The organism is Candidatus Nomurabacteria bacterium, assembly GCA_023898465.1.
Classification (GTDB): domain Bacteria; phylum Patescibacteriota; class Patescibacteriia; order HK-STAS-PATE-3; family HK-STAS-PATE-3; genus HK-STAS-PATE-3.
Genome location: CP060223.1, coordinates 807,221 through 864,891, shown reverse-complemented (window position 1 = coordinate 864,891; position 57,671 = coordinate 807,221). Strand labels below are relative to the sequence as shown.

Annotated in this window: 50 protein-coding genes, 1 tRNA gene and 1 rRNA gene (1 of these 52 cut by a window edge); 33 read left to right on the top strand and 19 right to left on the bottom strand. The window is 48.4% G+C overall.

Annotation, left to right across the window (positions count from 1 at the left end):
• From H6760_04290 to H6760_04260, 7 genes are all read left to right on the top strand, one after another.
• Window positions 1-1,344, top strand: partial view of a hypothetical protein gene (locus tag H6760_04290; GenBank protein USN53354.1) — the 3' portion only. The gene continues 813 nt to the left of window position 1, outside the view; the window shows 1,344 of its 2,157 coding nt (coding positions 814-2,157); its start codon lies off the left edge, out of view; it ends in the stop codon at window positions 1,342-1,344.
• 150 nt (window positions 1,345-1,494) lie between these two features.
• A complete protein-coding gene (locus H6760_04285; protein ID USN53353.1) occupies window positions 1,495-4,650 on the top strand; it encodes an efflux RND transporter permease subunit in 3,156 nt (1,051 codons plus the stop codon).
• Window positions 4,651-4,778: 128 nt separating this feature from the next.
• Entirely contained in the window at window positions 4,779-5,186 is a 408-nt protein-coding gene (locus tag H6760_04280) for a hypothetical protein (GenBank protein USN53352.1), read from the top strand.
• 38 nt (window positions 5,187-5,224) lie between these two features.
• Window positions 5,225-5,674 carry a transcriptional repressor gene (locus H6760_04275; protein ID USN53351.1) on the top strand — a complete coding sequence of 150 codons (450 nt, stop codon included), beginning with the start codon at window positions 5,225-5,227 and terminating at the stop codon, window positions 5,672-5,674.
• A gap of 15 nt (window positions 5,675-5,689) precedes the next feature.
• On the top strand, window positions 5,690-6,637 hold the full coding sequence (locus H6760_04270) for a zinc ABC transporter substrate-binding protein (GenBank protein ID USN53350.1): 948 nt from the start codon (window positions 5,690-5,692) through the stop codon (window positions 6,635-6,637).
• A gap of 24 nt (window positions 6,638-6,661) precedes the next feature.
• Window positions 6,662-7,393: a metal ABC transporter ATP-binding protein gene (locus H6760_04265; protein ID USN53349.1), complete on the top strand. Its 732-nt coding sequence runs from the start codon at window positions 6,662-6,664 to the stop codon at window positions 7,391-7,393.
• 2 nt (window positions 7,394-7,395) lie between these two features.
• Window positions 7,396-8,196 carry a metal ABC transporter permease gene (locus tag H6760_04260; protein USN53348.1) on the top strand — a complete coding sequence of 267 codons (801 nt, stop codon included), beginning with the start codon at window positions 7,396-7,398 and terminating at the stop codon, window positions 8,194-8,196.
• Between the two features lie 76 nt (window positions 8,197-8,272).
• On the opposite strand, the gene H6760_04255 is transcribed toward H6760_04260, so the two are convergent.
• From H6760_04255 to H6760_04240, 4 genes are all read right to left on the bottom strand, one after another.
• Window positions 8,273-8,349: transfer RNA gene (locus tag H6760_04255), tRNA-Glu, on the bottom strand.
• A 110-nt stretch (window positions 8,350-8,459) separates the two neighbouring features.
• A complete protein-coding gene (acpP, locus tag H6760_04250) occupies window positions 8,460-8,708 on the bottom strand; it encodes an acyl carrier protein (protein ID USN53347.1) in 249 nt (82 codons plus the stop codon).
• Between the two features lie 111 nt (window positions 8,709-8,819).
• Complete coding sequence (locus H6760_04245) at window positions 8,820-9,539, bottom strand: hypothetical protein (GenBank protein USN53346.1); 720 nt, start codon at window positions 9,537-9,539, stop codon at window positions 8,820-8,822.
• A 31-nt stretch (window positions 9,540-9,570) separates the two neighbouring features.
• Window positions 9,571-10,251, bottom strand: coding sequence for a hypothetical protein (locus H6760_04240; protein ID USN53345.1), 681 nt, complete (start codon window positions 10,249-10,251; stop codon window positions 9,571-9,573).
• A gap of 713 nt (window positions 10,252-10,964) precedes the next feature.
• Between H6760_04240 and H6760_04235 the strand changes: the two genes are divergently transcribed.
• From H6760_04235 to H6760_04210, 6 genes are all read left to right on the top strand, one after another.
• Entirely contained in the window at window positions 10,965-12,230 is a 1,266-nt protein-coding gene (locus H6760_04235) for a hypothetical protein (GenBank protein USN54066.1), read from the top strand.
• Between the two features lie 402 nt (window positions 12,231-12,632).
• A complete protein-coding gene (locus tag H6760_04230) occupies window positions 12,633-13,664 on the top strand; it encodes a hypothetical protein (GenBank protein ID USN53344.1) in 1,032 nt (343 codons plus the stop codon).
• A gap of 428 nt (window positions 13,665-14,092) precedes the next feature.
• Window positions 14,093-15,271, top strand: coding sequence for a hypothetical protein (locus tag H6760_04225; protein ID USN54065.1), 1,179 nt, complete (start codon window positions 14,093-14,095; stop codon window positions 15,269-15,271).
• Window positions 15,268-15,852: a hypothetical protein gene (locus H6760_04220; protein USN53343.1), complete on the top strand. Its 585-nt coding sequence runs from the start codon at window positions 15,268-15,270 to the stop codon at window positions 15,850-15,852. Before H6760_04225 ends, H6760_04220 begins: the two co-directional genes overlap by 4 nt.
• A gap of 63 nt (window positions 15,853-15,915) precedes the next feature.
• Complete coding sequence (locus H6760_04215) at window positions 15,916-16,464, top strand: transposase (protein USN53342.1); 549 nt, start codon at window positions 15,916-15,918, stop codon at window positions 16,462-16,464.
• Window positions 16,465-16,854: 390 nt separating this feature from the next.
• On the top strand, window positions 16,855-17,811 hold the full coding sequence (locus H6760_04210; protein ID USN53341.1) for a hypothetical protein: 957 nt from the start codon (window positions 16,855-16,857) through the stop codon (window positions 17,809-17,811).
• Between the two features lie 52 nt (window positions 17,812-17,863).
• Here H6760_04210 and H6760_04205 read toward each other — a convergent pair whose 3' ends face one another.
• The 7 genes from H6760_04205 to H6760_04175 all read right to left on the bottom strand — a co-directional run bounded on the left by H6760_04205 (window position 17,864) and on the right by H6760_04175 (window position 24,080).
• Window positions 17,864-18,352: a hypothetical protein gene (locus H6760_04205; GenBank protein USN53340.1), complete on the bottom strand. Its 489-nt coding sequence runs from the start codon at window positions 18,350-18,352 to the stop codon at window positions 17,864-17,866.
• 148 nt (window positions 18,353-18,500) lie between these two features.
• On the bottom strand, window positions 18,501-18,833 hold the full coding sequence (locus H6760_04200; GenBank protein USN53339.1) for a hypothetical protein: 333 nt from the start codon (window positions 18,831-18,833) through the stop codon (window positions 18,501-18,503).
• A 255-nt stretch (window positions 18,834-19,088) separates the two neighbouring features.
• Complete coding sequence (locus H6760_04195) at window positions 19,089-19,691, bottom strand: histidine phosphatase family protein (protein USN53338.1); 603 nt, start codon at window positions 19,689-19,691, stop codon at window positions 19,089-19,091.
• A 291-nt stretch (window positions 19,692-19,982) separates the two neighbouring features.
• Window positions 19,983-20,378 (bottom strand): hypothetical protein, encoded by a 396-nt coding sequence (locus tag H6760_04190; GenBank protein USN53337.1) that lies wholly within the window; start codon window positions 20,376-20,378, stop codon window positions 19,983-19,985.
• A 45-nt stretch (window positions 20,379-20,423) separates the two neighbouring features.
• Window positions 20,424-21,665, bottom strand: a complete 1,242-nt coding sequence (locus tag H6760_04185) for a glycosyltransferase (protein USN53336.1) — start codon at window positions 21,663-21,665, stop codon at window positions 20,424-20,426.
• A complete protein-coding gene (locus H6760_04180) occupies window positions 21,643-23,190 on the bottom strand; it encodes an O-antigen ligase family protein (protein USN53335.1) in 1,548 nt (515 codons plus the stop codon). Before H6760_04180 ends, H6760_04185 begins: the two co-directional genes overlap by 23 nt.
• A gap of 116 nt (window positions 23,191-23,306) precedes the next feature.
• Window positions 23,307-24,080 (bottom strand): hypothetical protein, encoded by a 774-nt coding sequence (locus H6760_04175; GenBank protein ID USN53334.1) that lies wholly within the window; start codon window positions 24,078-24,080, stop codon window positions 23,307-23,309.
• A gap of 140 nt (window positions 24,081-24,220) precedes the next feature.
• Between H6760_04175 and H6760_04170 the strand changes: the two genes are divergently transcribed.
• Genes H6760_04170 through H6760_04155 form a run of 4 tightly spaced genes read left to right on the top strand, consistent with a single transcriptional unit; the run spans window position 24,221 to window position 29,255 of the window.
• A complete protein-coding gene (locus tag H6760_04170) occupies window positions 24,221-25,672 on the top strand; it encodes a flippase (GenBank protein USN53333.1) in 1,452 nt (483 codons plus the stop codon).
• Window positions 25,665-26,585: a glycosyltransferase gene (locus tag H6760_04165; GenBank protein ID USN53332.1), complete on the top strand. Its 921-nt coding sequence runs from the start codon at window positions 25,665-25,667 to the stop codon at window positions 26,583-26,585. The genes H6760_04170 and H6760_04165 overlap by 8 nt, the downstream gene beginning before the upstream one ends.
• On the top strand, window positions 26,557-27,975 hold the full coding sequence (locus H6760_04160) for an O-antigen ligase family protein (protein ID USN53331.1): 1,419 nt from the start codon (window positions 26,557-26,559) through the stop codon (window positions 27,973-27,975). The genes H6760_04165 and H6760_04160 overlap by 29 nt, the downstream gene beginning before the upstream one ends.
• On the top strand, window positions 27,972-29,255 hold the full coding sequence (locus H6760_04155; protein ID USN53330.1) for an O-antigen ligase family protein: 1,284 nt from the start codon (window positions 27,972-27,974) through the stop codon (window positions 29,253-29,255). Before H6760_04160 ends, H6760_04155 begins: the two co-directional genes overlap by 4 nt.
• A 23-nt stretch (window positions 29,256-29,278) precedes the next feature.
• On the opposite strand, the gene H6760_04150 is transcribed toward H6760_04155, so the two are convergent.
• Window positions 29,279-29,521 (bottom strand): hypothetical protein, encoded by a 243-nt coding sequence (locus H6760_04150; protein USN53329.1) that lies wholly within the window; start codon window positions 29,519-29,521, stop codon window positions 29,279-29,281.
• 116 nt (window positions 29,522-29,637) lie between these two features.
• Here H6760_04150 and H6760_04145 point away from each other — a divergent pair, with 116 nt between their 5' ends.
• The 4 genes from H6760_04145 to H6760_04130 all read left to right on the top strand — a co-directional run bounded on the left by H6760_04145 (window position 29,638) and on the right by H6760_04130 (window position 36,983).
• Window positions 29,638-30,804, top strand: coding sequence for a cation:proton antiporter (locus tag H6760_04145; protein ID USN53328.1), 1,167 nt, complete (start codon window positions 29,638-29,640; stop codon window positions 30,802-30,804).
• A complete protein-coding gene (locus tag H6760_04140) occupies window positions 30,777-33,335 on the top strand; it encodes a cation-transporting P-type ATPase (GenBank protein USN53327.1) in 2,559 nt (852 codons plus the stop codon). The genes H6760_04145 and H6760_04140 overlap by 28 nt, the downstream gene beginning before the upstream one ends.
• Before the next feature lie 103 nt (window positions 33,336-33,438).
• Window positions 33,439-34,221, top strand: coding sequence for a T9SS type A sorting domain-containing protein (locus tag H6760_04135; protein USN53326.1), 783 nt, complete (start codon window positions 33,439-33,441; stop codon window positions 34,219-34,221).
• A 158-nt stretch (window positions 34,222-34,379) separates the two neighbouring features.
• Complete coding sequence (locus H6760_04130; protein USN53325.1) at window positions 34,380-36,983, top strand: N-acetylmuramoyl-L-alanine amidase; 2,604 nt, start codon at window positions 34,380-34,382, stop codon at window positions 36,981-36,983.
• An 846-nt stretch (window positions 36,984-37,829) separates the two neighbouring features.
• Here H6760_04130 and H6760_04125 read toward each other — a convergent pair.
• Window positions 37,830-40,526: an AAA family ATPase gene (locus H6760_04125; protein USN53324.1), complete on the bottom strand. Its 2,697-nt coding sequence runs from the start codon at window positions 40,524-40,526 to the stop codon at window positions 37,830-37,832.
• A 253-nt stretch (window positions 40,527-40,779) separates the two neighbouring features.
• Here H6760_04125 and rpsP point away from each other — a divergent pair, with 253 nt between their 5' ends.
• Both rpsP and H6760_04115 read left to right on the top strand, forming a co-directional pair.
• A complete protein-coding gene (gene rpsP / locus H6760_04120) occupies window positions 40,780-41,205 on the top strand; it encodes a 30S ribosomal protein S16 (protein USN53323.1) in 426 nt (141 codons plus the stop codon).
• A gap of 153 nt (window positions 41,206-41,358) precedes the next feature.
• The gene (locus tag H6760_04115) at window positions 41,359-41,712 is read left to right on the top strand and encodes a KH domain-containing protein (protein USN53322.1); all 354 of its coding nucleotides are present in this window, start codon (window positions 41,359-41,361) and stop codon (window positions 41,710-41,712) included.
• An 89-nt stretch (window positions 41,713-41,801) separates the two neighbouring features.
• Here the strand turns inward: H6760_04115 and H6760_04110 are convergent, their stop codons facing one another.
• A complete protein-coding gene (locus H6760_04110) occupies window positions 41,802-42,155 on the bottom strand; it encodes a hypothetical protein (protein ID USN53321.1) in 354 nt (117 codons plus the stop codon).
• A 72-nt stretch (window positions 42,156-42,227) separates the two neighbouring features.
• On the opposite strand from H6760_04110, the gene trmD reads away from it, so the two are divergent.
• Together trmD and H6760_04100 are read left to right on the top strand one after the other, a co-directional pair.
• Complete coding sequence (trmD, locus tag H6760_04105; protein USN53320.1) at window positions 42,228-42,902, top strand: tRNA (guanosine(37)-N1)-methyltransferase TrmD; 675 nt, start codon at window positions 42,228-42,230, stop codon at window positions 42,900-42,902.
• On the top strand, window positions 42,899-43,630 hold the full coding sequence (locus tag H6760_04100) for a hypothetical protein (GenBank protein USN53319.1): 732 nt from the start codon (window positions 42,899-42,901) through the stop codon (window positions 43,628-43,630). Before trmD ends, H6760_04100 begins: the two co-directional genes overlap by 4 nt.
• A gap of 50 nt (window positions 43,631-43,680) precedes the next feature.
• Here H6760_04100 and H6760_04095 read toward each other — a convergent pair whose 3' ends face one another.
• The gene (locus H6760_04095; protein ID USN53318.1) at window positions 43,681-44,418 is read right to left on the bottom strand and encodes a hypothetical protein; all 738 of its coding nucleotides are present in this window, start codon (window positions 44,416-44,418) and stop codon (window positions 43,681-43,683) included.
• Between the two features lie 427 nt (window positions 44,419-44,845).
• On the opposite strand from H6760_04095, the gene H6760_04090 reads away from it, so the two are divergent.
• From H6760_04090 to H6760_04080, 3 genes are all read left to right on the top strand, one after another.
• Window positions 44,846-46,335: ribosomal RNA gene (locus H6760_04090) — 16S ribosomal RNA — on the top strand.
• A gap of 366 nt (window positions 46,336-46,701) precedes the next feature.
• Complete coding sequence (locus H6760_04085) at window positions 46,702-47,079, top strand: hypothetical protein (protein USN53317.1); 378 nt, start codon at window positions 46,702-46,704, stop codon at window positions 47,077-47,079.
• Window positions 47,080-47,088: 9 nt separating this feature from the next.
• Window positions 47,089-47,298 (top strand): hypothetical protein, encoded by a 210-nt coding sequence (locus H6760_04080; protein ID USN53316.1) that lies wholly within the window; start codon window positions 47,089-47,091, stop codon window positions 47,296-47,298.
• 30 nt (window positions 47,299-47,328) lie between these two features.
• Here H6760_04080 and H6760_04075 read toward each other — a convergent pair whose 3' ends face one another.
• Both H6760_04075 and uvrA read right to left on the bottom strand, forming a co-directional pair.
• Window positions 47,329-48,027 (bottom strand): glycerophosphodiester phosphodiesterase, encoded by a 699-nt coding sequence (locus tag H6760_04075; GenBank protein USN53315.1) that lies wholly within the window; start codon window positions 48,025-48,027, stop codon window positions 47,329-47,331.
• A 25-nt stretch (window positions 48,028-48,052) separates the two neighbouring features.
• The gene (uvrA, locus tag H6760_04070) at window positions 48,053-50,944 is read right to left on the bottom strand and encodes an excinuclease ABC subunit UvrA (protein USN53314.1); all 2,892 of its coding nucleotides are present in this window, start codon (window positions 50,942-50,944) and stop codon (window positions 48,053-48,055) included.
• 124 nt (window positions 50,945-51,068) lie between these two features.
• Between uvrA and truB the strand changes: the two genes are divergently transcribed.
• The 4 genes from truB to H6760_04050 all read left to right on the top strand — a co-directional run bounded on the left by truB (window position 51,069) and on the right by H6760_04050 (window position 55,365).
• Complete coding sequence (truB, locus tag H6760_04065) at window positions 51,069-51,755, top strand: tRNA pseudouridine(55) synthase TruB (protein USN53313.1); 687 nt, start codon at window positions 51,069-51,071, stop codon at window positions 51,753-51,755.
• Window positions 51,756-52,016: 261 nt separating this feature from the next.
• Entirely contained in the window at window positions 52,017-53,465 is a 1,449-nt protein-coding gene (locus H6760_04060; protein USN53312.1) for a L,D-transpeptidase/peptidoglycan binding protein, read from the top strand.
• Window positions 53,466-53,565: 100 nt separating this feature from the next.
• Window positions 53,566-54,516: an IPT/TIG domain-containing protein gene (locus tag H6760_04055; protein USN53311.1), complete on the top strand. Its 951-nt coding sequence runs from the start codon at window positions 53,566-53,568 to the stop codon at window positions 54,514-54,516.
• 63 nt (window positions 54,517-54,579) lie between these two features.
• On the top strand, window positions 54,580-55,365 hold the full coding sequence (locus tag H6760_04050; protein ID USN53310.1) for a C39 family peptidase: 786 nt from the start codon (window positions 54,580-54,582) through the stop codon (window positions 55,363-55,365).
• Window positions 55,366-55,423: 58 nt separating this feature from the next.
• Here H6760_04050 and H6760_04045 read toward each other — a convergent pair whose 3' ends face one another.
• Window positions 55,424-55,633 (bottom strand): hypothetical protein, encoded by a 210-nt coding sequence (locus H6760_04045; protein USN53309.1) that lies wholly within the window; start codon window positions 55,631-55,633, stop codon window positions 55,424-55,426.
• Between the two features lie 148 nt (window positions 55,634-55,781).
• Here H6760_04045 and H6760_04040 point away from each other — a divergent pair, with 148 nt between their 5' ends.
• Window positions 55,782-56,618 carry a restriction endonuclease gene (locus H6760_04040; protein USN53308.1) on the top strand — a complete coding sequence of 279 codons (837 nt, stop codon included), beginning with the start codon at window positions 55,782-55,784 and terminating at the stop codon, window positions 56,616-56,618.
• A 384-nt stretch (window positions 56,619-57,002) separates the two neighbouring features.
• Here the strand turns inward: H6760_04040 and H6760_04035 are convergent, their stop codons facing one another.
• The gene (locus H6760_04035) at window positions 57,003-57,281 is read right to left on the bottom strand and encodes a hypothetical protein (protein ID USN53307.1); all 279 of its coding nucleotides are present in this window, start codon (window positions 57,279-57,281) and stop codon (window positions 57,003-57,005) included.
• Window positions 57,282-57,671: the final 390 nt, after the last annotated feature.

The following is a 57,671-nucleotide window of genomic DNA, read 5'->3' as shown; positions in this document are numbered from 1 at the left end:
TTCACGCCGGAGATTGCTTCGCAGTTGGCTCGCCGGCAAGGTGACACTTGGGTGTTGCGGGTGTACCGTGATGCACTGGTTTGGTCTATCGAGCTGGATATCGAGTCTGGCGTGAAGGAAGACGAGCTGTGTGCACAGATCAACGACCTTCTACTCAGCCTGCAGTGCGCTGGGTTGAAGGACTTAGAGAAGGAGGCTTCTGGAGCGGCAACTGAGCCTGGACTTGATCCACGCAGGGTCGACTACGACAGGGAAGTGCCTGGTCATCCTGGCTTAGTAGGCGACCGACTGCGCGGTCTCGTTGCTATGGCGCTTGTTCCTGAGTCAGAACGCTATGGTGCTATTGGGATAGTTAAGTCGGCACAGCAAGGAGGAGGGACTGGGCCGCAACAGTGGTTGACGCAGCTGCATCATTACGTCAGGTACGATCGCGAGGACAGGAGTCCAAACTCATCGGCTCCTCGCTTTTTTCTCACCGAGAAGGCTGAAGCAGCTCTCAGGTGGTTGCGAGATCACCAAGGAGACGTTCAGCCAGATCAAGGCGCGCCTGGTGGAGAAGTTGCTCCTGAGATCGAAGGTCAGATCAGTGCGACTGAGTTGACTGGCGAGTATCTGGAGTGCTTCCTGCATCTAGCGAAGGTTCGGGAGACTGAGCCTTACGATGGTCGCGGAGCGCTGAATGACCATCTCGGTGATCCGGCCGGAGCTCATGTGTTCGACTGCCTAGTTGAGCACGCTTGGGTCGCAGTGGATGAGAACGATACCATCTCATGCGGTCCGCACTTTGAGCTGACGGAGAAAGGTGAACGCTTCTTCGAGCAACAAGGAGAGGCGCCCCAGGAAGCTTCGTCGGCGCCTGAAAAGGGAGATGAGTCAGGAGTAGTGCAGCCGGATGTTTCTCCAACAGCAGAAGTGGGAGAAGCGACCGATCCTGTTCCTCCACTGGGTGATGACAAGGATACGCCTGAGGTGGAGGAAGACGACGCAACAAGTTCGACCGCTGCCGAGGTAGTGCCTGGGAATGAGGTAGCCACATCATTGAAGAAGGTTCTCGAACCTACCTTGCCTGCTACTACATTCTCCAACGCAGTAGAAATTGTCCGCATACACGCGCACATTCTTGGAAACGGGACTGGGCCGGAGAAATTGCGCGAAGCAATTGATGCGGTGGCAAAAGTCGAGGCGCTAGGACTCAGGGTAAGCAACGGTGATGCAGCCTTGTCCTTGGCTGATATGCGGGAGTTGCACGCCGCCCTGGGGACCCTGGAGGAGTCTGGAGTGCGGGTGACGGTTGCTGAGGGGAGACTGTTGCTCAGTCTGCCAATTGAGCAGTCCGCTAGCTAAGTGGAGGGAGATGTACAAAGAAAGTCATATATGGCCCGCCCTGTGGTATACAGAGGCGGGCTTTTTCTTTACAAAAATACTGGCTTAGCGCATACTGTAGCCGGCCCTATTTAGGGATTTTCAATTTTAAACAAAGGTTTTTAAGAAAAAATGGATAAACAATCTTTTCTTGTTCGGTGGTCAAATTTCTTCCTGACCCGCTATCGGGTGACCATCCTTCTTTTAATTGCCATCCTCTTAGGTGGTTTTTGGGGATTGAGCAATAACCAACGTCAGGATTTCCCGCAAATCCCAACGAATTATATTTTTGTACAAGCGGTATATCCTGGTGCTTCTTCGGCCGATGTTGAGCGCGAAGTAGTTATCCCAATTGAACAAGTTGTTGAACAAGTTGATGGCGTCGGAAGTATTCGATCGAATGCTTCAAACAACTTTGGCTTTCTGACAATCGAGATGGAGTCGGTTCCAAAGACCGAGGCAGCTGCAGCTACAATCAACGAAGAATTAAATAGCCTGAGCCTACCGGAGAATGTGGAAGTAAATACAGAGATGCTTGATGTGACTGGGCCGGCAATTGCCTATGGTATTGTTGGGAGTAATGGTGAATCAACCAACGACTTGCTTGCTTTTGTTGATACAGTACAGCCTCGCTTAGAAAATGCCAGTAGCGAAATTGATCGAATCGATGTTGTTCCGGAGAATGAATATCAAGTTCAAATTACCTTAGACGGTTCAGCAGTAGCCGCTGCTGGATTAAGCGCAGATCAAATTCAACAAACTGTCCAGGCATTTATTACCTCGCTCCCTGGTGGACGAGTTGAAACTGAGGATGGTCGACGACAAGCAATTAATGTAGTCGCACCAGTCACTTCTTTAGATGCCTTGGCTAAAATTTCATTTGGCCGAGTCAGTCTTGGTGATATTGCTGAAATTACTCGCCAACCAAAAGATAATGAATCAATTCACTTTGGCGGATATAAAAAGGATGGCCAAGCCTACTCCCGGGAGTCGGTCTACTTATTAGTCTACAAAAAAGCTGACGGCGATATTATTCGAATTAAAGATGCGACCTCCGCAGCAATTCAGGAAATCAAGAATGATCAAGTTTTGCCGGAAGGTGTTGAAGTAGTCACGCTCTATGATACTGCTCCATTTATTGAAGATCAGATTTCGAGCTTAGTGAATAATGGCTACCTTGGTTTAGTGCTTATTCTCTTAGTGCTGCTTTTCTTTATCAACCTCCGGACTGCTTTTGTCGTCGCTTTAATTATTCCGCTGGCCTTCTTGACCACCTTCTTTATCTTGAACATGATCGGCTTCAGCTTCAATATTCTGACGCTGTTCGCGTTGATTTTGACTCTCGGTATTTTGGTTGATAACGCGATTGTGATTGCTGAAGGGATTGTGCACGAAATTGATCACGGCGCGAGTAAAGGGGAAGCTGCGCTCACTGCTATCCACAAATTTGGTCCAGCAGTCACTGCAGCCACAATCACTACAGTTATTGTGTTTATTCCTTTTGCTATGCTTGGCGGAATTATTGGTGCATTCCTGAAGTTTATCCCGTTCACGATCATTATCACTCTGCTCGTTTCTTACTTGCTGGCCATTTCAGTCACTCCAGTACTCGGCCGGGCTTTCTTGAAAAAGGAAACCAAAGAAGAAAAAATGGGCCGAAAGTTGAAGTCGTGGGAAAAGGCAACAGTGTTCCCAGCGGTTGTATTTTACGGCCAGCGTTTCCTTGATTTGATTCGGGCCAAGTACGCGAACTTTATGCGCGCGGTGTTACCAAGCACATGGAAGCGATGGGCAGTGATTGGCGTCACCACAGTATTACTCGTTGTTAGCTTTGGTGTTTTTGCACCAATGTTGAAGTTTGAGCAATTCCCATCAAATGACGGGAATGTGATTTTGACTGAGTTTGAATTCCCAACCGGAACGCCTTTTGAAGAACAAAAGGACGTGATTGTTCGATCACAAGATGTTGCAATTGAGCTGCCCTACTTCGAAAACTTCTACAGTTTTGGCACAACCTTATACATGACCTTTACCGAACCGGTTGATCGGACTGACGGGATGACTATTCACGAAATTGTTGATGTTTATAACGAACGATTGGATGCAGTTCGAGCTGAAATCGATCCGGAAATTCAAATTGAAGCGAATGACGCTTCGTATGGACCTCCAGAGCCAACCTTTGATTTGGTTGTTGAATTATTAAGTACTGATTCAGGAGTACTAACCAACGCAGCGAATGATCTTGTTGGGTTTATTCAAGATCAAGAGCATGTCGCCGAAGTAGAAAATGGACTTGAAGAGTTATCGCAGCCATCAGTCCGCGTGGCGCTCGATGAAAATAGGCTGCAAGCCCAAGGTGTAAATCCTTTGGTGGCAGCTGGCGCAATTAACGCAGTGTTTACTGAGCAGAAGATTGGAAGCTTTGTGGTTCGAAATGATGGCGTGTCTGATGATTTATATCTTCGCTTCTCTGATGCCTCCACTGATTCAGTTGATGACTTGAAAGCCTTAGCTCTTCCTACCCTGAGCGGACGGATCGTTCAACTCCAAGATGTGGCGACCATTGAAGAGGTTACTGCACCCGTACAGATCTCCCGAGTAGACGGTGAGCGAGTCGCAACCATTAACGTAAAATTAACTGAGGATGCTCCGGACACGGCACAAGCTGAACTTGATCAAGCTGTAAAGGATTACCTTTCAACTGAAAAGCTTGATGAACTAGGTCTAGCTTCTGATGGGGTTATCTATGGTGGCGCTCTCGCTACCTTCCAAGAAGACTACTCAAATCTTCAGATTGTATTTATCCTAGCGATGATCTTTGTCTATCTCGTATTGGTGAATCAGTTTAACTCCTTTATGCAGCCATTGCTTATTCTCTTCACCGTGCCTTTAGCCATGATTGGTGTTTTCCCTGGATTGCATATTGTTGGAAGTAGCTTGAATATGATTTCTGGACTCGGTGTTATCGCTTTAGTGGGTGTGGTGGTGAATGATGCAATTGTATTTATCGACGCTATGAATCGACATCGGAAAGCTATGCCGGAAGCGACTTGGGTGGATGTATTGGTGCACACTGGCTATAGTCGTTTCAAGCCGATTTTCTCCACCTCAATTACGACTATTGGTGGTATCATTCCATTAACTTTGGTTGATCCTTTCTGGCAAGGCTTAGGGACGGCTATTATTTCCGGATTGATTTTCTCGACTATTGGAACCTTGATAGTGATTCCAGTACTCTATCGAGTATTCAAGCGAGAACCAAAGCCAAAAGCAACTGAACTCGTCTAGTAAAAAAATACAAAGCGGCTTCTGAAAAATGAAGTCGTTTTGTATTGACACAGAATAGTACCCGCGATATTTTTAGTATCGTTGTTCATTGGAATTCGCTTGTGAAGGTAGCGCCGGGGGAGGGCAGGATGCCGGAACAAAAACCGAAATCAAGTGTGCTTAGCGAAGCCTTGCTGGTACTCGGTCTTGTTGGAGTTTTTGCGATCATTTGCGCCATAGCGTATATCCCAAATGACGTGAGGAAGAAGGAGGCTGCAACAATACAGACTGCGCAGATGGTCGCCACGTGGGCAGGTACATTTGCTCGTGAGAATGAAGGGCTCTATCCGCACACGACTACCCAGATGGGGAGACAATTCCAAAACGCTTTTGGTGGTGAGGAGGCTGTGCTGGACGGTGAGCCACCCCATGATCGCGATCCTGGTGCTTGCTATTATGTGGTGTCGCGGGATCGACATTCGTGCACTATCATCGCTTCTGGCAAGGACGGTAGAGAGCTGCTCAAGCTCTTACTCAAAAAAGGTCGCTCTAGCTAGTCTAGAGCGCCTTTCATTTTCCCGAGAATAGAGAGGACTTGACACATGCAACTCAGTTGCGTTATTATGTTCGTATGAGTAGCGATATATGTGAAAAACTCAGCCAGCAGGGATTACGGCGTACTCGGGTGCGTCATGCTCTCCATGCCGTCTTAGAGCAGGCAAAGCAGCCTTTATCAGTCCCTGAATTACTTCAGGTATTTGCAAAAAAGGACTTGCCAGTAAATAAAACTACCATTTATCGAGAGCTCGAGGTGTATAAGAAAAATGATTTGGTGCTTGAGTTGCAGTTTGGCGAAGATCAAAAGCGCTATGAGTTAAAGCAAGAACATCATCATCATTTCATTTGCACGCAGTGCGGTAAGGTAATTGATGTGCTGCCAAAAGTAGACCTGCACAAAGAAGAAGAGCGCTTAGCAAAGAAACATCGTATTCATATTCAACAACACAGTTTAGAATTTTTTGGGTTGTGCGCAAAATGTAAGTAATTAATGAGGAAACGTATGAAAGTTCTTATCACGATTGTTAGTGTTGCGATTCTCGGCATCGGGGCCGCAGCATGGTATACAAATACAAATTCAGATAGTGAAGAAACCGGTCTCCAAGTTGGCGCAACTATCTACCCGCTTTACGATATTGTTCAGAGCGTAGCGGGAGATGACATTGTCGTGTTTAGCATTGTTTCACCAGGCGCCAGCGTCCATACCTATGAGCCCAGTCCTTCAGTTATGGAACGTTTAGCAAAAACAGAAATAGTGTTTGCTATTGGAGCGGGTTTGGATGAATGGGTTGAAGACATTGCTGATGCTGCTGGACAGGCTGCTGTTGTCGAAGTAACTGAAAGCATTACATTACAAGAAACAGAAGAGCACGAGCATGAAGATGAGGCCCATGAAGAGCACGAGCATGAAGAAGAGGGTCATGATCACGACCACGGCGCGTTTGATCCACACTATTGGCTTGATCCGAATAATGCTGCACAGATTGCGCAAACAGTAGCTATGCATTTATCTGAAATCGATCCAGAACACAGTGAAGACTATCAAGCACGGGCCGCCTTGTTTCAATCATCTCTCGTATCTCAAGATGTCTTATGGCAAGAGCAGTTAGCAGTAGTTCGGGATATTCCCTTTATCACCCTGCACGACGCCTTTGGATATTTTGCAGATCACTTTGGTTTGCAAGTCGCTGGGAGTATTGAGCCTTTTCCTGGTCAGGAGCCAACCCCACAGTATTTGGCTGACCTCCAGTCCGAGATTGAGGAAGAGGGCGTTGGCGCAGTTTTTCTAGAACCGCAATTGAATACCGAAGGGATTCGATCTTTTGCTGATGATACCGGGATTCACGTCGGAGTACTTGATCCACTGGGCGGTGTTGCCGGGCGCCAAAGCTATAGCGATCTGATTACCTTTAATATCCAAAGCATTCTTGAGACGCTGCAGTCCGAGTAGTTGCGTGCTATACTTCTGATCGGTATGACTGGGCATCCTCTCTTACAAGTTGAATCGCTACAAAAGAAGTTTGGTGATTTTGTCGCCTTAGATCAAGTTAGCTTTGAGGTTGAAAAAGGTGAGATGCTCGCGATTATTGGGCCGAACGGGTCGGGGAAATCAACTCTGGCTCGGATCCTTATTGGACTTGATGAGGCGACCCAAGGAAAGATTCGGATTGAAGGAAAGACGCCAAAGCAGGCAGTAAAACGAATTGGTTTTGTGCCACAATATTTTGCGCTTGACCGGAGCTTACCAATAACTGTGGAAGAATTTCTCGCCTTAGTTCCGTGCGACGTTCCACCTCATCAAGAATCAGTCCGGATACACGATATCTTGCAAGAGGTAGGTATGCACGAGCAGCGGAAGAAAATTCTTGGCCAGTTATCTGGCGGTCAACTGCAACGAGTTCTGATTGCTCGAGCTTTGCTTCATGAACGAGATATTCTTATTCTTGATGAGCCTTCGAGTAGTATTGATGTACAAGGCCAAGAAGCTCTTTTTCTAATGCTGAAAAAGATTAATCAAGAAAGAAAGGCGACAATTATTGTTATCTCGCACGAACTCGATTTTGTGTTACGTTTCTCTAGTAAAGTTTTATGCCTCGATCGGAAAATGATTTGTTTTGCACCTCCTCGTGAGGCTCTTTCTTCAGATGTATTGCAACGTTTATATGGTCAACACGTTATTCATGAAGCCGCAAAGTTCGCCAACTAGATATGTTTGAAATATTCACTTTTCCATTTATGCAACGCGCCCTTGTGGTTGGGGTTACCTCAGCTGCGCTATTGGGATGGATGGGCGTGTATGTGATTAGTCGTCATTTAAGTTTTATTGGTGATGGAATTGCGCACGCATCTTTAGCAGCTATTGCCGTAGCCGTCTTACTTGGTTGGGCGCCTCTCCCTGTTGCGCTGGTATTTAGTATTGTTTTGGCGGTGATTTTGTTCTTAATGGAGAAGAAGACAAATATTTCTCGGGATACGGCCATTGGTATTCTTTTCGTGGTCGGCATGGCTCTAGGAATAATATTGCTTCAATTTCATCAAGGCTATGTTCCGGAGCTAATCAGCTTTTTATTTGGCAATATTCTCGCTATTCGTACTATTGATCTTAGTATTGTTTTAATCTTAGGTGCTTGCATTGGTGCTTTACTTTTTGTATATCGGAAACAGCTAACCTTTATTACGGTGGACGCTGAAGGGGCGCAATTAGCCGGAGTGAATCGTAATTTTTTTGAGCTTCTGCTTTATATATTAACCGCCCTGACTGTTGTATTGAGTATTAAAGTAGTTGGTATTGTATTAGTAAGCGCGCTTTTAGTTATTCCGAGTGCGATAAGTAAAAGTTTCGCTAAGTCCTTTATTGCATTTCAATGGATTTCGATTGTTGCGAGTGTTTTGATTGTTGTGGTTGGCCTTATATTATCTTATGTTCTGGATTTACCTTCTGGGGCTACCATTGTTCTCGTGGGCGCATTAAGTTTTTTCGTTGTACGCTTATTGCTCTTGAAGAGGTAGTATATAAGCTAGTACATACCCAGGGTATTAATTGCGAAACAACAGCTTCTTCAGAAGCTGCATGTTTAGGAATCGTTGGTACCGCCAAGGGGATTCGAACCCCTGTTACCAGGATGAAAACCTGGCGTCCTGACCAGACTAGACGATGGCGGCCCGGTAAAACGTTAGGACTCTAACTAATTTTTACATTATCGTCAAGAGAAAAAGCAGCTCCGTGCAGGAACTGCTTTTTGGTTGCTAGGGAAGGAACGGGTTGTCTTGGACTACTTGGCGGCGACCTTGGACAGAATGAGCGCCTGGAGTTCACCCAGGTTTTCCAGGTTGTCCGGCTCTCCGTCGTCGATCTTGATTTCGTAACCCTCTTCCAGGGCCATGATGAGCTCGACGAGATCGAGCGAGTCCGCACCGAGGTCGCCCTTGGCGCTCTGGTTAGGGGTGACCCGTCTCTTGTCGACGCCAAGTTGCTCAGCTACGATGTCGATGAACTTCTGTTCCAGTGCGATTTCCGGCATGTGCGCCTCCTATGGTTTGTCGAACAGTGTCCGTGGGCATGTTTATCCACTTAGATAAAAAAGTCAAGAAGAAAGGCGCCTACTTGGGGAAAGTAGACGCCTCGGGTTGCGCTAGGCAGCGCGGTCAAAGAGCAGGGAGTGGGCGATCTCGAAGAGAATATCCTGACAGGCCGTTCTCTCCTTATCGCCGAGCTCAGCCGAGAACTCAGCAGCGGTGAGCGTGGGAATTCCTTCCGTAGCCCAGACACCGATTTCCGCACAGACGATCTGGGCGGGTCCGTGTCCTTCCACAGCCAGAGCTCGATTCAGCATGCTGGAGAAGGTGCGCATCCCGATCGTTGCGTTGATCAGGTCGCGCGCCTCCGGGATTTCATAGGTCAGGTCGACGAGTTCCGAGGTCGTGACCGGCGGTGCCTCACAAAAGGTGATGTGTCCGACGACACGACCTCCTCTGTCTTGTTCGAGCACGTCGGCCAGCCGTTCCCGGAAGCGCTCACGACTGATCGGATGCGGGATGAAGTCCTGAGCTCCACGATTCTGCGCGAGCTGCACGGCCTTCTCCATCGTGTTGTCCAGCATAGTGATGGTGCCGGTCAGGTAGACTGGCGGGGCGGCGAAGCGACAGTTCCGGACCAGGCGATCGAGCTCCTCCAGGAGCCGAGTGCCAGACCCATCGAAGTACTCGGCAATGATGGCAGCGGTGGGAACCTGCTGCACCAATCGAATCGCTCCGAGGGCGGTCTCCACGAAGGAGATGACGTGACCCGGCAGCGCGGATTGATACCACAGCTGTCGGATCGGGTCTTGGTCGAGGATCACGATGTGCGACATTTCAGAACCTCCCTTGCAGGAATGGTAGAAGTCAGCCTTGTGCTTCAGACGAAAGCATGCGCCTCGCCATGTTTGTAAGCACGCGATCTGAGAGTCTCTGTGCCTCTGCCTTGCGTCCTGCAAGAGCGACAGCCTGGAGATAGCGATCCAGCGGATAGCGTACTCCCCAGATTGCCAGTGTCCTCTGGAGTCGACGATATTCTTCGGGTGCATACTGGATGGATGAGCCGGTGATGAGGCGATGATAGGTTTCTTGGCCCACCATAGCCACGACGCTTTGATGTTCTCGGAACCACACACTCAGTGGTTGCTCTCGGTGCAACTGATTGCATAGCCAGAGCATGAGACTGACGATATTACGTCGCCAGTCTTCAGCCAGGAGTGACTTGAAGCCTCGTTGCTGAGGTCGAGGGATCCATCCCGCGACGCCGAGCTGACGGCTCTGTTGCCATCGCTGGTCATCAGGTCCTTCGAGTGATGCAGGGATAAGGAGTGTTGGCGCTTGTATGCGTCGATCACTCCGTTGCACGGCCGCGATCACGGCAGCTGACTGCTCTGATTCAGCTACCAGGATCAGGTCGGGTGAGAAGGATCGGAGCGTCCCATTGACGTCCTCGACCGTATTTCTCACGATAACCTGATGACTGGCTAGCCCAATCATGTAGTCACTGAAATGTTCACGGATCGGATCAAAGACGACGATATTCGCCATCTCTTTTTCCTCCCTTAGATGAAAAGAACTCCCATCTGTTGGGAGGCGTTTGGTGACCCATATTCCTTTTGGGTCGCAAGTACGTTGTCCGGTAATTCTACAAAAACACTACTGATGCCGGTTACGCTACTTGGCTTCTCGTTCACTTATCCGCCCGTGGGCGGAAAGCGTCCTCAATTCGGTAAACGAGTCAAACGCCTCATCTTCTCGGGCCATCTCTTTCTCCTGCCTACGTGTTCTGGTATTCACCAGTCCACTTCGGCTTTCGAAAGGATGTCCCTCTGAGTCTCACGCTTAACCCTGACGGGCCCAAGCGTTCGACTCTTTTGAGTTTGCGAAAGAACAACTGCTCTGCAAACTACGCGAGAGGATAGCATAGGTAGAGCTTTTTGTCAATGGTATAATGCATATATATGGGTAAAAAGGCCATAAAAAAGCAAAGTGACAAGTGGTTTGTCCCAGCTGAAATAACTGAAAATACTATTTTTATGATGGGGACGCCGATTCGCTTTTTTCTTTTGGAATGGAAGCGAATGGGACTCGGCGGACACCTGAGTGAGTACTTTACCTACTACAAAGGTGACTTTTCTCAGATGTGGTTTCGGCGATCTGAATTTGATACCCAGGCCGATGGCTTATCGCAGAAGATGTTGCAAAAGCCACAATGGGGATTAAAGACCTTGAAGCAGGTTGAGGATTGGTCAATCAACTTCATGCAGGCTTCTCGGAATTTATATGCACTGCCAATCCGTGAGATGACTGATGTACAGTTACTTCGAGAGTTTCGTAAGGTCTTACGCTGGCATGTACTTTCCCACGGGGTCGGTGCGGCGGTCACTTGGTTGGCTGATGCTGATCAGGCCCGCGTGTCAACAGGTATAGAAGCAGCGCTCAAGAAACAAATTGATTGTTATGGTGACTCAGCAACCTTGCCGGAAATATTTAGTTTACTTACTAGCCCACCCCGCTTGAGTTTTGCTGCGCAGGAGGAAAGAGAGTTTTTGCAGATTACTGATCAGCTTCGGCGCTCTGCTAAGGTGCGAAATCACCTACTTCGTTCGCCCATCGCAAAGGCCGAAAAGGGATTAGCAGAAGTGGATCAAAAAGTAGCTGCTTTACTGCGAGCGCACTATGAGAAATGGCGATGGATTCCCTACGCGTATAAGGGGCCAGCTTATTCCTTTCGCTACTTCCTCACTCGTTGGAGGGAATTACTAAAGAGCGGTGAGTCACCCAAACAGATTTTGGCTGATATGAAGGTGAAGGAAAGGCTCCTGAAGCAAAAACAGGCTCGATTAAAAAAATCTCTACACCTCCAAGGCAATATATGGCAGCTCATCCGCATGGGACAAGAAATAGTGTACATAAAGGAATTTCGAAAAGGCGCACTCTATCATGGTATGTACTGCTATGAACCATTCTTCCGTGAAATTGCTCAGCGACATAAGCTGACTTTGGAAACTGTGCGAGCCCTGAACTCATGGGAGATTGAGGATTTGCTCCAAGGGAAGTCGATCCCGACTATGAAAGAGCTGCTGGCGCGAACTCGGGAGACAGTGGCGTATTGCGATAAGAAGCAATATATCGTTTTGACTGGTCAGAAGGCAAAGAAGTTCATGAAAGAAATTCCTAAAGAGGATACCTTGATTACCACCGAGGCAAGTGAGCTAACGGGTTCATGCGCTTCTCCGGGAGCTGCTTCTGGTACGGTAAAAATTATTGAGGTGCCGGCGGATATTCCAAAAATGAAAAAAGGTGATATTTTGGTTTCTGAGACAACCTATCCCAGTCTGGTACCAGCAATGAAGCTAGCCGCTGCAATCGTGACCAACGCCGGAGGTTTGACTTCACATGCGGCTATTGTCTCGCGCGAGCTTGGTGTGCCCTGCGTAGTAGGGACGAAGGTAGCGAATAAGATTTTGAAGGATGGTGACAAGGTGGAAGTGGATGCTACCAAGGGTTTAGTCAGAAAGTTGTAAAAAAATTGCTCGCCAGTATAAGTACAGCGTGGTATTATTTTTAATGCCATGGCTTTTTGATGGAAGGGAGGTTTCTCTCATGAAGAAGCGGGTGGCATTGTCCTAATCGAGACTTCGCGGTGACTCCGCATTGTTCTTCAAGAAGCTGCAACGGATACGGCCAACCGGAAGTCTCGGGTGTGGGACCCCGTTGCGAGGAATAACTGCTGTCCCCTCATGCGGAGCAAGTCCAAGCCACCTCGAAAGAGGTAAACAGCAGGAGATCGTCTTTGGGCGAACTCGGTCAGGTAGACAGACCTAGGGAAAGAGCTCTGTGGGGCTCGCGTCTACATGGCGGCAGTCAATATGAACTGCCGCCTCTTTCTTGATAAGAGTGCTGAATTATGTGCTAGAGTAAAAGCTATGAAGCTTCACTATACCCCACATCAAAGAGATTATACTGTATTAGCAACCTCAGTAGTTATTGAAGCATTTCTTAATAAAGCTTCACGAGATTTTTTTTCGCATCAGATTCGCCCAATCCATGTGTATGTTGAGAATGGTGTTTTATGGCACTTTATGGCGGATGAAGATTTACAAGGCGCAGCGCAAGGTTGGGTAAAAACACATGGTACGCTGGCAAAACTGAAGCAGCAAAAAAAGCAGCACGATGCCTTACTTCGCTCGTATAATATATTTGTACAACAGGAGCACGCTGATCCGAAAGCGGCGATACTTCAATTGCATGAATATTTTCACGATGCTCTACCGTTCTTAGTTGCTTGTATCGAAGTGCCAGAGTTTGTTTCAGATCAAGTTACTCCCGCAGTCCTGAAACTCTTCTTACAAGGCCGTGCACAAGGAGCTGACTTTTACCGGGTAGGTATTGATTTGCAGAAAAGATTACTGCGTCAAATTGAAAAGTCTGAAAAGCTCGCAATAGAGGTTTTGGAGTATTTGCTACTTAGTGAATTTACTGAGTACTTAAATTCTGGAAAACTCCCGTCGATAAAAAGGCTACGTAATCGAAGAAAACGTTTTGTGTTGAAGCAAGGCAAAAACGTATATGCGTACTCAAATTCAGCTAGCGCATTGAAACGCTTTGGTTTGTCATTACCGAAAGCAACGAAGGGGCTACTCAAGGGCAACGTGGCTTTCCCTGGCAAGGTAAAAGGCAAAGTGCGTTTAATTCAAAAAATCGCCGATGCTACAAAACTACGCCAGGGCGAAATTTTAGTAACCTCAATGACTGATCCGCGTTATATACCAGCCATGAAGCGAGCTGGGGCGATTGTTACTGATGAAGGTGGAGTGACTAGTCACGCTTCAATCGTAGCCCGGGAGTTGAAAGTTCCTTGCGTTATTGGTACAAAATTTGCTACCAGTAGTCTACAAAGCGGCGATCTCGTAGAAGTAGACGCGAACCAGGGAATTGTGCGAAGATTAGGAGCATGAGCTCTCCTAAAATACAAAAGCAAAGTATCAATTGGATGCTAGCTGAGGATATTCCAGATATTGATTTTGCTTTTTCGCAAATCTGGTTGTCATGTTTTACTAATGAGTTTGCAAAACCGAATGGACGAGCGTATCAACGAGTGGCTACTTATTACCAGGGCTACCATCTCTGGTTTTATTATGATCACGATGATGCGAAGACCGAGGGCGATCACATTGTTAATCGTTTTATTCAAGAGCCTGCCTTTGCCACACAAGTAAATAAAGAGATACTGCATCAAGCAGATCGCTTACGACGCTTTACTGAAAAGCTACCCGAGACGGGCTTAGAGAAGCAGAGTAATACTAAGTTGTGGCAATTATATACTGAGCATGATCGTTTGCACACGGAGTACTATCAGTGGTGTTGGATACCGGTTGCTGCAGATATGTTTCACAACAACCTCACTGATCGGATGAAGCAGTATTTAGCAACGCAAGGAGTACCTGAAGCAAAAGTAAATGAGGTGTTTGTCGCGCTCACTCATCCACGAAGCATTTCACTGATTCAGAAAGAACGTGAAGATTTTTTGCACATTGCTTTTGCCATACAAAAAAATGCCAAACAGAAAAAATTATTCGCTGATATATATTCTACTTTCTTAAATAAAGAAGCAGGACCCTATGGCTGGCAAACGCATACCGAAGAATTTGAGCATGGTCTAGAGCAGCGAGCTGACCAATTGATAGATGCGATAAGTCCGGAAATACTGAAACGTATACAAAAGCATTATGCGAGCTACTTCTATGTACCGAGGATGTGGATTGGTGAAACTGCGCATTTTACGTACTACCTAAAAGAGCTGGTGAAACTTATTGGTCAGAAGTCTGACATCGCCGCGTTGCTCAAAGAGGAAAAGAAGAAATTACAGACTGCAAATAGTTTGCGTGAACGCTACCTGCGACAATACCGAATTAGCGGAAAATGGAAAACGCTTTTCTTAGCCTTTGGTGATTTCATGGTAACAAAAATTTATCGTCGCTTTGCGCAGATATATGCACTTTATAAAATGGAATTTTTGCAAAAAGAAATTGCCCGGCGTCTCCACATTTCACTCAAAGAAATGCGCTTCATGTTGCCTAAAGAAGTTCATGCCGCCTTAACTCGTGGTCATTTATCTCGATCGATGCTGAAACAACGAGTGAAAGAATGCGTCTACATCAGTGAAAAGAATAGGGATACTATTCTCGTAGGCGCTGCAGCAAAGAGAATGAAGAAGCAGTTGCAGTCTATGAAGCACGAATCAAGTGAAGAGCTTCATGGTCAGACAGGTTGTGTAGGAAAAGCGACTGGACGAGTTAAGATTATTATTCGTCCAAAGGATATGGCAAAAATGCAACGCGGTGATATTCTTGTTTCGATTGCTACTGACCCGGACATTGTAGCAGCGATGAAAAAAGCTGCAGCGATTGTGACCGAGCAGGGTGGCGTAACTTCGCATGCAGCCATTGTTTCTCGGGAGCTAAAAATCCCCTGCGTCATTGGCACAAAGATTGCTACCAAAGTATTGAAAGACGGTGACCAAGTGGAGGTCGATGCAACGAAAGGAATTGTCCGTAAGTTATGACCATCCTACAAGGGCTAAAGAAAATAGACGCAGCTGGTCTACCTCATCCTGAGTGGCAATTTGTGCGTTCTTCAAAAGAGCTGCGTGGTATTCAAAACATTGATGCATATCGTGGCTGGACAATTCGCACTGTGGAAGTACGCGGTGGTCCGTGGAAAAACTTGTATGCGAATTGGGTGGCACCAAGTAAAGTTGCCGCCACTGTTGATCGTCTGCAGCGCGAGCACCCTCATCGCGCCTTGTTTGTTGTCTACCCTTCATGGAAATGGAAAAAAGGCGGCACAATTTTACTGGAGCGTGATCGCGTAGTTATTGAAGCAACTCGTGGCCCAATTGTGAACCTCATGCGCTATGGGAAAGTGACAGCTAGTTACACCTATCAAAAAGGTAAACTCACCCAAAGCATTGGGTTAAAAAAATTTCTTAGCCCTGCTGAAAAACAACGTATTCTCTTGGCGTGCCGTATGCCGAAGAAGGGATTAATACTAGAATGGGGCATTAGCACGCAAGGTAAGTTTATCTTTTACCGGGTGGAAGATATTCGCGAGGCAGCCCGATTACTTCTGGCGAAGTATGGGTAGTTTGCCAAGGTAAAAGGATTAGTTTAGTGTGAAGATAGACAAACGGTGGCACGAGGTGTCCTCATGTCTCGTCTTCGTCGTACCTACAACGCTGAAACAAGGGTGTATTTTGTCACCGCAAATACCCACCGACGGAAAAAGCTATTCTTGAATAAAGAACTCTCCAGGATTGTCGTTGAGACTCTGTTCTTCTTGCATAAGAAACATTGGATACGGCTGCTAGCCTACGTGGTGATGCCAGATCACATCCATGTGTTGTTTGAGATAATAGGGAAGAAGAATGTGTCGGAGGTGATGCATAGTATTAAAAGTTATACGACTCAACAAATGTATAAGTCTCGCCAAGGCCGAGACGCCGATATACCCCGCCAAGGCCGAGACGCCTTGGCTATGGGTAATAATAAACATATAGGCGGGGCGTCTCTGTCCCGCCGTCGCATGAAAAAGATATGGCAAGATTCTTTTTATGACCGCGTAGTAGATACTGACCAATATCTCCACCATCTCATTCATTATATCCACTACAATCCAGTACGTGCTAGCTTGGTAAAAGATCCAAAGGATTGGAATTGGTCTTCTTATCACGCATATGAGGAAAAAGGTTTTACATAAAGAAGACGCCGCACCTTGCTAGGTACGGCGTCAGACCGGTTCTGAGATCAACTCGCTAATGGCACTTCCTCCTTGGTGCGAGCGCGGGGCCACGCCGATTTGTCTTCGGGCTCGATCTTGGACGGGTAAGAAACCCGATCAATCAAACCGGCGAGCCGCATAGCCCGATCGTTCATTCCACAGAAGCGGGCCGATAGGATCACAAAGACGATGTATGCAGCGACTGAAACGCTGAAAGTGAGCAATGAATGCATGGAGACCTCCTTCGATGCGAAGGTGCAAAGTCGGTAGAACCCCGACAAATGCATACTACTCTATGTTTATTTGATCAGCAAGTGATTTTATCTTGAACTTGCTCGAAAGTCTTTTTTTTCGTACAGTTTAGTGAGCATGGAGCAACAAACACAATCGCGAGGGACTGGCACACAAGCGACTGAGCCTCGAAATCCAGAGGTGCAGCAACGTTTGTTGAGTCGTTTACGACGTCGGGCGCGTCAAAAAAAAGCCAATCCGCAAAACATACGACCTATTTTAGCAACCGGGACGCCTTTTAATGATGCGGCTAATCTAGGCACAGCGATTGCTGCAGATAGTCTTGGTCATGCTCAGGCTGATGTACAGGAATCACAAGACGAGGCACAAGTAAACTCACCCTCTCAAGCTTTTGCAGGGCAAGATGCAACACAAACTAGTGCGCAGCCTGCCAATTCTGTTTCAAGTAAACAGAGGCCTCAGCAATATAATCAGGCGGCACTAAAACGAGCAAGGAACGGAGAGGTCGCGAATAAAGCAGCGCAGCCTAGAACAACGACAAAAGATCCTTCTATAGGCCAGAGACTAGTAGATAAAGTTGGAGGTAAACTAGGCGATGAAATTACCCAACAGGAAAAGGCTTCCCAACCAACCACTCGCTTAGGTAAGGTAGCAGAACAAAGAGCCTTGAAGCGTGGGCTCGGTCAAGCCCGAGCCCGTGGAGTGGCCAGTGGTGCCGAGGCTCTCCTACGAGGAGAAGGTGTCCGAGGCGCTGCTGATGCAGCTGCAGTTGGGGCCTTAGCAGCAAAAAAATTCCAACAGTTTAAGAACATACTCTTAGTTGCCAAAGTTGGTAGCGGTATTACCGTGGTTGGTATCGTTATTACTATATTGATCTGGGGTGTTCAGTTAGTTATGGGACACATTTTGAAACGTGAGCGCTGGAAGATGGGGAAGGTTGAGCTATGGATTGCGGCGAGTATTTGGTCACTTGTGTTGGTGCTTGTGGCGCTACAATTATTTGGCTACGCGTACTTACTTTGGATTCTCAGTAATCCGCTTGGCGTTTTATTTGAGAATGTATTTGGATCTTAAGAAAAGGAAGACACCCGATTACGTAAAGCAATCGGGTGTTTTGTGGTCGCGGCTAGCCGCAGGCTCCGACCGGCGTCGTAGCGGACTCGGTGACTCCGGGGTAGGTCCTCAGGTCGACCCAGCGAGGTTCCGAGTTGATGACCGTGCTCAGTATCCCGCTACCAGGCGTCGTTTCGATGGCGCGGTCGAGCATCAGGAAGCTGCAGGTCTGAACATGACCCGCCCTGGGTCCAAGGTAGGCAGTCAAGGCGGTTCCGAGTAGCTCAGTCATCTTTGCCACCAGTTGGTGGAAGGTCTTGACCGGGATCCTATCCTGCCTTACTTCGAGTAGGGTGAGTCGGATCCCGAGAGGCGTCTCAGGGACACAGCCCAGTGCTCGTACCGGCTCCTCGATCATGAACTCGGCTGGCCCCACCGTCTGTTCAGGAAAGAGCGTGCCGACGATCTCATGGAAGAGCTTGTTGGCGAACGCAGGGGATTTGAGAACTCGATGAATGACGTCGACGTCGACATCATTCGTCACGGTGATTTGGAGTCGCATGTGTTTCCCTCACTGGTTGGATTCAATTTCCAATGAGCTAGACTCTCAAGTGCTAGCAGTAGCGGGCCCAGATTAGCAAGAATGAGGTATTGGGTCAATGTAAAAGAAAGACACCCTATCAGGAAGTGATGGGTGTCGTAGTGGACAGTCATAGAAGTCCGGGGTCTATGCCATAGGCACGGATCGGCTTGGGAGGATCGGCGAAGCAAATGATTTCATCTTCAGGAATTTCCACAATGTGTGTGGTGACTCCATGAAGTGTGTGGGCTGATTTTGGAACGACCCATTGGATCGGGACTGATGAGAGAGATGCTTCATCGATCCAGAGAATCGCGTCACCCTGTCCTGATGACAGTTCCCCGACGATCAGGCCATGGGTGGTCATGACTCCCAATCGGGAGAGTCTGTCAGTAAAACTCCAAGGATCCTGAGAGCTGAATCCTATCTCATATTCAGTGAGGGAAATTCCGAAGCCAGACATGTCTGATACCTCCTACTTGTTATCTGCAAGGTACATTATGTGATCGAGGCCATCATACACGAACATGTGTTTTTTTCAAGTCTTCATAAGCTCCGCCAAGGCCGAGACGCCTTGGCTATGGGGTAATAATAAGCACATAGGAGGGGCGTCTCTGTCCCGCCGTGGTAAAAGAAAAAAGCCGCAGACTGGAGAAGTCTACGGCTTCGGGTGCCCGGGTGAAGACGCTGAGCGTCTCAGGGCGAAAGAGCGGGAAAGCTACTCGACTCCTTCGGGGCAGCGCCAGACCTCGGAGGAGGTGATCACTATCCCGAGGTTTCTGATGTCCACCTCGATTTCGTAGGTGATACCGTCAGCCGGGCCGAGACGCGGAGTGGCGGAAGGATCGAGGGCGGCGAGTTCAGCGCAGGGGCTGTGGCTGGCCACTAAGAACCGGACTCCATCACCGACCGGTGATCCGTCTTCAGCAGCACGCATGGCTGCATAGGTTGTCCACTTCTCCAGCGTGCCAAGGAAGCGTCCAAGGATGGCGAGGGCGGGTGGCCAGGAGGAGGTCCAAAGAGCGGCAGTCTCAGCAGCGCCGCTGGCTACGAGACTCTTGATCTGGTCTTGGGCGGTCTGGATAGGCCACTTTTGATTCAGTGCCCAAACCACGCCGAAGCCCTCTTCTGCTCGAGGGGTCAAGGAGCCGGCCCCCTCCAGGGTAGAAAGGATAGTCTCGGCGGTCTGGTAAGTGCGGGTCATCCCTGTGTGGAAGGCCAAGAGATAGCGCGTTCCAGCCAGGTTGGCCTCAGCCGAGGCAGAGACCTGCCTGGTTCCGAGGGCGGTGAGTTGATCTCCCTCCCTCTCCCCGTGTCGCATACAGTCGAAGTATACCCGGATCAAGTCGCACATGACGCCCCTCCTCTGATAGGGTTGCGTGAGTTCTTGTTGACGACTTTCCGTCAACGGTGTCAAAAAACGGTGTCAGATTATGACTGAGCATTCTACCCTAAAATACGAAAATTGTCAATGCGTAAGGTAAAAGAAAAAAACTGCCAAGGCCGGGACGCCTTGGCTATTGGGTAATAATAAACACATAGGTGGGACTTCTCTGCCTCGCCGTGGTAAAAGAAAAAGCAGTACTGTATCCCTACAATACTGCCTCATCTCCTAGCGTAGCACTTGTTGGACAAATCCCTGTCCCTCCGTTTGAGACTCGATCAAGATGACGATGTCATCTCCATTTTTCTTCCTGTTGATCAGCGAGCGACCGTTTGTGTCCAGTCGTTCGTTTGGCCCTTTTGAGACAAGGGCGCAGACGCTTGCTGTTTCGCGAATCACTTGATAGTGTTGGCCCCAGAAGTCGGTTTCATCGCCTTCGATCCTGCTCGGCCATTCGCCCGTTGCCTCCTTCACTTTGATGATATGACTGGCGATGTTGCCGATGCGATGTACCTCATTTCGACTCTCATGCCAGTCCACGGTAATGTGGACGAAGAAACAGAAAGCGCCGAGCACGAGTCCCAAGCCACTCAAAAAGCCTAGTGCCAAAAAGAAACGTCGCATACTCCCTCCAAGGTTGCGAGTGCTGTAAGGTGCGGAAAGACAAGACTACTGAGCAGTTTCAGTGCGAGACTGAGACTTGTCACTAATCTCATCAAAGAGCGATAGGTATTTTTCATAATACCCTTCGCTGGAAAAAAGTAAACTACGCTGGTAATTGTATTCACCCATGCGTTGAAGCTCGGCATTATTCCAAAGCTCGCGGACTGCTTCGGTAATAGAGCCGGAATCATTCGGTGGTACTAAGCGCCCACCGTCGTTTTTATGCACGAGTTCAGGGATGGCGCCTAGGCGTGAGGCAATGACCGGCTTCTGAAATCGAAATGCTTCAATTAAACTCATGGGCTGGTTTTCATACCAACGAGAAGGGAACACAATGAGACGGGCGCCGGCAATTAATTTGTCTAGAGCTTTACCATTCTGATGTCCAACAAAGCTAATCTGATGACCAGCAACACTAGCAGCTTGTTGGCGCAGCTTTAATTCCTCCGGTCCGGTACCGGCAATCTTCAGGGGGATGTCTTTGAGTTCGCGCCAGGCGTCGATGAGCACATCTACACCTTTTTCTTTTGCTAAGCGGCCGAAGAAAAGCGCATAGCCTTTCTCTTGCGAGCTTGGCAAGTCGCGCTGAGGCATAAAGTTTGCTAGCACTTCAACTCTTTTAGCTTGCACGCCATACTCACGCACTTTGTCAGCCATGAATTGGCTTGGTGCGATAAACACATCAACATACTTTTCATACACCCGCAGCGTTTTGTGGAGATACATTTCTAAAGCGCAAAGTAATGAGGCAGCAAAGGAGTGTTTAATTTCCCGATGTGGGATGAGCTTCCAATATTTATTCGGTTTAGTAGCTTCACTCACTTTACCATCGGCATATAGTAAGTAGTTTGGCGCAATGAATTTGAAGTCATGCAAAGTCATGACGACCGGTATGCCGCGCTTCTTTGCTTCACGTAATATTGAAGGCGAGATTTGATGATAGATATTGTGTACGTGCACAAGATCAGGTTGACGTCGATCAAGCAGTTCACCGAATTTACGCGCTGCCTCAAATGACCACAACATTCGTCCGGCAGCTCGCAACTTTTCACTAAAGCTACGTGGATGCTCAAAGTTGACCTGTGAGACAAAGAGGTCGCTATCAGGCCAGAGCAGATTCTCAGGATGACGCATAGCAAAGACCGACACCTCATGGCCATGGGCTTGCAGCACTTTAATCAGGTCGAGCATATGTCGCTCAGCCCCACCGCGGGGATAAGCGAATTTATTGACTTGGACGATTTTCATAGTCGGAGGTTTTTTCGTGCAGGACAAAAAGCAAAGCCGGGAAAAGCCAGAGATAGACACCCAGGGTACGTACTTCAAAGTGAGTACCAAGTGCGCCCTCAAAAGCAGCAGCCAAGATTGCACCAATCAAGCCAAGCGCAAATCCGGCAATCATCTTATCTTCACTTTGTCGATAGACGCGCCAGGAATAGCGAATGATGCTGAGGAAGAGCGCCATATAAAGGAGGACGCCGACTGCGCCTGTTTCACCGAGTAAGGCCAGCCAGTTGTTATCAATTTGTCCGGTATAGCCATAGATACCAAAAGGGATACCTAGTTGATCGTAGACGGTAGTGTTAGCAAGTGCAGCAGCCGCTCCACCTCCGTATTGACCAGGCCCAAAGCCAAAGACCGGGGCAGCTGGGAACACCTTTGTAGCAGTTTCAATAATAAAGAAGACGCGTCCCTGACCATAGTATTCACTGCGCCAGCGTTCATAGGAAAAAGCCTCATACAAGCGATCAACAATCGGCATGTTCGGTTGGTCAATTAGGTCGTCAACAACTAGCGAGGTAAAGAATGGGTAGAGTGCAACAAAAGCGATGAGTAAAAATCCCGCAATCATGACTCGTTTGTCGCGTTTCAAAAAGACACTTATCACCCCAAAACCCAGAGCAAAACCAAACCAGGAGGCACGTGAATATGTTAAGGCGAGTGCGGCAATTCCAAGCATGAGTATGGCTAACAACTTACGCTTAGTTTGCAGTTTGGGATGCTCGTACAATAAGCCAACTACTAAGAGGAGTACAAAAGAGAGAAAAGTGCCTAGTTGGTCATAGCGTCCCATGGTGGCAGTAATACGCTGTCCACCTTCCCAATATTGATCAGTTCCTGGGGTAAGTAAAATTGAGCCAAAGAGTCGTTCTTCGCTTGGGATAAGTATATTATCAGCTGGGGCGCCGATGAGTGATTGACCTAATCCAATAAGTGATTGCAGTGCGGCGATACCGATTATCATCCAGAGAATAGTTTTTGCAAAGCGCTTGGAAAGAGGTAGATTCACTACAGCTAAGCCAAGTAGCATGAAGCGGATAATCTGACGGGTTCCTAAAATAGCCGTGGCTACAGGAACGGAGTTCATAAAAATACTTATGATGATGCTGCCGAAGAAAAAGACTAGCCACCAAGAGTTTGGACCTAGCGAGAAGTGAGTACGGGAGCGCAGACGATAGACAAGCGCGGCAAAAACCAGGAGGTAGATGAGTAATTCGGATGCGTACCGGATGTACACATACAGGTCATCAGAAACGTACTTGAGTACAAAAGGTTCAAAAGGAATATAGGCAGCTAAAAGAAAGACCAGCCAATGTGGTCGGAATAAGGCAAGCCAGAAAGCAATGCCACCAAGCAGCAAAGCAAAGGCCAGTCCGTTTGCGCTGGCAGCGCTCAGGAGTATGCCCAATCCACCAAGCGTGGCGATGCTGATAAAAAGCGTCTTGGGTTGGGTATTGATCCAGTGTTGTAGACGAGGAAATATGGTTTCCATAAAACAGACGAGCATACATGAAAGAGGCCTTTTTGTCAACCCTGTCCTTCGCTAGACACTGGCAATCTTATGAAAAAGGAAAACGCCTGACACTAGTAAGTATCAGGCGTTGGAGCTCAGTTATTCGCGGCGCTACCCGGCTTCCCTTTGTAGTCATTGAGGGGAAGACGGAAAGGCGTGAAGAAGTTGAGGGTAGTTGCCCGAAGCGTCGAGTTTGGATGATGCTTGATCGGTTGATCACGGCGCACCCATCGGAACGGAAAGGCGGAGTGGAAGTGCAGTAGCGGTAGTGTGCCGTTGGTACTTCTCGATCCGGCGCAGAGAATAGCGCCGTCTGAAAGAAGTTCACGACAATCGTATTGGACCAGGAGATGCATGCACTCCACAATCGTGAGAGGAACAGCGCCCCGTGGTAGCGTGTGCAGAACGTCGGCCGGACTCACTCCCGCAGACGTGGTGCCAAAGGCAAGCCAGATCCAGTACGGAGACAGCTCGTCCGACGCTACCAGGATATCAAGTTCATTGCAGGCAATGACCAAGGCCGGATGCCGGACGGTGTCTCTAGCGAGAACTCGCTGTATTGCCTGGTAGCTATATCCGGGATCGACATAGACCAGGTAGATCTGATATGCGCCAGCCGGGACATCTTCCGGAATCGGCATGATGCCTTTGACGTGATCCAGCTCGCGTGGCAGATTCGGTGGATTTCCGCGGACAGGCACTTGCCGATCTTCCGCAACTGAGCGGGGCAGGTATAGCTCCGGTCCTCCAGGGACCTGGGTTTGTCCATGTGAGTTGAGAATCGCTGAAAGCCGATCTTGTGTACCGAAGTACTCTTCTTCGCCCTTCAGGGAAGGCATGGTACCAGCAGCAAAGGACGTGCGTGCCATAGTGACTCCTTCGAGAGGCGGGATAGAAAAGAGCAAAGGGGATTTTGTTTTACCACACGTGCGCTGAAAGTCAATTATGTATTGGAATAATTGACCAGAAGGCTATTTCCAGATACCCTGAGTACGCATAAGGAGCGCCTATGAGTTTAGCTGGACAAGTTGGACGCAATACGATTTTGCAGTTTATTGGCAAGGTGATTGGCACTGCCCTCGGTTTCATTACCGTGGTTCTTATGCTGCGTTACCTCAGTCCTGGTGAGTATGGATATTACACGACAGTAATTGCCTATCTTGGCTTTTTCTCCGTTGTAGCGGACCTTGGCTTGTACTTAATTTTGGTGAGAGAGATTTCTAAGCCAGAGGCAAATGCTGAGCACGCGATAGGGAATATTCTCGGTGTCCGAATTTTTGCAGCAGTGCTTTTGTTAGGCATTGGCCTACTTATCGCCTTCCTCCTTCCTTATGGTCCACTGGTTCGCCAAGGTATGGTGGTCGGAGTATTTTCCTTTTTCTTCATTGCCATGAATCAGTTGCTGGTTGGCATTTTTCAAAAGCATCTGGCCATGCGCTGGGTGGTCTTAGGGGAGGTGGCCGGCCGCGTCGTATTACTGGGTGGAGTTATGGGAGTCATTGCATTGCAGATGGGTCTGTTGGCCATCATTGCTGCGGTGGTATTGGGTAGTGCCACAAATTTCTTTATCTCTTTTGCCGCAGCATTAAAGTATGAGCCAATTCGACTCCGTTTTGATTGGCCGTACTGGGGCTACATATTGAAAGAGACGGCTCCCTTAGCACTCTCGGTAGTATTAAACCTTTTATACTTCCGGCTCGATACCATTTTCCTTTCGCTCATGAAGCCGGCTGAAGATGTGGGCTTATACGGAGCAGCCTATAAGGTGCTGGAAATTCTCATCACCTTCCCCAACATGTTTGTTGGCTTACTCCTACCAGTGTTAACTGCGACAGCTTTTGTGCAACGCGAACGCTTCATTCATGTGTTCCAGCGTTCTTTTGATGCACTACTCATGGCAACGATTCCTCTAATCATCGGCGGCTTTTTAATTGCCGGGCCTCTCATTGCTTTCATCAGTGGCAGTGAGGAGTACGCCGCGGCCGGCCCAATCTTCCAGGTGCTTATTTTTGCTGTTGGTTTCCTCTTCCTTGGTAGTTTATCTGGACACACTATCGTGGCAATTAATGCCCAGCGTAAAATGGTTTGGGCGTATCTCGTGGTGGCAGCCCTTGGGCTAATCAGTTACGTTGTGCTCATTCCTCCTTTTTCATATTATGGTGCGGCAGTGGGAACCGTGTTAACCGAATTCACTATCATGTTTGTTGGTTACTGGTTGATTCGTCGTCGAGTTGGTTTCCAGCTTCATTTCAAGTACGCGTTACGTGCCCTGGCGGCGAGTATACCTATGGCCGCAGTGATTTGGTTAACTTCGAGCATGCACGTTTTGGTGCAGGTGGCTTTTGCGTTTGGTGTGTACGCCGCAGCCCTCTATTTAGTGAAGGGCTTTGATGCGCAATTGATTCGCGAGTTACTGCCTAGTCGCTTCGGTGGATCAGAGAGTGGAGGGCCCGATGTCTAACACGCCAAAGGTCTCAGTTATCATTCCAACCTTGAATCGTCCAGAAATCGTCCTTGCCTTGGTAAAGGATCTCTTACAAGAGGATTATCCGGATTATGAAATTGTGGTAGTTGATTCAAGCGCAGTGGTAAATACAGCCCTACAGTCGATGGTGGCTGAACATCCAAAGAAAGTACAGTATCATCACGTTGAAGCAAAAGGGACTTGTCACTCACGGAATGTTGGAGTAGAGCATGCAAACGGTTCGATTTTTCTTTTCCTCGATGATGATACTGAGGTTCGTGACCCGCTCCTGCTCCAGAAGCACGTGGTAAATTATGCTGATCCAGAGATAGGTGGAGTTGGCGGTCGAGTCGAAGATAGAAATACTCAGCTGAATAAAGAGCAAAGCGGTCGAGCGTGTTGGGTCGATGAGACCGGTCGGGTATACGCAAATGCAACAGGACATGAACGGGTGGAAATTAACGCGCCTCGTGGTGGGCACATGTCTTTTCGGGCTGAGGCGGTACATCAGGCCGGTGGTTTTGATACGCAGTTTGTAGGGAATGCAATGCGGGAAGAGACGGATTTTTCTCTCCGCGTGGTGAAGGCTGGCTGGAAGCTTGTCTTTGATCCGACCGTGACTGTGGTGCACCTGGCCTATCATAGTGGTGGCAGTCGCAATGCCCAGCGCCGACAATGGTATGAAGATTTTTTTGCCAACGAATTTTATTTCATGCTGAAGCATTTTTCTCGCTGGCAGCTCCCACATTTTTTCTTGCGTAAGCTACGGGCAATCCTTTCTTGCATGTTTTACTATGGAAAAGGGCATCCTGACTGGTTACTGACGCCGTATTGGGGATTTCGGGCTGGCCTCCGTCGATATGGTATGCTAAAGCATAAGCATGAAAATCCTCCCCACCACATGGCCTAGTTGGCTGCTCGGTAGTATTCTGACCCTATTTGGCGCTGCTGCTGTCGCAAAATTTGGCATACTCGGCTTTAGCAGCATTATCGGCTTATGTATCTTTTTAGTGCTAGTGTACCTAACGGTGCGTTCACCGCGCTTTGGTTTGTTGGCGGTGGTTTTTCTCCTGCCTTTTGAGCGGGTAGGGTCAGTTGATATTGCTGGATTTACCCTACGTTCCAGTCAGGTATTTGGAGGGCTAACTTTAGTAGCTTGGTTGCTCCTCCTTCTTACACGTAAGCGATGGAGTTTCCGACCTAATCCAACTTTTTGGTTAGGAGTCCTCTTCTTACTCATTGCGCTGGTGTCGATTAGTCAGGCAGAGAATGCTTTCCGAGCAACAACGGTTTGGGTCTTTGTTGCCTTTACTGTTATTGTGAGTTGGTTAGTACCGCAGCTTATCCGGGGACGCAATGATTTGGATAAGCTCATTACTATCCTTTTCGTGAGCACTAGCATCATCGGTGTATTTGGGCTTTATCAGTTCATGGGAGATTTAGTTGGCCTACCTCCTTCTCTGACCGGCTTACGTGATCTCTACACCAGCGACGTATTTGGTTTCCCACGCATTCAATCGACTTTTCTCGAGCCACTTTACTACGCAAACTTTTTGTTGATCCCATTGAGTCTTGCGCTAGTTTTTGTGCTTTCAGGTAAGGGCAAGCAATCGCGTCTCTTCCTGGTCGCCTTTATACTGTTACTGGGTGTGAACTTTGTGCTGACTCTTTCTCGTGGCGCCTACATCTCCTTTGCGGTCATGCTCATGATTTTAGCTTTAGTGTATTGGAAAAAGGTATTTACTCCGCATTGGATTGTGCTCGGGGTAGTTGTTGCTTTGATTGTTGGATGGGGAGCAGTGCAGTTCCTCGGTCTCAGCGGTGATACTCAGGAGTCGGTTGATACCTTTACTAAACAGGCGACGGATATTTTTAGTGGCGCTTCTTACTTTGATCGTGCCGAGACCTTTACCCAAGCGTGGGATTTGTTCCAGGCCCATCCTTATCTTGGCGTAGGAGTTGGTAACTTTGGCCCAGCTGTGGCTGATATTGCACTGGTCCAGCCGCCCAATGGTTGGTTGATTGTGAATAATGAGTTTCTGGAGCTTTTGGCTGAGACGGGCCTCCTTGGCTTCTTTGCCTATCTCTCCTTGTTGGTTGTGCTGTTCTGGCGATCAATCAAAGCGATTCGATATAGTCGCGATCCATATCTGCGTGCGGTGATGTTTGCTCTCCTTCTTGCTTTTATTGGTATACTTATTCAGTACAACACTTTCTCCATTCTCTTCATCATGCATATCTGGTTCCTCTTTGGTTTGATGGTAGCGGTGCAGAATATTAGCCTACAAAAACAGTCATGACCCCCGTCCTTGTTGCGACAAGTTTAATCCTCTATACCACTGCAGTATTTTACAAACGCTCCTGGGGGGTTATTTTCATTCTGATGTTTCTGCCGTCTTACCTTATTCGTTTTTCGCTGGTGGGCGTACCAACTACCTTGTTAGAATTTTTCCTCGTCATCCTCTTCATTGCCTGGGGCTGGGAAATGTTACGACGGGAACGAAGCATATGGAAAGTCTATAGAGCGATACGAAAAGGCCTACCTGGTAATTTTTTTGGCTTGGCGCTTTTTTGGATAATTGCCGGCCTCCTTGCCACGTTTTGGTCAGCCGATTCAATTGCCGGTTTAGGGTTATGGCGCGCATATATTCTTGAGCCAGTGCTTTTTGCGATTGTTTTTTACTTTACTCTAGGTCAGGAACCGGGCTTGAAGCTCTGGTCAATTCGCGTGCTTGGTATTGGTGTAATACTTATTGGTCTGGTAAGTATCTTTCAACTCGCCACACTTATTCCTTCCCCATTGCCCTGGAGTCAAGAAATCCCGCCGCGTTTCTCATCAGTATTTGATTTCCCAAATGCGGTTGGTTTACTTGTCGCTCCGATCGTTGCCCTGTACTTTGGTTTACTTGCCCAGCTCGGCAGTCTAGCGCGCCATGAACGCTATTTCCGTTGGGCCGTACTTTTTTTCGGACTCATCGCTATTACATTAGCAGTATCCGAAGGTGCCTTGTTGGGAATTGCCATGGCGCTGGTCTTATGGGCCCTCTTGAGCAAGCAGAGGAAGAAGTGGGTAGCTGTTGGCCTGATTCTCCTCGCCCTCATCTTTGCGATACCGCAAACCCGCGATTACGCCATAAGCCGTTTAACCTTTAGTGATACCTCAGACGATGTGCGTTTGCGTTTATGGCAAGGCACTTGGGACATGCTCCGGGCAAATCCAATTACCGGTGCAGGCATGGCTGGATTCCCGGCTCTCTACGATGTGTATCGGGACGCTGCACACGTGGAGTTGCTGCAGTATCCGCATAATGTGGTGTTGAACTTCTGGTCTGAAATGGGCGCGCTTGGTTTGTTGCTTTTTCTTCTTCTCATCCTTCGCTACTATCGCAATGTCATTACTGCCTATCGCGTTGCCCAGGGTCAGGAAAAAGCTTTTGCCCTTGCCTTGCTTCTTGCCATGACTGCTTTACTAGGTCATGGCCTGGTTGATGTGCCGTATTTTAAAAACGATTTGGCCATTTTATTTTGGACATTATTAGTGTTTGGTGAATATTGCTATATAAAAAGAGCCCCACAGTAGTTCGAGGAAAGAAAAAACACCCCCTAGGGAGATTTGGGGGTGCTTTGGGTTGCGGAGCGGCGTGACCAGGTGCCTTGCTCGCGGAAACCGCAAGGGCAGTGGGCAACGATGTCGCCCTTGTCGAGTCGATGCAGCTCCAAGGTGTTTTCGTCGCAGTCAGGACAGCGATCCTTGTGCACGTGGCATGCAGGATCCTCGAAGCGATCCTCAGCTCGTCTGGCCACATCATGGCCAATCTTGTTGCGGAGCGGTGCATTGATAATCATGCGAATCTCCTCTTTGGTGGAAAGAACGGCATCGCATCGTAACCTAGTCTGGAAAATTTGTAAAGAGACTAGATACCGTTTGCGTTGAAGCATAAATCGCGCAATACTACAGAGTAATGAGTATTTATCTCTTTTTAAGCGTCGTCTTTTTGTTCACTCTCCTGGTAGGGAGGTTGATTGAGCGAGTGAAAGTGCCGTGGGTCTTTGCCGCGCTGATACTTGGAACAATACTCGCCATAGGAAATCCTTTTTCCACTATTACCAACGGAGAAACTTTTTCCTTCCTGGCTCAATTAGGTATGTACCTCCTACTCTTCATCATTGGTTTTGAGGTGGATGTACAAGACATGCGGAAGAAAGGAGCGTTTTTAGCAAGCTCGGCTTTTGTCATTATTCTCTTTGAGGCATTATTGGGCAGCATATTAGTGCATACCCTTTTTCAGGTTTCATGGGATATCGCTATCTTGGTTGGTCTGTCTTTTGCCACAGTCGGCGAGGCAATCCTAGTGCCAATACTTGATGCCTCTAAGCTTATTCGTACGCCAGTCGGGCAGGCGATTATTGGTATAGGAACCCTAGATGACATCGTTGAAATTATCAGTCTCATTTTCGTATCTTTATTACTTGGTACGAGTGCGGTAAATATCTCCGTCCACGTTGCTGTTGTTTTCCTTGGTCTCCTAGGTTTATTTGGATTGACCGCACTTTTTTCTTACTTGCGAGCAGAGCGCCAGCGGTTCGCGTTTTCTCAGGTGGAAACCCTTTTTCTCATGACCATGTTTGGTCTTTTCCTTTTCTTGGCAGTTGGTTCTTTTGCCGAGGCGACTGCGCTAGGTGCTTTGCTGGCCGGTGTGGCCCTACGTAATTTTATCCCAACTGCACGCTTGAAGTTTATTGAAACTGATTTGCGCACCATCGCCTATGGCTTCTTTGCTCCAATCTTTTTTGTGTGGGTTGGCGCATCTCTAGATTTGCAATACGTTGGTGGACATCTCTGGCAAATTGCTGCGCTTATAGTAGTGGCTGGTCTGGCTAAGCTCCTGGCGAGTATTGTTATGGGCAAGAAGGAGTTTGGTGGACGGGGGGCTATTTTACTCGGTATAGGACTATCTGTTCGTTTCAGCACCAGCATTATTATTGTGAAGCTACTCTTTGATAACGGCCTGATTGATGTTGGACTTTATTCGGTGATTATAGCTTCGACTATTTGTTTCACTTTGCTTATTCCATTTCTTTTTGCGCAGCTTTCTGCACGATGGCGAAATCAACTCAAGACAAAATAGACGAAACAAAAGGCCTGAGTTCACAGCAAGTTCGGGCGCAGCGTGCTCGTTATGGTGAGAATACGCTGGCAGTCGGTAAACGGGTGAGCCCTGTGCAAATTTTTTTCCGCCAGTTTACTTCACCACTGGTGGTCGTGCTTTTGATTGCTGCACTTATTTCAGGGGCCCTATCTTTCTCTCCTGGTCATAGCGATATACGACTTGATGCTATTCTCATCGTTATTATCGTAATTATTTCCGGCGTGGCTGGTTTTATTCAGGAGTATAAGTCAGAGCAATCAGTTCAAGCGCTACGAAAAATTGCCGCACCTGAGGCTCGCGTTATCCGAGATGGAGTGGAGCGAGTTATTAGCGCAGATCGAATCGTGCCCGGCGATATCGTGGTACTCCAGGAGGGTGATAATGTTCCGGCTGACATGACGCTGCTAAAAAGTCAGGAGCTCATGGTAAATGAATCCATGCTGACCGGCGAATCGGCCGCAGTGGCTCGTTATCAGCAGCATGAAGTCGCTATGGGTACTTTTGTGACATCTGGTAACGCTATTGGTCGAGTAGAGCGAATTGGTATGAAAACTCGGATGGGTGAAATTGCTGAGCGATTGAATGTGCTGGAGGATGGTAATTCACCTTTCCATCAAGAGATTGATCAATTCTCCCGACGGGCCGTCCGCTTCGTGCTTATCCTCCTAGTGCTTTTTGCACTCATAAGCTTATTAAAATATGACGTACTTGATGCTATCTTCATTGCTATCTCCTTAGCAGTAGCGGCAATACCGGAGGGTTTACCCGCAGTGCTCACCTTAGTGATGACTATGGGTGCTCGTGATATGGCACAGCATAAGGCGCTCATTCGTCGTTTATCAGCTGTTGAATCAATTGGGGCTGTTTCGGTCATAGGTACGGATAAAACAGGCACACTGACAAAGAATGAAATGTCAGTAACTGCGCTTGCAACGGTGCATGGAATTTTTGATGCCGACGCAGCAGATCAAAAAAATATTCCCGAGCTACTTACTGGCATGCTGATAAATAACAACGCACGAAAAGGGAAGAATCGAGACGGTCAAGAAGCTTACCTCGGTGATCAAATTGAAATAGCGCTACTCAAATTCGCTGAGCGTTTTCCGGCATCTCGCGAGCGCATTCAAAAATCCTTGAAGCGAGTACATGAGATTCCTTTCACCTCAGATCGAATGATGATGAGTATTATTGCGCGCGCGAAGCAAGATAAGCAGCTTCTCGTATATACCAAAGGCGCTCCCGAACAAATCTTACAGCGCTGCACTCAAGTTTTGCTTGGAGATAAAGTGCAAAAAATTAGCGCTGCCCAGCGTAAAATAATTACCCAGCAGATTACGCAACTTTCCAGTCAAGGTTTACGCATGTTGGGCTTTGCGCGAGCTAGTGCAAAGGATGCGAACAAAGCTGAAGAGAAGAATATGACTTGGGTGGGACTAGTGGCGGTCATTGATCCTCCGCGAGAAGAGGTGAAGGATGCAGTTGCACAATGTAGACAGGCGGGAATTCGCGTGGTGATGATTACCGGAGATAGCGCCTTGACTGCTCAGGCAATTGCCCAGAGAGTACAACTCACTAGTAATGGAGCTATTGAGGGTGCGCAACTGGACAGCATGTCCGATGCTCAGCTTCGTAGGGCACTGCAAGGTGGGGTAAACATTTTTGCCCGTACCTCGCCGTTGCAAAAAATTCGCATTATGGAAGCGCTTCAAAAGGATGGCAATGTGGCCATGACTGGCGATGGAGTAAATGATGCCCTGGCGTTGAAAAGAGCTGACGTAGGTATTGCAATGGGTAAAAGCGGAACTGCAGTGGCACGTGAGGCAAGCGATATTATATTACTAGATGACAACTTTGTTACGATTCAATCAGCCGTACGAGAAGGTCGCCGCATTTTTGAAAACATCCAGAAGTTTATTAATTATCTCCTTACCTCAAACGTGGCAGAGATCGCCGTACTCTTTATCGCTGCAGTTGCTTTGCCTTTTTCTGAGCCGATTCTTCTACCAGTGCACATTCTCTGGATTAATTTGCTCACCGATGGCTTACCGGCGATTGCGCTGGGCGTCGATCCTGCCCGCAGCGATATTATGAAAGATCCGCCTCGCCGTGCTTCCTCAATTCTCACCCGTCAGCTGTGGTGGTTAGTGGCAGTGATAGGAACTAAGAAAACGATTATTTTACTCGCAACATTCCTAATCACTTTGCCGCTTGGTTTTGACACCGCTCGCACCACTCTCTTTACCGGCTTCGTGCTCTATGAGTTTGTTCGGATTGGGACGATCCGCTCACAGGAAAAATTAGGTTGGTTTTCAAATCCTTGGTTAGTATTGGCACTCGGTGCTTCAGTGCTTCTCCAGTTACTACTCATTTACACACCTCTTCGAGACGCCTTCCATCTCGTTGCGCTAGGATTTACCCCATGGTTAGTATTGATCGCTGGGGTGAGTATCGGGTACATCAGCGCGATTGGACTTTCTCGTTTAGTCCTGCGCTATGTGCGTGAAGAGTAAGGCGACTGGACAAAAAGTTCGATAATTAGTAATCATACAGTGGGCAGCAAAACATAGGAGGCTTATCATGCGTTGCCTTTCGTACGTGATCGCTCTTTTGACAATGGTTATCACCTCTACAATGTCGGCTTTTGGTCAGACGCTAGTTTGGGAATTGCCTGATCCTGCATCACGGTATTGGTCTATTGCTTATGTAGATCTAGAATTTGGCCCGGAGTTTATACTCGCCAGAGATATCTTGCAGGTATACAAACCGGGTAATTCGACTCCGATTTTCTCCTATGATAGCTCGTCGGGAGAAATATTCGTCTGTTACGGAATTAGCAACTTCGACACTGATCAAGAAGTAGAGTTTTTGGTCGGTGTTATTGCTACGGATGCGGGAGGTGGTTATACAGGGGTTGAAGTGGTTGAGTTTCCTAGTGGGATTCTCGAAGCCTCCTTTTATCCATCCGATTCAGATTTCTCGTATGGCTCAAGAGCAGATCTCATCGCAGATGTTAATATGGACGGTGTGTTGGATATTCCAGTGATCAGCACAACGTCTACTGCAAATCCTGTTGGAGTATATTACTACTCCCTTGGAGTGATTTCCGGGGTACAAGAACTTCCGGATTTTAGTTCTATTGGATCCGAGCTACAAGTGAAGGAGAATCCGATCGATAGAGTAATAGCGATAGAGTATTCGCTTTCCGAATCTCAAGAAGTTGAGCTCAGTCTCGTGACCGTCTTAGGGAGGGTTGTAGAACAAAGGCGCTTAGGCCCCCAGGGTGTTGGTGGACATCAATATAGCTTCTATACCTCCAATCTTCCCTCTGGCATCTACTTTGTTTCTTTGAGAGCAGGCGATGCTACCAGAAAGCAAAAAATAACTATTGTCCGCTGATTCTAAGAGGGGGCGATCAAAAACTATGACTGCCTCCTCACTCTGCTTACTCTGGACAAAATCGTTAAAATACGTTATACTATGTAGGTAAGTGAGGTTCTCACTGACTCTACTCCTCAGTTTGCTACTGAGGTTTTTTGTTCCCAAAACAAACATACATGACAAAAAAGTATTTCCGCCGTATTGGCATTTTGAGTCTTAGCTTAGCATCCTTGCTAGGTGTCTTTGCTATTGTCATGCCAATGATAGGTCGGGCTGAGCAGAGCGCTGTAGCAATTACTTCACGCACACTGGATGTGCAGGTGCAAGCTGGCTTTACGTCTCCTGTTGTTAATCCGGGCGTTACTTTCAATGCTATCGCGGCAACCTGGTCAGGCACAGAGGAGAGTGAGCTTAAGGTACGCTTCCGTAGTCATGGCCAATGGAGTGATTGGATACCCATTACAAGTGATGAAGATGCGGGAGCGAAGCTTAATGGAGACGCTCGGCACTATTCCAATTTACTTGATGTTCTTCCGGCTGATCGAGTGCAGTATACGGTAAACACTACGCAAGCCCTGCCAAGCTCGGTGCAGTTTTTCTTCATTGATACGATACAGGAACCAAGCTGGTATGAATCGCTTTTTCAATGGCTGGTACCTCACACTGAGGCTCAGGACCTCGATGTAATCAGTCGTAGCGAATGGGGAGCTGATGAATCACTACGTTTCAATAATGGACAAGAGGAATGGCCACCAGAATACGAGGCACCAAAGGCGTTTATTCTCCATCACACCGCAGGCTCAAACGGTCAGCCTGATTTAGAGCAAGCGAAAGCAGTGATTCGCAGTATTTACTATTACCATACTGTTATTCGAGGTTGGGGCGACATTGGCTACAATTATCTCGTCGATACTACAGGACATATTTTTGAAGGTCGTTATGGAGGCGACGGTGTGGTCGGGGCGCATACGTATCGCGGCGCAGAGTGTACAAGCAAGGGCGCTGAGCAAAGCTATAACCGTGGGAGCATCGGGGTTGCCTTACTCGGGAATTACGAAAACGTAGATTACGTTTCTGCACAAGCAAAAGCAGCAATTAGTCACTTCATCGCAGTGAAAGGGCGAGCCTTAGGTATTGTACCTAACAGCGATGTTTTTTTCATGGATCGTACTTTGCCAACTATTTTTGGCCACGGAGATGTTGATTGTACAACCTGCCCTGGGGCTCGCTATACAAGTCAGTTTGCTGACATTCGATCGGCAGCCCGAGCTGAGTACAATACCCTACCAGATCCGAATGGGGCGCCCCGAGCTAGTTTGCGTGGGCAGAGTGATAACACGGTAGCTACTGGAGAGGGAGTGAGTCTCGAGCTTTGGGTAGATATGCGCAATGATGGTACGAGTGACTGGACGCGCTTCGGTACCGCACCTGAACTCAAGCCAGCAAATGATGCAGCTCACTTACTCCGTGCATCAAATTGGGATGGAGATATTGCTGGTGTAATTGAGGATTCGCCAATTCATCCTGGTCAAACGGTGCGCTATCATTTCACAGTTACCGCACCAACTGGACACTCAGCCCTACAAGCAAAATTTGCCTTGTTTCATGATGGGCAGCAATTAAGTGGTACAAGCGCAACAATTAATTTCACGATTACCAGCAGTCCCTACGCTGCTCATTTGCAGGAGAATGGCTTCCCAGAAGCAATGCTGCAGAGTGACACCGCCACGGTAACTATGAAGTACGCAAACGCCGGCCGAGCAGCTTGGCAGCGCAATGAATTCTCACTCGTCGTACGTGATCCAGGCGGTGGTGATAGTGTGTATGACGTACACAGCGCGTCAGGCGAAAACGTCATTCCTTTAGATAACGGTCCTATTCAGCCGGGTCAATCTGGTAACTTTACCATTAGCCTTCGCAGTCCAAATACCATCGGTCGTTATACGCAAGAGATTGTCCTATTGCGTAATGGACAAGAAGTAGCGGGAAGTAAAGTGGTTGTGCATTCGCGAGTTGATTCACCTAGTCAGGCCGCATTGGTGAGTCAGACAATCCCGGTAGCAATGTTAAATACTTGGCGCATCCCTGTCACGGTGAAATTTGAGAATACTGGCGTAACAACCTGGGATCGCTCGATTGTCTTAAAGGTAATGAATGATGATCACGGCCCCAGCTCGTTTTATGATGGCAGCTGGCCAGGTGCGGTTGGTGAAATTCGTATGCAGGAGAGTCAGGTTCGTCCAGGTGAAACAGCCACATATCGATTTTACATGCGAGCGCCGGTTGTGCCACGGGTCTATGTGCAAAACATGCAGTTAATTGATATTGATGGTGGCGCTGATACGATTCAACATCCGATCTTCGATCCATTGATTCGAGTTGATGCAGCTAATACTCCATTGAACCCAGGGGAATATCATGCTGAAAAAGTAAGTGAGACGATTCCGCCAGCTATTCGCGTGCCATGGCGAATCCCTGTGACTGTGCGATATCGCAACACGGGTACAAAAACCTGGGACAGCGGTACGCGTTTAAATGTGTATGGAGCGCTTTTCCGTCGCCCGGAATTTCGTGATACGTCATGGGCACGACAGACCGGTGGTATTCCTATGAATGAGGCAAGGGTTGCTCCAGGTCAGGTGGCCAGCTTCACTTTCCGTATGGATGCACCAGATGAGCGCCAGGTCTATGAAATTCTTTTCCAGCTAAGCGCAAATAACAACGAGCGGAGCATTGTGCCGGGCAGTTATTTCTCTGAGTTGATTCGAGTCGATCCCTAAGCGTTTTCCTGTGGGAAGTGAATACTTTACCAATTCCTAAGATTGGTTTATTTTAATACTAACATCAACAATAGGGTTGATGGGTAGCATATGGGGGTTGGGGACTATGCCCAACAAGTCCAATAGCGCTAGGCCCAAGGCAAAGTCAGGGATGACGCCGGGGAGGACGCGATCCATTCTGGATCGCAACGACAAGGTTGTGAGGGGTCTCACCTGGGAAGCTTCGCGAGGTGATCGCGGATTTCACAGGAGGTTGCTCAGCTACCATCGGCTGATCGATCAGGTCAGGGCCTAGACAAGGACGGGTCTACGTTTCCCAAAAATGCCATCGTCTCGTGCGGTGGCATTTCTTTCGGATAGAAAAGCGGACACCAGGATGGCTGATGTCCGCTATGCTTCAGGCGGCCAGAGAAGCACTCGGCAGATTGGCTTGTCTGATCAGACAGGCCACATCGTTGTACATTGCTTCGATCAGTTGGCCGTTCGTAGTACGGAGGCGCAGAAAGCGAGATAGCCGGACCGCTCTGGGACGGCGATTCGACCTCTTTGCCAGTTCCGGGATTCTGGCGCGGAGACAAGTGATGGCCTCGGTTAGGCCCTGGAGACTGATCTCGATGGAATCTCCTCTCTCCTTGGTGGTTCCACTCTCGATGAGGTCCATCCATTCGTTGCAGGTGCGTACGATCGACGCCACCTTTTGACGCTGCTCTTCATCCGCGACCCCTAGAGCTGAACTCAGGGAGTCAATCTGTTCTTGCACTTGAGTGATCAAGGTGAACTCCTTACCTTGAGGGTACAAAAAAGAACCTTGTCATTGCTATACCAGGCTCAAGTTAAAACGTCAACTTATTGACGGTTGCCGTGTTGCTGGATAACCTTTTCAGCCTCCTCCATCTTGACGGAGAGGACTTTTGAAATACCGTCGTCACCCATGGTGACACCGTAGAGAAGCGCGGCTTTTTCCATGGTAGCGCGGTTGTGCGAGACAACGATAAACTGTGTCTTATTGCTGAGTTCGGCAATGATGTTTGCAAAACGTTGAGAGTTTGCTTCATCTAGGGCAGCATCCACTTCATCGAGGAAGACAAATGGTGAGGGATTATTAGCCATGATGGCGCAAATAAGTGCGATCGAGGTCAGAGCGCGCTCGCCGCCAGAAAGCATGGTAATGTTTTGCAGTTTTTTGCCAGGAGGGGTTGCATTGATATCAATACCTGTAATAACAAGCTCGCCTTTCGGTTGTATTTTTGGAGCTTGCTCCTCCTCTTCATCATCCTCATCTTCGTCAAAGTCGTCGTCATCTTCATCCTCTTCGTCATCGTCGAGCTTCTTGAGCACTTCTTCTTTGCGTAGTACGAGACTAGCTTTACCGCCCTGAAAAAGGACTCGGAAGTAGTGTTGGAATTCCCGATTGATTTTTTCGAAGGATTGATCAAACTGCTTCTTAATTGTCGCATCGAGCTCACTTATTACCTGCTCTAAATGCGTCATAGCTTCCTGCAAATCATCGGACTGTTTCTTCAGGAATTCAAAACGCTCATTCGTAGTTTCGTACTCTTGAGTAATAGCCTCATCAATACCGCCAATCAGCTCGAGTGAGTGCTTGCAGCGACGGATTTCTTCTTGATAGTATTCGACCGGCTTTACCTCAGCGATTTTTTCGCTTGTCGCCTTTTTGATCTTTTCGGCGAGCGCGCTTTCCACCTCAGCAGTAAACTCTTGCTCCAGGTCATTCCGACGAGTTTCGAGTTTAGCCAGCTCGACTTGAATCGCATTTAACTTTGCATTTTCAGCATTGAGTCGTTGTTGGCTTTCACGGAAAGATTTTTGTAGGCTGAAGAGCCGTTCACGCTTGTCTTGCGCCTTTTTATTAAAGCCCTGGATGTCGTGGGCGAGCGCCTTCAGTCGCTCATCAAGTTCGTTCACTTTCTTTTCTAGTTCAGCGTCTTCTTTGCGGAAAAGCGAATCAGCCTTACCTTTGTCTTCTGGCTTGATGTTGGCGCGAGTGAGTTCGCGCAGCACTTTGTCCAACTCACCTTGGAGGCGATCGCGATAGTGCTTGAGCGCTGCGTGTTTCTCCTTCAGCTGGTTCGTTTTATTCTCCAACGCGTGCAGCTCATTGACCAGACTGTCTTTTGTCTTCATGAACTGAGTGAGCTTAGCCTGCAGCTCAAGCACGATTTGAGAGTGATCAGCTTTCTCTTCTTGGTTGATACTATCGAGCATTTCAGCCAGATCCGCATCAATTTTTGCTGCCTGACTCTTTAACTTCGGCAGTTGCTCTAAGGATTCTAGGCTGTTGAGTGCGCTAAGGAGCTCCTCGTAGGCAGCCTTGGTTGTCGAGAGGGTTTTTTGAAACTTGCCAGCATCAAAGGATTTTTCATTGCGCAGTTCGCTCGAGGCCTGAACAAGCTTTGCCTCGATGCTTTCAAACTCTTGCACGACTTTATCCCGCTCAAGCGATTGCTGTTCAAAATGCGCTTGTTCTTTAGCGAGCTGCGTACTGAGTTGTTCTAACTCTTCATCAATTTCCTTGATCGTACGCTCTAATTCCTCTTTTCTATTCTTCAACCAGACAACATCGTATTGGCCCTGTTGACTCGCTTCGAGTTCTTGGCGGCCACGCAGGACGGCCTGTTCCTTCATTAGCGCGTTTTTTTCATCCAAGAGGCGACTGTATTGCTGTTGCAGTTCTCGGAAGGCATCGTCTTGGCCGCGCTCTTGCTCAATCGCTTCGAGTTCTCGCTGGATGTGTTCCAGTTCTTTGGCGGCTTTATGCTGCTCAGCCTCTAACTCATCATAGTGTTTCTTTTCCGTCGCATGTCGTTCACTCAAATCGGCCCAGACCTGGCTATAGTAGGCTTCCTGCAGGGCGCGCAGTTCCTGTTCTACCTCTTGTCGGCGCTCCAGTCGGCGGACTTGGCGGGTCAGAGTGCGCAAACGCGGCTCAACCTCCTGCATGAGGAGCTCGGCTTGGGCGAGGTTTGATCGCGTTGCCTTTAGTTTATTCTCAGCCTGCTCTCGCTTGATTTGAAATTGTCGGACGCCGGCAGCTTCGTCAAAGAAGGTTTTACGTTCCTGTGGTGTAGCAATGAGCACTTGGTCGATCATGCCCTGACCAATGACGGAGTAGGCTTTTTGTCCCACATTAGATTTTGCCAACATGAGTATAATGTCAGCCAGTCGAGCAGGTTGTTTATTTACAAAATACTCACCTTCGCCGTTACGATAGACACGGCGGGTGATAGCGACTTCAGCGAAGTCGATGGGCATGGTTCCATCTTCGTTATTAAAAACCAGGCTTACCTCGGCCATACCGAGGCGGCCTTTCTTGTCCGATCCAGAGAAAATAACGTCGTCGGCCCGTTTGCCGCGTAGCACTTTCATGCTCTGTTCGCCCATCACCCAACGCACGGCATCAGCCACATTTGATTTGCCTGAACCGTTTGGTCCGACAATTGCGGCGATCCCCCGAGTGAAGTCGAAGTCTACTTTTTTTGCGAATGACTTAAAGCCTTGGATCTCGAGCTTCTGGAGGTACATGACGTTTCGGAGTCTAGTCGCGTAGCAGCGCTAATAATAAGGATGGGACAAGGAATAGTGTAGCATTTCATTTAGAAAATTAGAAATCCGAAGTACGAAGTTCGAAACAAATTGAAGCTTCCTTATTTCTAAATATTTCCCAGTATGTATCAATTTGCATTTCGTGCTTGTTTAGTATTTCGTATTTTGTGCTTAGTATTTAGCCACCCACTTGACACTTTCCGAGATTTCCGTACTATATGCTGGTATGTTAATGATTCGACTATCCAGATTCGGAAAGCGCAAGAAACCAACCTATCGGATTGTTATTTCCGAAAAGGCGCGCGATCCAAAAGCCCGTTATTTAGAGCTTTTGGGCAATTATAACCCTCATACCGAGCCCTCAACCGTTCAGGTAAATACCGAACGGGTCCAATATTGGATTTCCCAGGGTGCCCAGTGCTCAAATACCGTCCATAACCTCTTGATAAATCAAGGCGTGATTAAGGGCGAGAAGCGACGCAAGGGCGCAATCAAGAAGAAGGGCGCCGAGGCTGAAGCAGCTAGCGAAAAGCCAGCCGAGACCCCAGCCGAAGCTCCAAAGGAAGCTACAGAAGCTCCAGCCGAGGAAGCAGCCAAGCCAGAGGCAGCTGAAACAAAGGAAGAAGCGCCAGCTGAGGCAGAGCCAAAAGCCGAATAAGTAGTTAAAAAATGCTTGGGACGTATTGACAGCACCGGGCTATTTTTTGTACACTCGAACACGCCAGCCTGGATTCCTCTGCTCGTTCCTAGAGGGTGAGGGCGGACGGAAAGGTCGACCGCTGGCATCTGTAGTAACCACAGGACTGTATCTATGGCAGAACAGCACAGCGATCAGGAGTTTGTCGAGTTCGTGGTCAAATCGATTGTGGATCGTCCAGAGGACGTTACCACTGAGCGTACCGTCGATGAGATGGGTGTTTTGATTACGCTCAAGGTAAATCCTCAGGACCTTGGCCAAGTAATTGGCCGCAACGGTCAGACCGCAAAATCAGTCCGCACGCTACTTCGCGTTGTCGGGGCAAAGAATCACGCCCGGGTCAACCTGAAGATTTTCGAGCCAGAAGGCTTCCGAAAGAGCGATCGTATGCGTCAGGCCCCTTCACATGAAGAGGACAGCGCACCGATGGCGGAAGACACCAGTGCGGTTGACGACCTGAAACTCTAGTCAACAAAACAAAAACTCCAGCGTGTCATGACCTGGGGTTTTTGTTATGAGTTTTTTAGAAGCAATCCTTGCTCCTTGCTACTTATTGGCTATTGCGTTACCTCTAGAACAGTGTTGATGACAAACTGCACTATTGCCCAAGAGATCAGCACAATAATAATTCCGATAATTGCCGCGCTAATGGTTTTCTTTGCCCGGGCAATTTTTTCATCATTCCCGGCAGACAACATCCATTGGAAACCACCTAAGATAACAAAGACCAGTGCCACCAGGCTAGCAAAGCCAAGGAGGGTTTGGATGATATTTACGATAACAGTTTGTGGGTCGGCACCACCTAAACCAATTTGCGAGCCGATATCAGGGAAGTCCTGAGCAAAGACGAGGCTGGGCAGGGCTAGACCGGCTAGACTGAGTATTAGGGTGCGAAAGAATCGTTGTGACATAATTCTAGAGGTACTGGAGAATTGCCTTTATGTCAACTGGAAGGATAGGCCACTTCGCGCTACAATAGGCCCATGCGTATTGATGTACTGACGATTTTTCCGAACATGGTGTCGGATTATTGTAACGAAAGCATATTGAAGCGGGCGCAGCAGAAAAAACTGCTGGATCTTCGCGTGCATAACATCCGCGACTACGCAACAGATAAGCACCACACTACGGATGATAAGCCCTATGGCGGTGGCCCTGGTATGCTCATGAAGGTAGAGCCGATTGATCGGGCGCTTCGCAAAGTGGCCGGGCGGACACTTCCTCCTCGTACAAAGAAGAAGCAGGTGATCCTGCTTTCACCTCAAGGGCAATTTCTCACCCAGGCAAAAGCGCGAGAGCTCGCACAACTGGATCAGCTCATACTTGTCTCTGGTCGTTACGAAGGTTTTGATGAGCGAATTCGTAGCCTAGTAAATCAGCAAATTTCTATCGGGCCCTACGTCTTAACCGGAGGAGAGCTTGGGGCAATGGTGGTTATTGATGCGGTCACTCGACTTCTCCCTGGTGTTTTAGGTGATGACGCCTCCTCAGTTGATGAAACTTTTTCTCATAGTCCAGATCAGATTGAGTACCCGCAGTATACTCGACCGGAAGTGTATAAAGGCAAGCGCGTGCCAAAAGAATTACTCACCGGAAACCATGCTGATATTGCGGCTTGGCGAAAAAAGCAGTATCGGAAACATCCCTCAAGCATATGAGAGTACGATTTGGTAAAGAAGAACGCTTCCTCGTTATCACCCTGCTGGTTATTGCCGCCTACATTTGGTTAGTAACCGGAGTGCCAGCAGTCCGTGACGGACTTAATCGTTTTTGGGATTGGTTGATTTCGCTTAGCGCAACGCAGGGCTACATAGGCGGCTTTCTCATTTCGTTCTTAGCTAATTTCTCCATTGTGGTGCCGATACCATATACGGTGGTTATCGTGCTAATTGCGGCGGCTGATATTAATCCTCTCCTCCTTGGAATTATTGCCGGGGTTGGAGCTGGTTTAGGAGAAGGTTCCTCCTACTTCCTGGGTTACTTTGGTCAGAAGTTGACGAATGATGTGTACAAAAAAAATCTGGATGTATTGAAGCGCTTGATCGAGCATAAGCGCTGGTATGTCTACATCGTACTTTTCTTGATTGGTGCAACGCCAATTCCAGACGACATCTTTATCGTGCCGCTTGGTTTTTTGCGCTATGGATTTATCCGCATGCTTATACCGGTTGCTCTCGGTAAAATGGTTATTACTATCGGATTAGCTGCCTTTGGTAAGTACACTAATATAGCCTCAGCCGTGGCCGGGTCAAATCAGTCGAATCTTGTCTCGAATGTCCTCACTCTTGTACTTTCCGTGTTGGCAGTTTATCTCATGCTCAAGGTGAACTGGGATAAGTTGGGGGATAGGCTAGTGGGCAAAAAACAGAATTCTCCCGCCAAGTGAAAAGCCCCAGCAGTGATGCAAGGGCTTTTGTTCATGCGTAGGTGCGTGGGCTAGCTTTCGCTTTCCCGACGCCCAACGAATTCCACGTAGAGACGGTTCTGCGACCCTGTACCGAAGTTGAAAGTCGATTTCTTGACCTGGAGGCTATTGATTCGACTGCCGTCATCGGTTTGAAGTTCGAGGCCGTCGACAATCTGTGTGTCGACTGGGGCTTCACGCGTGATCCAGCCGGAACCTTTGCGGTCTCCAGTTATGTGTTCGCCGCGTGTGAACTTGGTGCCGTTGTCATGAACTCGAGTGATCTCGATTCGGATTTGACCCTCATGCTCATGCCGACGGTAGGTAGTTGCGAAGTCGGCATCCTGTATCACGAGTGTAGGCTTCTCAGCGCTCAGCTCCCTCATTCGCTCGAGAGCCTCAGCCGAGAAAGGGTCTACTGGCAGTACTTCAACGTCAGCTTCGGCATGCAGCCAGGCGTCGCCGGCTAACGGACCTCCACCGTTTTCCGACGCTTCTGTGATGAAGCCGTAGCGCCGAGCCCGCAGCTCATTGATTTGCGTCGGGTCGCTGGTATACCAGAGCGGAAGCTCAGCTGGTGCATCCGGGATCGGACGCGCTTCCTTCTCATCCCACTTGCTCCATCGGCGTCCAGCTTCTGGACCCTCTTCAATGCCGCCTTCACGATGCACGGCACCGCCAGCCAGCTCGCTGACCTCCTCTCGGATGATGTTGCCATTGCGATCTGGTGGGTATTCTTTCGACTCTGTACGGGCTACTTCTCGGGACATGTCTCCCCCTCGTTCTCTCATGATGATTGGTAGTTACAAATGATCTATCTAAAACCTAAGCTTTTTATGGCTTTTTAGCAAGTTTGACTATCTGCCTTCCTCCTTGACAAGTTTTCAGAGTACCATTACAATGTGCATGCTCTTACGATTAGCTGGAAACAAGCCTTCACATACCCTCTGCCCTAACAACTAGCAGGACGGTGTAAGGAAAAACAGTAGCGTCTGATTTTCGAATCGGATTCCACTGTTTTTTCTTCACTCTGATGGGGATGCGCCGCTCACGCTCGGACGCCCCATAAAGATAAGAAAAAATAGTTCAGATCGTTGACAGTTCGAGCGTGATCGGTACACATGAATCCCAATAATGATTCCATACCAGTTTTGAAGATCTTTCTGGTGCCTCATCTTCGGATGCGGTAATAAAAAATCTTTATGCTAAGAGTTTGATCCTGGCTCAGGACGAACGCTGGCGGCGTGGATTAGGCATGCAAGTCGAGTGGTGCAGCAATGTAACCACGGCAAACGGGAGCGTAACACATTGGTAACCTACCCTGAAGTTCAGCATAACCCTTCGAAAGGAGGGATAATACTGGATGTGCTCTCCAATCATCTGATTGGAGAGTAAAGATTTATCGCTTCAGGAGGGGCCTATGTCCCATCAGCTTGTTGGTAAGGTAACGGCTTACCAAGGCTACGACGGGTAGCGGGTGTGAGAGCATGACCCGCCTCACTGGGACTGAGACACTGCCCAGACTCCTACGGGAGGCTGCAGTCGAGAATCTTCCCCAATGGGCGAAAGCCTGAGGGAGCGACGCCGCGTGCAGGAAGAAGCTTTTCGGAGTGTAAACTGCTTTTCTGTGGGACGAACTTCGGTGACGGTACCACAGGAATAAGGGGCTGCTAACTTCGTGCCAGCAGCAGCGGTAATACGAAGGCCCCAAGCGTTGTCCGGAATTATTGGGCGTAAAGCGTTCAAAGGTGGTTCAGCAAGTCAGGGGTTAAATCCGAGGGCTCAACCCTCGGGCCGCGCCTGATACTACTGAACTTGAGGACGGGAGAGGTAAGCGGAATTACCGGTGTAGTAGTAAAATGCGTTAATATCGGTAAGAACACCAATGGCGAAGGCAGCTTACTAGAACGATCCTGACACTAAAAGAACGAAAGCGTGGGGAGCGAATGGGATTAGATACCCCAGTAGTCCACGCTGTAAACGATGAGTGCTAGGTGTTGGGAGTTTCGACCCTCTCAGCATCGTCCAAGCTAACGCGTTAAGCACTCCGCCTGGGAAGTACGGTCGCAAGACTAAAACTCAAAGGAATTGACGGGAGCCCGCACAAGCGGTGGAGCATGTGGTTTAATTCGACGATAAGCGGGGAACCTTACCAAGACTTGAAATCTAGCTGCACGTTCTCAGAAATGAGATCAGCCTTCGAGGGTGCTAGACAGGTGCTGCATGGCTGTCGTCAGCTCGTGGCGTGAGCTGTCGGGTTAAGTCCTCGAACGAGCGCAACCCCTATGAGATGTTAAATGTTCATCTCAAACCGCTGCCTTTAAGGCAGAGGAAGGTGGGGACGACGTCAAGTCAGCATGGTCCTTACGTCTTGGGCTACACACGTGCTACAATGGGGTGCAACAATGGGCCGCAAAACCGCAAGGTGAAGCAAATCCCACCAAACCACCCCTCAGTTCGGATTGAAGGCTGCAACTCGCCTTCATGAAGCTGGAATCGCTAGTAACCGCAGATCAGCCTCGCTGCGGTGAATACGTTCTCGGGCTTTGTACACACCGCCCGTCAAGCCAAGAGAGTCGGGAATACCTGAAGTCCCCAGGTTTGGGGCCCAAGGTAGGCTCGATGATAGGGGCTAAGTCGTAACAAGGCACCGGTAGCGGAAGCTGTCGGTGGATCACCTCCTTTCTAGGGAGAATCTTCGTGCCGTAAGGTACGATGGCTCTACATATATTTGCACTATCGTGCAGTATGTGAGACCTAGTAGGTCGTGATGTCTGTCCGACTGCCCATTCGGGCAAATCAATTGATTGTCCGAGTGATAGGCAGTTGCTCAGCATCAGATGGTAGTAAACTACCCTTCGTCGTCCTTCTTCAAAGAAGAGGACATTTATGACGAAGTAGTTAGTCGATTCGTTGTACTGATCACGTTTGAGCTGTTAGCAGGTAACACAGCCTTGGAGTATGTCTCCCGGGCTGTGTTTGCATTGACAAAAGTCGCGTAAAGTGATACCTTCTTACGTTAGTTTTGTACCTTGGCAATATGGGAGGACGAGATGCGAAAGTGGACTGCTTTGCGTGTTTGGTACGTGATTGCCGCGATTCTGGTGGCGATCCCGTCCGCGATGTATGCGTACCGCGTGCATCATGAGTGTGTGCAGGAGGCAGCGAGCCTCACTGCGTCGCAGTTTTCCGCTGAGGTCATGGACAAGGTTCGCGACCGCTACGGAGACGAGGCGGCTGAGCGCTATGCTGTAGGTGAGGAAGCATTCCCATCTGCAGCAAATGACGTGATGCTAACGTACGCATTCGCTCCATACTTCTGGCCTCCAGCTGTCTTCATCTTCTGGTTGGCTGTTGGCTGGTTCCTCTTCGGCTGGCTGTGGATGCAGCCCATCCTGTGGCTACAACGACGTCGAACCGCTACACCTTAGGGAGGTGAGATGATCAAGAAGATTCTGTACCGCACCTTTCTTCTCCTGGGTCTTGGGTACGTCGTGTACTCGGCCCATCAGGTCTACGTCTCCTCGGTGGAGATGGGTGGACCTGAGCCTGGATGCGACGCCCTTCTCGTGCTTTGTGTCGGCTTGTTTGCTCTCTTCTGCATTGGTGTGCTCATCGAGCAGGTCGACGTGCGCATCTCGCGTCGCTGATATCACCGCTCGTCTTGTCCTGAACTTGTATCAGGATGAGGCGGGCGGTTTTTCTATTTCTTGTATGCGATCAGGATAGTTTGTGATTATCCCGTCTACTTTTAGCTGCAGCATCCTTCTAATATCGCGAGGTGTATTTACAGTCCAGGCAAATACCTTGTAGCCATATGAATGAGCACGACCTACTGTTTTATGCGTTAAATTTCTATGGTAGATATTAATTGAGCTTACCGAGAGCTGCTTTGCTTTTTCCCAAATGCCAAGAGGAGAAAGTGATAGTAAGCCCAGAGGTGTTTTTGGGTCCTGCTCTCGTAGGTCGTTCAGCTCAGAAAAATGAAAAGAAGAAATAAGGAGCTTAGATCGCATTGTTTTTTTAAAAAGAAATTGAGCGAGCGCTCGACCGCTTCCTTTCCCTTTTAATTCTATATTCACAAAGCTACCTCTCGGTGTGTGTTTTAAGACGCTGTCGAGAGTTGGGATTTTTTCTTTAGCCCCGGCGTCCAGTTTTTGCAGCTCTGAGAGCGTGCAATTGGCAATCCGGCCGTGCCCATCAGTAGTCCTTTGTAGTGTGGCGTCATGGATTACTACAAGCTCCCCAGATCCGCAACAATGGACGTCAAGCTCGATTCCGTCTGCGTGTAGCGCAAATGCCCTTTGAAAAGCTCGAAGGGTATTTTCTGGTTCGTAGCCTGAGGCGCCACGGTGGGCAATGATTAGTGGCTTGGACATTAGTCCCAGTATACCACTGGGATTCTTATGCGTCCTTCAGCATGTCCTTGAGGTATTGGCCGGTGTAACTGGCTTTTACCGTTGCCACATCGCGTGGAGTACCCTCAGCGACTACTGTGCCACCTTTTTCACCACCCTCTGGGCCCATATCAACAATCCAGTCAGCTGACTTAATCATGTCCAGGTTATGCTCAATCACGAGGACGCTGTTTCCCTTATCCACCAACTGATTAATAACGTTGAGCAGTGATTGTACATCGTGGAAGTGGAGGCCAGTAGTTGGCTCATCGAGAATATAAAGTGTCTTACCCGTAGCGCGGCGAGATAATTCTGTGGCAAGTTTCACACGTTGTGCTTCACCGCCTGATAGCGTAGTTGCTGACTGGCCGAGGTGGACATAGCCCAGACCGACATCGTGCAGGGTTTTTAACTTCTGATGGATTGCTGGAATGTGGGCAAAGAAACGCATAGCTTCTTCGACAGTCATTTCTAGCACATCAGAAATAGTTTTGCCTTTGTAGTGAATTTCCAGCGCCTGCGGGTTGTAGCGCTTTCCTTTACATTCTTCACACTCAACATAGACGTCAGGCAAGAAGTGCATTTCGATCTTGGTCAGCCCGTCGCCCTCACAGGCTTCACAGCGCCCACCTTTTACGTTGAAGCTGAAGCGACCAGGGCTGTAGCCGCGGATCTTCGCCTCCGGCACTTGGGCAAAGAGGTCGCGAATGTAGGTAAAGACGCCGGTGTAGGTTGCCGGATTTGAACGAGGGGTGCGTCCGATCGGTGATTGGTCAATCGTGATGACTTTATCAAGATTTTCCAAGCCCTCAATGCTGTCGTGCTTCTCAGGAATATCTTTTGACTTGTAGAAGTGCTGGTTGAGCGCGCGGGCCAAGATGTCAGTCATTAAAGTTGACTTACCTGATCCAGACACGCCAGTAATGCAAACGAACTTGCCTAAAGGAATAGTGACGTCAACATTTTTCAAGTTAAAAGCCTGGGCACCTTTTACACCAATTGATTTGCCATTTCCTTTACGAAATTCCTTAGGGATATGGATAGCCTTTTTGCCAGAGAGGTATTGTCCGGTTAAGGAATCTTTCACCTTTTCAATTTCCTTGGCTGTTCCCTGCGCGACTACGGCACCACCGTGCTCACCAGCCCCTGGGCCAATGTCAATCACATCGTCAGCCGCGCGGATGGTATTTTCATCGTGCTCAACCACGATAACAGTGTTACCAAGATCACGGAGTCGCTGGAGGGTGGCAATGAGCTTATCGTTATCACGTTGATGCAGACCAATGGATGGTTCATCCAAAATGTAAATAACGCCAACCAGGGATGAGCCAATTTGGGTAGCCAAACGGATGCGCTGTGCTTCTCCACCAGCTAGGGTAGAGGCGGCGCGATCAAGCGTGAGGTAGTCGAGTCCGACATCAGAGAGGAAGGTGAGTCGTGCCACAATTTCTTTGAGAATCTGGCTGGCAATTTTTTTATCACGTTCGCTTAAGCTGAGCTCGGTCTTCTTTTTACCAGAGTTATTTGTGATACCAGTGAAAAATTCTTTTGATTGCTCAATAGTCATTTGCACTATCTCGGCAATGCTTTTTTCCGCCACGGTGATACCTAGCACTTCTGGTCGGAGGCGCTTGCCCTGACAGGTAGGACAAGGAAAAACGCGCATATAGCGTTCAATTTCACTGCGGATATATTCTGACTCGGTTTCCTTATAGCGACGCATGAGATTCGGAATCACTCCTTCAAAAGTGGTCATAAATTCTCGAACTTTGCCTGAAGCGTTCGCATTGTTGACGTCAAACATTTTATCGCCCGTGCCATACAGGACAATATCCAGTGCTTTCTTTGGTAAATCCTTAATCGGTGTATTTGTGTCGAAATTATTTGCCTTGGCTACAGCCTCTAAGATTCGGAAGTACCACGTTTGGTTGGCTGAGGTGCGTGACCAGGGTCGAATTGCTCCCTCCGCTAAGGTGAGTCGGTTGTTTGGGATGACGAGGCCTGGGTCAATTTCCAGCTTGGTGCCGAGTCCGGTACAGTCAGGGCAAGCGCCGTGCGGAGAGTTAAAAGAGAAGTTACGTGGTTCAATTTCCGGCAAGTTGATGCCACAATCAGCGCAGGCAAAGTGCTCGCTGAAAAGACGATCCTCTGCTTTATCCATATCGTGGATAACGACAATGCCGTTACCAAGGTCGAGGGCGGTTTCTAGTGAATCATATAAGCGAGTTTTTTCCGCTTTTCCTTTTTCCTGATCATCAACACCCATGACCAAACGATCAACGGTGATTTCAACCGAGTGTTTCTTCTTTTTATCTACTTCTAGGTCTTCGGCCTCTTCAATTGAGTAGAGCGTGCCATCGAAGCGGACGCGGGCATAGCCAGCCTTCCGGGCTTCTGCTAGTACATTTTTGTGCTCACCTTTTTGATCGCGAATGACCGGTGCCAGAATTGCAACTTTGGTATTCTTTGGTAGCGCTAGTACCTGCTTCACAATTTGATCGATCGTTTGCTTGGTAATTGGCTTGCCACAATTTGGACAGTGCGGAAGTCCGATGCGTGCATAGAGCAGACGCAGGTAGTCATAAATTTCCGTGACTGTACCAACAGTTGAACGGGGATTATGCGAGGTTGATTTTTGGTCAATGGCGATTGCCGGCGATAGTCCATCGATGCTATCAACATCCGGCTTATCCATCAGGCCGAGGAATTGTCGAGCGTAGGCTGAGAGAGACTCAACATAGCGACGCTGACCTTCGGCATAGAGTGTATCAAAAGCGAGCGAGGATTTGCCGGAACCAGAAAGACCGGTAATCACGACAAGCTGATTACGTTTGATCTCAACGCTGAGATTCTTCAGGTTGTGTACTCGGGCTCCCCTGACTCGGATTGAATCTTCCATAATTTGTACGGGCAAAAACTCGCAAGCAGTATACACCTGATGTCAAGCGCGGTCAAGGGCTAACAGGAAAGTAGCAAATATGCCTTGTTGTCACTTGTTACGTGCCCCCTGTACACTTATGGGTATGGAAGGATTTCTCCTTATCGATAAAGCTGCAGGTATGACTTCGCACGATGTGGTGAACCGGGTGCGACGATCCAGTGGAGTGCAACGGGTGGGGCATGCTGGCACGCTTGACCCCTTTGCTACTGGCTTGCTTATAGTCGGAGTGGGACGTGCCGCGACAAAGCATTTGGGTGGACTTACCCTAGATACGACTAAGACCTACGAGGCCACCCTGCGCTTAGGTGCTCGAAGTGATACTGATGATTGTGATGGAGTGATTACCGAAACAGAGGATCTGCATCCATTACGGAAGAAGGATATCCTGCCAGCGGTAAAAAAGTTTCAAGGACCGATTCGACAGATTCCTCCAGCGCTTTCGGCTATTAAGATCCGTGGCGTACCAGCCTATCGTCGCTTGCGGCGCGGCGAGGAAGTAGAGCTACCTGAGCGGGAAGTAGAAATTTATGCCATACGTATCCGTACATATGCATGGCCAGAGCTGAAGCTTGAAGTAGAGTGCTCGTCAGGTACCTATATCCGCACCTTAGCGCGTGACATTGGTGAGGCTTTGGGATGCGGCGCGTACTTACGTGCATTGCGACGTACGGCAATTGGCAAATGGAATGTACGAGACGCCAGCACCTTGTCAGATCTTCAGGGCGCAGACTTCACACAACATCTTCGGCCTATTACTTTCTTTGCATAAGTAGACACACAGATAAGGCGTCTCTGCCTTGTCGTGATTTTTATTAACCGCCCTCTCGCTTCCTCCCGTCATTGCGAGGAGAGAGTCCAGCGAACGACGAAGCAATCCCGTGAGTTTGAGTAACGAGATTGCTTCATCCCGATATGCATCGGGATTCGCAATGACGGGTGAGAGGGCGGGTAGATAATATTGACTTTCGACGATTTTTTTGCTATACTCATATATGAAAAGTCAAAAAACAACACAAATTTCACATTACAAATGCACAAGGGGGTACGCTATTCTCCATCTCGAGAGCAGACTTCGCGCTGGCACCAGTCGCGCATTTTTCTATGGCTAAGCGCGCCGCTCTCCGTGGTCGCAGTGTTAGCGGTACTGTCTTTTGGCTATGCGCAACTCCTACAACAAAAAATTTACCCGGGCATTCATATTGGCCCGGTTGATGTGGGCGGTTTAGCAGTCGCACAGGCGGAGGCAGCAATTGAGCAATACGTAAGTGACTACGCTCAGCAGCCTATTACTATCCGCTATGGTGAAGAAGCTTGGACGCCTCGCTTTAGCGATTTAGGTTTAAGTGTTGATATTACGCAGACAGTAGCACAAGCTTTTCACACTGGCCGTACAAGCTTGTTAGGAAAATGGTTTGTGCCACCAGTGCACGCTGGATCAGACAATGAAGTACTTGCCAGCGTTGTGATTCATGAGCCTGAGCTCGATGCCTATCTATCCTGGTTGGCTGAGCAGCTTGATCAGGCGCCGCTACAACCAACTCTGGTACACCATGGCGGAGATCTACAATTCCGTGGTGGTAAGACAGGTAATGTGCTTGACCAGGATTTGTTAAAGGCACAACTTTTACAGCAGGCGATTCGATTAGATGAGACAGATATTTCCGTTGCCTTTGTAGCTGCTGAAGCAATGCAGGACACTGCTATACTGCAGCCCTTAGCTGAGCAGGCAGCCGATCTCCTCAGTGCTCCACTTCGCTTAGTGAGCGAGGACGAGGAATTTGAAATGACAGAAGACGATGTATTACCTTGGCTAACAGTTAGTGAAGATGAGGATGGTTGGCACCTCGCTGTTCTCTCAGAGACAGCAAAGAAGTTTTTTGCAACGCGACTCGCTACACTTCGTCAGGAGCCTGTGTCAGAAAAACGATACGAGTCAGTGGCTGAGACAAAGCCAATCAGTGAGGGGAAGGATGGTCGCGAGGTAGATATTGATCGACTCATTACTTTCTTAGATGCACAGTGGATCGGTCAGGGTGAGAACGAAATCACCATTCCCTTTCATACCATCGCAAAGTCAACAGAGTATTTAGAGGTAAGTGCGCCTCGCAATGAGGGTAAGCTTATTTACACTGACTTAGATAAGCAGACCATGTTTGCTTTTCAGGATGGTGTATTGCAATACTACACACTAATTTCCAGCGGTCGTCCGGCAACACCAACTATTCCAGGAGAATATAAGGTGTACACCAAGGTGCGTCGTCAGGTTATGAGCGGGCCAGGTTACTATCTCCCAAACGTAGAATGGGTTATGTACTACAACGGCGACTATGGTATTCACAGCGCATATTGGCACAATAATTTTGGACATCCTATGAGTCATGGTTGTTCAAATCTACCAACTGATGCTGCACAGTGGATGTACGAGTTTGCCGAAGTGGGCACACCAGTGATTATTGTTGGCGACACGCCGCGTTCGTAACAGGAATTCAGGAGCATCGATAAAAGAGTGGAGGCTCGCTTCGAGGCTAGACTTTTATTTGTGTTACACTTATGAGGCAGATAAATATACGGAGGATACAATGAAAAAGAACATAATGTTCTTCAGTGAGATCGCTATAGTGAGCTTGGCTATAGCGCTGTTTTTTGCTTCTTCGGCTCAGGCTGAAACACATTCATTATCAGATCCAAGTGTAGTTTATACTTCAGATAGAAGCGCGGTTTTTTCTGTACAGTCAGATGATACAACTGATTGGGTTGATTTAGGGATTGAGTTAGGCGTTGAGTCCGGTCAATATACGCAGAATATAGATGGAGGAACCTATACTATAGCTGATGATAATAAATTTTATTATCTCATTAGTTCTCTGGAGGGAGTGTTGCAGCCCTCTCAAAAGTATTATGTTCGGTTTGTGAATAGTGGCGTTGTGTCAGATGAAATAAGTTTCACGACTAAAGATACGGGATATGTACGAATTGATAGTCTAGAGCCGAATACGGGTTGGTACGATGATGAAGTGCATATTCGAGGTCAAGGATTCGGTACACTTCAGAGTGGAGGCATAGTCTATTTCGGTACCTGTAGCATCAATCGCACTGATCAGGGTTGCGCCACTATTCTTTCATGGGATGATAATGAAATTGTTGTAAAACCTTTTAATACTGATTATGGAAATTATGCTGTTACTGGACAGGTTGGTATAAGAAAAGAAAAGGCGACAGCTGGGTCTGGAATTGCCGAGCGATTGATTGTAGCTGTGGAAGGGCCAAGTTTTACTTTTGAGCGACCAAAGAATACTTCGCTAGACTTAAAAGAATCCCAAGAGAAGAAGGAAGAAATAAGACAGGCTTTAGATATGCCTGAATTAAGCAGTGATGATGAAAATACTATACAGACAAGCGATGTATATCCAGCAACAGAAACAAATGTAGAAGAAGAACAGTCAAAAGATTTTACATTGGCTTGGTGGCTGGGCGGAGGAGCATTAGGAATTTTACTACTGGCGCTACTCTTCCGTAAGCAGCTCGCCTAGTCTCCTTAATAGCAGACATTGGGCATTGACGTGCTACAATAGTCTTGCTATACTCGCACGTCTATGAAAAAGGGAATCATCATTATTATCGCGTTAGTGCTTTTACTCGGGCTTGGCTATTGGCAGCGCGGCTGGATTCGTGATACTTGGGATTCGATCTCTACACCTGAGTTACCAGAGCCTACTGCGAAAAATGCAGTCGTGAATACGAGCGTGGAAAACAGTAATAGCACAACTACCAATACGGCAATTACAAACACAGTCGTTACTTTGCCGGACGAGATAAATTTAGACGTGCCTTTTTCATCTCAGGCGCCTTTTGCCAATTGGGATTTACCATACCAAGAAGCCTGTGAAGAAACTGCTGCGCTTATGGTACAACGTTATTGGGAGGATGAGCCGCTTACGAAAGAAGACGCTGATCGTTCCATTTTAGCGATTGTAGATTTTGAGGAGCAGCACTATGGTTTTTACCAGGATACAACCGGCGAAGAGACGGCACGCTTCATTCGCGACCTATGGGGTTATGAAGTAGAGGTGAGTACCGGCGATGCGGTGACTGCTCTTGCTATTAAGCAGGAGATTGCACAAGGCCATCCAATTATTGTATTAGCTGCTGGTCGCCAGTTAGGTAATCCAAACTTCACTTCACCAGGTCCGATTTATCATGCCTTAGTAGTGAAGGGCTACACAAAGGATGGGCATTTTATTACCAATGATCCTGGTACGCGCAACGGAGCTGACTACGTCTATGAAGAGAGTGTGCTTATGAATGCCATTCACGATTGGAATGGCGGGGATGTTGACCATGGGCAAAAGGTCATGTTGGTAGTGACCCCAGCAAAATAAAAAAAGCACCCAATCCTTAGTCCAGCTCAGCTGGATTTTTTGGATTGGGCGCGAAGGGCTAGCCGACCTGCCGATCGTTGTCGACAGGCTCCTGAGCCACCGGCACGATCTCGACGTTGTCGAGACTCCAGGTGGTCAACTTGGTCTTACCGTTGCTCTCGCCTCCCTCCATCGTCCTCCTGACGTGTACGTGCAGCGGATCGCCCGTGACCCTCAGCGGTTCGGTGACCGTAGCGGTGAGACCGCTCCGCAGATTCCGCACCGTCATCCCAGGCCTAAGTTCAGTAGCTGCGAGCGTCATCTACTCCTCCTCCTCTGTTCTAGCGGTTGATGTCAATGCTCCAAAAGCAGTCTGACCTTAGCGATTTTTATAGAAATGTCAAGACTATACCCTAAGTACGTGCTACAATATACCTATGCGCATCCGTAAATCATCCGGTGAATACCAGATTTTTCAGCCAGAGAAGTTTATTCAGTCTTTACAAAATTCTGGAGTGCCGGGTACAGTGGCCCGAGGTTTGGCTGAGGAAATAAGTTTAAAGCCAAAACTCCATAAGTCGACGCAAGCGATTTTTTCCTATGCAAAAAGTCGACTAGCCCAGCTCAATACCAAGCAGGCCATGCGTTATGGTTTGAAACGAGCGATAATGAATCTTGGTCCGACCGGGTTTCCTTTTGAACAATACGTCGCGCGTTTGTTGAGTGCCTTAGGGTACAGCGTGCAAACTGATCAATATGTTCGCGGCTTCTGTGTTTCACACGAGGTTGATATTTTAGCCCGCAAGAATGGTCAGCTGCATCTTTTTGAGTGCAAGTATCATAATCGACGCGGCATGAAGACTGATGTAAAGGTGGCGCTCTATATTAAGGCACGCTTCGATGACATTGGAAAAGCTTTCCAAGCCAAAGAAGATGAACAGCGCCTGGCCCCTAAGAAGCATGTCCAGCATGCCTGGCTAGTTACAAATACGAAATGTACCACCGAAGCAATGAAATACGCCCGTTGCGCAAACGTGCACATTCTTAGCTGGGGTCATCCGGCTGATCAAAGTTTACAAAAGCTTATTGAGCAGACAAAAGTCTATCCTATCACCATTCTCATGAGTTTAGACTCGAGTATGAAATCGAAGCTTTTCCGAATCGGAGTGGTTACGATACAGGAGTTGTTAACCTTAACGGATATGCACGGTTTCACTACTCAAGAACGGAAGCGGATACAGGAGTTGCAGCAACAGGCGAAGTTATTGAAATAGTTTTGAGTTTAGGAGACTTCGGAACAAGTCCAGAGTGACAGAAAAAGAAAGAACCAGGAGACCGGAGTCAGCTGGTTCTAGGTGAAGGTGCATAGTTTACCCCGAGGGATGCCCCAAGGCGTGACTTTCGAGAAACTGCTCAATCTCCGGCACGGTGAGGAGCATTTGCTGCCCTGAGCCGTCCCGACAATTGCAGGTGACCAGGACCTGATCACCGTCGTTGAGTTCGTCGGGTTGCTCGTCAACTCTGACGGCCGCATGCTCTGCCGCGAAGGCAAGGAGCGTCTCTAGAGAGGGATGCTCTCCTAGCTGGATTACGACGCAGTTCTTGACTTGCTTCGATGGTGCCGTAGCGGCTACGGTATGCATGTAGTCTCCTTCCGGCTATTCCACCGAAGCGTGGTGGCCTGAGTTGTGATCGCGGAGAAAGGCGATCAGTTGGTCATGGTCAGCGAAGCGAGGTCTGTCTCCGCCCGGACATTCGCAACAAATCAAGACGCGTTCTCCATCGCTAGCCTCGTCTTGCGGCTCGTCAGGCTCGATGGCCTGAACCTCGCGAGCGAAAGCGTAGATTTCCAGAATATCTCGGTTCTCATCTCCTTCGATGACAACGCAGACCCGGACGTGCTCGTTGCCGTGTTCACCAGCGTTGACTGCTTTCATTCCCCCTCCTCTTTGGGCGAGTTTATTGGATGACCAGAACGATGTTCGGTGAGAAAGGACTGGAGCCTCCTCACACTAAGTAGCTGAGGTCGAATTTCAGTGCAGGTGCATCGCACCAGGACTTCATTTCCCTCTGAACAAGTAGCTTGGTTGTCCTGAGCAAAAGTGCGTACCGCACTTGCTCTAGGCCTTTCTTCTACGTCGATGACAACGCAGTTCGTGATCCCCCAGTGGAAGTGCATTGCATCAGCGTCTTCGTTCCGCATTCATCCTCCGTTGATTGTGCAGGTGCGTGAGACCGGGGAATATAGCAGACGATACGCTTTGTGTCAATGGAAAAAGGAGCCCTCAGACAGATGTCTTCGGGCTCCGGGGTTCGTCCGTTTCGAC

What these genes read in the sequence shown, in the direction of transcription:
- H6760_04100 (USN53319.1), top strand. Translation starts at nt 42,899, where the DNA reads ATGAGAGTACGATTTGGTAAAGAAGAACGCTTCCTCGTTATCACCCTG.
- H6760_04185 (USN53336.1), bottom strand. Translation starts at nt 21,665, where the DNA reads ATGAAAATCGTCCAAGTCAATAAATTCGCTTATCCCCGCGGTGGGGCT.
- H6760_04075 (USN53315.1), bottom strand. Translation starts at nt 48,027, where the DNA reads ATGTCCAAGCCACTAATCATTGCCCACCGTGGCGCCTCAGGCTACGAA.
- H6760_04085 (USN53317.1), top strand. Translation starts at nt 46,702, where the DNA reads ATGCGAAAGTGGACTGCTTTGCGTGTTTGGTACGTGATTGCCGCGATT.
- rpsP (USN53323.1), top strand. Translation starts at nt 40,780, where the DNA reads ATGATTCGACTATCCAGATTCGGAAAGCGCAAGAAACCAACCTATCGG.
- H6760_04195 (USN53338.1), bottom strand. Translation starts at nt 19,691, where the DNA reads ATGCGACACGGGGAGAGGGAGGGAGATCAACTCACCGCCCTCGGAACC.
- H6760_04170 (USN53333.1), top strand. Translation starts at nt 24,221, where the DNA reads ATGAGTTTAGCTGGACAAGTTGGACGCAATACGATTTTGCAGTTTATT.
- H6760_04235 (USN54066.1), top strand. Translation starts at nt 10,965, where the DNA reads ATGCAGGCTTCTCGGAATTTATATGCACTGCCAATCCGTGAGATGACT.
- H6760_04130 (USN53325.1), top strand. Translation starts at nt 34,380, where the DNA reads ATGACAAAAAAGTATTTCCGCCGTATTGGCATTTTGAGTCTTAGCTTA.
- H6760_04265 (USN53349.1), top strand. Translation starts at nt 6,662, where the DNA reads ATGACTGGGCATCCTCTCTTACAAGTTGAATCGCTACAAAAGAAGTTT.
- H6760_04155 (USN53330.1), top strand. Translation starts at nt 27,972, where the DNA reads ATGACCCCCGTCCTTGTTGCGACAAGTTTAATCCTCTATACCACTGCA.
- H6760_04080 (USN53316.1), top strand. Translation starts at nt 47,089, where the DNA reads ATGATCAAGAAGATTCTGTACCGCACCTTTCTTCTCCTGGGTCTTGGG.
- H6760_04145 (USN53328.1), top strand. Translation starts at nt 29,638, where the DNA reads ATGAGTATTTATCTCTTTTTAAGCGTCGTCTTTTTGTTCACTCTCCTG.
- H6760_04285 (USN53353.1), top strand. Translation starts at nt 1,495, where the DNA reads ATGGATAAACAATCTTTTCTTGTTCGGTGGTCAAATTTCTTCCTGACC.
- H6760_04270 (USN53350.1), top strand. Translation starts at nt 5,690, where the DNA reads ATGAAAGTTCTTATCACGATTGTTAGTGTTGCGATTCTCGGCATCGGG.
- H6760_04055 (USN53311.1), top strand. Translation starts at nt 53,566, where the DNA reads ATGAAAAAGAACATAATGTTCTTCAGTGAGATCGCTATAGTGAGCTTG.
- H6760_04045 (USN53309.1), bottom strand. Translation starts at nt 55,633, where the DNA reads ATGACGGTGCGGAATCTGCGGAGCGGTCTCACCGCTACGGTCACCGAA.
- H6760_04280 (USN53352.1), top strand. Translation starts at nt 4,779, where the DNA reads ATGCCGGAACAAAAACCGAAATCAAGTGTGCTTAGCGAAGCCTTGCTG.
- H6760_04220 (USN53343.1), top strand. Translation starts at nt 15,268, where the DNA reads ATGACCATCCTACAAGGGCTAAAGAAAATAGACGCAGCTGGTCTACCT.
- H6760_04205 (USN53340.1), bottom strand. Translation starts at nt 18,352, where the DNA reads ATGCGACTCCAAATCACCGTGACGAATGATGTCGACGTCGACGTCATT.
- H6760_04175 (USN53334.1), bottom strand. Translation starts at nt 24,080, where the DNA reads ATGGCACGCACGTCCTTTGCTGCTGGTACCATGCCTTCCCTGAAGGGC.
- H6760_04215 (USN53342.1), top strand. Translation starts at nt 15,916, where the DNA reads ATGTCTCGTCTTCGTCGTACCTACAACGCTGAAACAAGGGTGTATTTT.
- H6760_04050 (USN53310.1), top strand. Translation starts at nt 54,580, where the DNA reads ATGAAAAAGGGAATCATCATTATTATCGCGTTAGTGCTTTTACTCGGG.
- H6760_04115 (USN53322.1), top strand. Translation starts at nt 41,359, where the DNA reads ATGGCAGAACAGCACAGCGATCAGGAGTTTGTCGAGTTCGTGGTCAAA.
- H6760_04240 (USN53345.1), bottom strand. Translation starts at nt 10,251, where the DNA reads ATGGCGAATATCGTCGTCTTTGATCCGATCCGTGAACATTTCAGTGAC.
- H6760_04180 (USN53335.1), bottom strand. Translation starts at nt 23,190, where the DNA reads ATGGAAACCATATTTCCTCGTCTACAACACTGGATCAATACCCAACCC.
- H6760_04225 (USN54065.1), top strand. Translation starts at nt 14,093, where the DNA reads ATGTTTCACAACAACCTCACTGATCGGATGAAGCAGTATTTAGCAACG.
- H6760_04150 (USN53329.1), bottom strand. Translation starts at nt 29,521, where the DNA reads ATGATTATCAATGCACCGCTCCGCAACAAGATTGGCCATGATGTGGCC.
- acpP (USN53347.1), bottom strand. Translation starts at nt 8,708, where the DNA reads ATGCCGGAAATCGCACTGGAACAGAAGTTCATCGACATCGTAGCTGAG.
- H6760_04260 (USN53348.1), top strand. Translation starts at nt 7,396, where the DNA reads ATGTTTGAAATATTCACTTTTCCATTTATGCAACGCGCCCTTGTGGTT.
- H6760_04095 (USN53318.1), bottom strand. Translation starts at nt 44,418, where the DNA reads ATGTCCCGAGAAGTAGCCCGTACAGAGTCGAAAGAATACCCACCAGAT.
- H6760_04245 (USN53346.1), bottom strand. Translation starts at nt 9,539, where the DNA reads ATGTCGCACATCGTGATCCTCGACCAAGACCCGATCCGACAGCTGTGG.
- H6760_04035 (USN53307.1), bottom strand. Translation starts at nt 57,281, where the DNA reads ATGAAAGCAGTCAACGCTGGTGAACACGGCAACGAGCACGTCCGGGTC.
- H6760_04125 (USN53324.1), bottom strand. Translation starts at nt 40,526, where the DNA reads ATGTACCTCCAGAAGCTCGAGATCCAAGGCTTTAAGTCATTCGCAAAA.
- trmD (USN53320.1), top strand. Translation starts at nt 42,228, where the DNA reads ATGCGTATTGATGTACTGACGATTTTTCCGAACATGGTGTCGGATTAT.
- H6760_04135 (USN53326.1), top strand. Translation starts at nt 33,439, where the DNA reads ATGGTTATCACCTCTACAATGTCGGCTTTTGGTCAGACGCTAGTTTGG.
- truB (USN53313.1), top strand. Translation starts at nt 51,069, where the DNA reads ATGGAAGGATTTCTCCTTATCGATAAAGCTGCAGGTATGACTTCGCAC.
- H6760_04160 (USN53331.1), top strand. Translation starts at nt 26,557, where the DNA reads ATGAAAATCCTCCCCACCACATGGCCTAGTTGGCTGCTCGGTAGTATT.
- uvrA (USN53314.1), bottom strand. Translation starts at nt 50,944, where the DNA reads ATGGAAGATTCAATCCGAGTCAGGGGAGCCCGAGTACACAACCTGAAG.
- H6760_04190 (USN53337.1), bottom strand. Translation starts at nt 20,378, where the DNA reads ATGCGACGTTTCTTTTTGGCACTAGGCTTTTTGAGTGGCTTGGGACTC.
- H6760_04060 (USN53312.1), top strand. Translation starts at nt 52,017, where the DNA reads ATGCACAAGGGGGTACGCTATTCTCCATCTCGAGAGCAGACTTCGCGC.
- H6760_04140 (USN53327.1), top strand. Translation starts at nt 30,777, where the DNA reads ATGGCGAAATCAACTCAAGACAAAATAGACGAAACAAAAGGCCTGAGT.
- H6760_04200 (USN53339.1), bottom strand. Translation starts at nt 18,833, where the DNA reads ATGTCTGGCTTCGGAATTTCCCTCACTGAATATGAGATAGGATTCAGC.
- H6760_04110 (USN53321.1), bottom strand. Translation starts at nt 42,155, where the DNA reads ATGTCACAACGATTCTTTCGCACCCTAATACTCAGTCTAGCCGGTCTA.
- H6760_04210 (USN53341.1), top strand. Translation starts at nt 16,855, where the DNA reads ATGGAGCAACAAACACAATCGCGAGGGACTGGCACACAAGCGACTGAG.
- H6760_04165 (USN53332.1), top strand. Translation starts at nt 25,665, where the DNA reads ATGTCTAACACGCCAAAGGTCTCAGTTATCATTCCAACCTTGAATCGT.
- H6760_04230 (USN53344.1), top strand. Translation starts at nt 12,633, where the DNA reads ATGAAGCTTCACTATACCCCACATCAAAGAGATTATACTGTATTAGCA.
- H6760_04040 (USN53308.1), top strand. Translation starts at nt 55,782, where the DNA reads ATGCGCATCCGTAAATCATCCGGTGAATACCAGATTTTTCAGCCAGAG.